This is a genomic window from Marmoricola sp. RAF53 (genome assembly GCF_052114005.1).
GTDB lineage: Bacteria > Actinomycetota > Actinomycetes > Propionibacteriales > Nocardioidaceae > Marmoricola.
This window is the reverse complement of record NZ_JBFRDX010000009.1, coordinates 1-57,170: the sequence shown is the minus strand read 5'-3', so window position 1 is coordinate 57,170 and position 57,170 is coordinate 1. Positions and strand designations below refer to the sequence as shown.

Annotated in this window: 47 protein-coding genes (1 of these 47 running past the window's edge); 27 read left to right on the top strand and 20 right to left on the bottom strand. The window is 71.5% G+C overall.

The features are described from left to right. Window positions 1–388 carry the 5' portion of a carboxymuconolactone decarboxylase family protein gene (locus AB4Y76_RS10295; protein ID WP_441924832.1) on the bottom strand. The gene continues 23 nt to the left of window position 1, outside the view, so 388 of the gene's 411 nt are visible here — the first part of the coding sequence; its start codon is at window positions 386–388; its stop codon lies off the left edge, out of view. A gap of 38 nt (window positions 389–426) precedes the next feature. Beyond that, a complete protein-coding gene (locus tag AB4Y76_RS10290; RefSeq protein ID WP_441924830.1) occupies window positions 427–2,595 on the bottom strand; it encodes an MMPL family transporter in 2,169 nt (722 codons plus the stop codon). Between the two features lie 106 nt (window positions 2,596–2,701). Here AB4Y76_RS10290 and AB4Y76_RS10285 point away from each other — a divergent pair, with 106 nt between their 5' ends. After that, window positions 2,702–3,103 (top strand): DUF302 domain-containing protein, encoded by a 402-nt coding sequence (locus tag AB4Y76_RS10285; RefSeq protein WP_441924828.1) that lies wholly within the window; start codon window positions 2,702–2,704, stop codon window positions 3,101–3,103. A gap of 20 nt (window positions 3,104–3,123) precedes the next feature. After that, window positions 3,124–3,591: an acyl-CoA thioesterase gene (locus AB4Y76_RS10280; RefSeq protein WP_441924826.1), complete on the top strand. Its 468-nt coding sequence runs from the start codon at window positions 3,124–3,126 to the stop codon at window positions 3,589–3,591. 3 nt (window positions 3,592–3,594) lie between these two features. On the opposite strand, the gene AB4Y76_RS10275 is transcribed toward AB4Y76_RS10280, so the two are convergent. Both AB4Y76_RS10275 and AB4Y76_RS10270 read right to left on the bottom strand, forming a co-directional pair. Further along, entirely contained in the window at window positions 3,595–4,212 is a 618-nt protein-coding gene (locus tag AB4Y76_RS10275) for a TetR/AcrR family transcriptional regulator (protein WP_441924824.1), read from the bottom strand. A gap of 184 nt (window positions 4,213–4,396) precedes the next feature. Beyond that, a complete protein-coding gene (locus AB4Y76_RS10270; protein WP_441924822.1) occupies window positions 4,397–5,419 on the bottom strand; it encodes a hypothetical protein in 1,023 nt (340 codons plus the stop codon). Window positions 5,420–5,500: 81 nt separating this feature from the next. Here AB4Y76_RS10270 and glmU point away from each other — a divergent pair, with 81 nt between their 5' ends. From glmU to AB4Y76_RS10195, 15 genes are all read left to right on the top strand, one after another. Next, the gene (gene glmU, locus AB4Y76_RS10265) at window positions 5,501–6,985 is read left to right on the top strand and encodes a bifunctional UDP-N-acetylglucosamine diphosphorylase/glucosamine-1-phosphate N-acetyltransferase GlmU (protein WP_441924820.1); all 1,485 of its coding nucleotides are present in this window, start codon (window positions 5,501–5,503) and stop codon (window positions 6,983–6,985) included. 52 nt (window positions 6,986–7,037) lie between these two features. Beyond that, complete coding sequence (locus tag AB4Y76_RS10260; protein ID WP_441924818.1) at window positions 7,038–8,018, top strand: ribose-phosphate diphosphokinase; 981 nt, start codon at window positions 7,038–7,040, stop codon at window positions 8,016–8,018. Between the two features lie 286 nt (window positions 8,019–8,304). After that, window positions 8,305–8,949, top strand: a complete 645-nt coding sequence (locus AB4Y76_RS10255) for a 50S ribosomal protein L25/general stress protein Ctc (RefSeq protein ID WP_441924816.1) — start codon at window positions 8,305–8,307, stop codon at window positions 8,947–8,949. A gap of 22 nt (window positions 8,950–8,971) precedes the next feature. After that, the gene (pth, locus tag AB4Y76_RS10250; protein WP_441924814.1) at window positions 8,972–9,568 is read left to right on the top strand and encodes an aminoacyl-tRNA hydrolase; all 597 of its coding nucleotides are present in this window, start codon (window positions 8,972–8,974) and stop codon (window positions 9,566–9,568) included. A gap of 44 nt (window positions 9,569–9,612) precedes the next feature. Then, the gene (locus tag AB4Y76_RS10245) at window positions 9,613–10,437 is read left to right on the top strand and encodes a 3'(2'),5'-bisphosphate nucleotidase CysQ (protein WP_441924812.1); all 825 of its coding nucleotides are present in this window, start codon (window positions 9,613–9,615) and stop codon (window positions 10,435–10,437) included. A 109-nt stretch (window positions 10,438–10,546) separates the two neighbouring features. After that, the gene (locus tag AB4Y76_RS10240; RefSeq protein ID WP_441924810.1) at window positions 10,547–11,539 is read left to right on the top strand and encodes an aminoglycoside phosphotransferase; all 993 of its coding nucleotides are present in this window, start codon (window positions 10,547–10,549) and stop codon (window positions 11,537–11,539) included. Then, window positions 11,536–12,309 (top strand): class I SAM-dependent methyltransferase, encoded by a 774-nt coding sequence (locus AB4Y76_RS10235; protein ID WP_441924808.1) that lies wholly within the window; start codon window positions 11,536–11,538, stop codon window positions 12,307–12,309. Before AB4Y76_RS10240 ends, AB4Y76_RS10235 begins: the two co-directional genes overlap by 4 nt. 62 nt (window positions 12,310–12,371) lie before the next feature. Further along, window positions 12,372–13,325: a non-homologous end-joining DNA ligase gene (gene ligD, locus AB4Y76_RS10230; RefSeq protein WP_441924806.1), complete on the top strand. Its 954-nt coding sequence runs from the start codon at window positions 12,372–12,374 to the stop codon at window positions 13,323–13,325. Between the two features lie 76 nt (window positions 13,326–13,401). Next, the gene (locus tag AB4Y76_RS10225; RefSeq protein WP_441924804.1) at window positions 13,402–14,091 is read left to right on the top strand and encodes a hypothetical protein; all 690 of its coding nucleotides are present in this window, start codon (window positions 13,402–13,404) and stop codon (window positions 14,089–14,091) included. A gap of 64 nt (window positions 14,092–14,155) precedes the next feature. Then, complete coding sequence (locus AB4Y76_RS10220) at window positions 14,156–15,757, top strand: succinic semialdehyde dehydrogenase (RefSeq protein WP_441924802.1); 1,602 nt, start codon at window positions 14,156–14,158, stop codon at window positions 15,755–15,757. Beyond that, the gene (locus tag AB4Y76_RS10215) at window positions 15,757–17,508 is read left to right on the top strand and encodes an FAD-dependent oxidoreductase (protein WP_441924801.1); all 1,752 of its coding nucleotides are present in this window, start codon (window positions 15,757–15,759) and stop codon (window positions 17,506–17,508) included. Before AB4Y76_RS10220 ends, AB4Y76_RS10215 begins: the two co-directional genes overlap by 1 nt. A 320-nt stretch (window positions 17,509–17,828) precedes the next feature. Further along, on the top strand, window positions 17,829–19,385 hold the full coding sequence (gene guaA, locus AB4Y76_RS10210) for a glutamine-hydrolyzing GMP synthase (RefSeq protein ID WP_441924799.1): 1,557 nt from the start codon (window positions 17,829–17,831) through the stop codon (window positions 19,383–19,385). After that, a complete protein-coding gene (locus AB4Y76_RS10205; protein WP_441924797.1) occupies window positions 19,382–19,600 on the top strand; it encodes a hypothetical protein in 219 nt (72 codons plus the stop codon). The genes guaA and AB4Y76_RS10205 overlap by 4 nt, the downstream gene beginning before the upstream one ends. Window positions 19,601–19,658: 58 nt before the next feature. Next, window positions 19,659–19,880, top strand: coding sequence for a type II toxin-antitoxin system VapB family antitoxin (locus AB4Y76_RS10200; protein ID WP_441924795.1), 222 nt, complete (start codon window positions 19,659–19,661; stop codon window positions 19,878–19,880). Further along, a complete protein-coding gene (locus AB4Y76_RS10195) occupies window positions 19,877–20,248 on the top strand; it encodes a type II toxin-antitoxin system VapC family toxin (protein WP_441924793.1) in 372 nt (123 codons plus the stop codon). Before AB4Y76_RS10200 ends, AB4Y76_RS10195 begins: the two co-directional genes overlap by 4 nt. A gap of 11 nt (window positions 20,249–20,259) precedes the next feature. Here the strand turns inward: AB4Y76_RS10195 and AB4Y76_RS10190 are convergent, their stop codons facing one another. Next, on the bottom strand, window positions 20,260–22,833 hold the full coding sequence (locus AB4Y76_RS10190) for a DEAD/DEAH box helicase (protein WP_441924791.1): 2,574 nt from the start codon (window positions 22,831–22,833) through the stop codon (window positions 20,260–20,262). A gap of 373 nt (window positions 22,834–23,206) precedes the next feature. Here AB4Y76_RS10190 and AB4Y76_RS10185 point away from each other — a divergent pair, with 373 nt between their 5' ends. Then, window positions 23,207–24,478 (top strand): cytochrome P450, encoded by a 1,272-nt coding sequence (locus tag AB4Y76_RS10185; protein WP_441924789.1) that lies wholly within the window; start codon window positions 23,207–23,209, stop codon window positions 24,476–24,478. On the opposite strand, the gene AB4Y76_RS10180 is transcribed toward AB4Y76_RS10185, so the two are convergent. The 5 genes from AB4Y76_RS10180 to AB4Y76_RS10160 form a co-directional block, all read right to left on the bottom strand. Continuing rightward, complete coding sequence (locus tag AB4Y76_RS10180; RefSeq protein WP_441924787.1) at window positions 24,465–27,074, bottom strand: AMP-binding protein; 2,610 nt, start codon at window positions 27,072–27,074, stop codon at window positions 24,465–24,467. The genes AB4Y76_RS10185 and AB4Y76_RS10180 overlap by 14 nt on opposite strands. Next, window positions 27,071–28,117: an ABC transporter ATP-binding protein gene (locus AB4Y76_RS10175; RefSeq protein WP_441924785.1), complete on the bottom strand. Its 1,047-nt coding sequence runs from the start codon at window positions 28,115–28,117 to the stop codon at window positions 27,071–27,073. The genes AB4Y76_RS10180 and AB4Y76_RS10175 overlap by 4 nt, the downstream gene beginning before the upstream one ends. Next, complete coding sequence (locus tag AB4Y76_RS10170; RefSeq protein WP_441924783.1) at window positions 28,114–29,658, bottom strand: ABC transporter permease; 1,545 nt, start codon at window positions 29,656–29,658, stop codon at window positions 28,114–28,116. The genes AB4Y76_RS10175 and AB4Y76_RS10170 overlap by 4 nt, the downstream gene beginning before the upstream one ends. 2 nt (window positions 29,659–29,660) lie before the next feature. Then, the gene (locus tag AB4Y76_RS10165) at window positions 29,661–30,683 is read right to left on the bottom strand and encodes an iron ABC transporter substrate-binding protein (RefSeq protein WP_441924781.1); all 1,023 of its coding nucleotides are present in this window, start codon (window positions 30,681–30,683) and stop codon (window positions 29,661–29,663) included. A gap of 114 nt (window positions 30,684–30,797) precedes the next feature. Then, the gene (locus AB4Y76_RS10160; RefSeq protein ID WP_441924779.1) at window positions 30,798–31,973 is read right to left on the bottom strand and encodes an ROK family transcriptional regulator; all 1,176 of its coding nucleotides are present in this window, start codon (window positions 31,971–31,973) and stop codon (window positions 30,798–30,800) included. A gap of 179 nt (window positions 31,974–32,152) precedes the next feature. Between AB4Y76_RS10160 and AB4Y76_RS10155 the strand changes: the two genes are divergently transcribed. From AB4Y76_RS10155 to AB4Y76_RS10145, 3 genes are read left to right on the top strand one after another with little or no spacing between them, the layout of a single operon-like run. Beyond that, on the top strand, window positions 32,153–33,223 hold the full coding sequence (locus tag AB4Y76_RS10155) for a substrate-binding domain-containing protein (protein WP_441924777.1): 1,071 nt from the start codon (window positions 32,153–32,155) through the stop codon (window positions 33,221–33,223). Continuing rightward, complete coding sequence (locus AB4Y76_RS10150) at window positions 33,223–34,056, top strand: ATP-binding cassette domain-containing protein (RefSeq protein ID WP_441924775.1); 834 nt, start codon at window positions 33,223–33,225, stop codon at window positions 34,054–34,056. Before AB4Y76_RS10155 ends, AB4Y76_RS10150 begins: the two co-directional genes overlap by 1 nt. Then, window positions 34,049–35,317: a sugar ABC transporter permease gene (locus tag AB4Y76_RS10145; protein WP_441924773.1), complete on the top strand. Its 1,269-nt coding sequence runs from the start codon at window positions 34,049–34,051 to the stop codon at window positions 35,315–35,317. Before AB4Y76_RS10150 ends, AB4Y76_RS10145 begins: the two co-directional genes overlap by 8 nt. A 168-nt stretch (window positions 35,318–35,485) precedes the next feature. Here the strand turns inward: AB4Y76_RS10145 and AB4Y76_RS10140 are convergent, their stop codons facing one another. Both AB4Y76_RS10140 and AB4Y76_RS10135 read right to left on the bottom strand, forming a co-directional pair. Further along, window positions 35,486–38,074 (bottom strand): bifunctional FO biosynthesis protein CofGH, encoded by a 2,589-nt coding sequence (locus AB4Y76_RS10140; protein ID WP_441924771.1) that lies wholly within the window; start codon window positions 38,072–38,074, stop codon window positions 35,486–35,488. A gap of 158 nt (window positions 38,075–38,232) precedes the next feature. Beyond that, complete coding sequence (locus AB4Y76_RS10135) at window positions 38,233–39,279, bottom strand: LLM class F420-dependent oxidoreductase (RefSeq protein WP_441924769.1); 1,047 nt, start codon at window positions 39,277–39,279, stop codon at window positions 38,233–38,235. Window positions 39,280–39,400: 121 nt separating this feature from the next. On the opposite strand from AB4Y76_RS10135, the gene AB4Y76_RS10130 reads away from it, so the two are divergent. Then, window positions 39,401–40,753, top strand: a complete 1,353-nt coding sequence (locus AB4Y76_RS10130) for a phthiocerol/phthiodiolone dimycocerosyl transferase family protein (RefSeq protein WP_441924767.1) — start codon at window positions 39,401–39,403, stop codon at window positions 40,751–40,753. Here AB4Y76_RS10130 and AB4Y76_RS10125 read toward each other — a convergent pair. The 5 genes from AB4Y76_RS10125 to AB4Y76_RS10105 form a co-directional block, all read right to left on the bottom strand. Beyond that, window positions 40,704–42,521 carry an ABC transporter ATP-binding protein gene (locus tag AB4Y76_RS10125; RefSeq protein ID WP_441924765.1) on the bottom strand — a complete coding sequence of 606 codons (1,818 nt, stop codon included), beginning with the start codon at window positions 42,519–42,521 and terminating at the stop codon, window positions 40,704–40,706. The two genes, AB4Y76_RS10130 and AB4Y76_RS10125, sit on opposite strands and share 50 nt — an antisense overlap. Next, complete coding sequence (locus AB4Y76_RS10120) at window positions 42,518–44,227, bottom strand: ABC transporter ATP-binding protein (RefSeq protein ID WP_441924763.1); 1,710 nt, start codon at window positions 44,225–44,227, stop codon at window positions 42,518–42,520. The genes AB4Y76_RS10125 and AB4Y76_RS10120 overlap by 4 nt, the downstream gene beginning before the upstream one ends. A 66-nt stretch (window positions 44,228–44,293) precedes the next feature. Beyond that, window positions 44,294–44,824 (bottom strand): GNAT family N-acetyltransferase, encoded by a 531-nt coding sequence (locus AB4Y76_RS10115; RefSeq protein ID WP_441924761.1) that lies wholly within the window; start codon window positions 44,822–44,824, stop codon window positions 44,294–44,296. Between the two features lie 2 nt (window positions 44,825–44,826). Further along, complete coding sequence (locus AB4Y76_RS10110) at window positions 44,827–47,016, bottom strand: MMPL family transporter (RefSeq protein ID WP_441924759.1); 2,190 nt, start codon at window positions 47,014–47,016, stop codon at window positions 44,827–44,829. A 122-nt stretch (window positions 47,017–47,138) separates the two neighbouring features. Continuing rightward, window positions 47,139–47,681, bottom strand: coding sequence for a YbaK/EbsC family protein (locus tag AB4Y76_RS10105; protein ID WP_441924758.1), 543 nt, complete (start codon window positions 47,679–47,681; stop codon window positions 47,139–47,141). Window positions 47,682–47,752: 71 nt separating this feature from the next. Between AB4Y76_RS10105 and AB4Y76_RS10100 the strand changes: the two genes are divergently transcribed. Together AB4Y76_RS10100 and AB4Y76_RS10095 are read left to right on the top strand one after the other, a co-directional pair. Further along, on the top strand, window positions 47,753–48,715 hold the full coding sequence (locus AB4Y76_RS10100) for a glycerophosphodiester phosphodiesterase family protein (protein WP_441924756.1): 963 nt from the start codon (window positions 47,753–47,755) through the stop codon (window positions 48,713–48,715). 776 nt (window positions 48,716–49,491) lie between these two features. Next, complete coding sequence (locus tag AB4Y76_RS10095; RefSeq protein WP_441924754.1) at window positions 49,492–49,728, top strand: response regulator transcription factor; 237 nt, start codon at window positions 49,492–49,494, stop codon at window positions 49,726–49,728. Between the two features lie 117 nt (window positions 49,729–49,845). Here the strand turns inward: AB4Y76_RS10095 and AB4Y76_RS10090 are convergent, their stop codons facing one another. Continuing rightward, window positions 49,846–51,102, bottom strand: a complete 1,257-nt coding sequence (locus AB4Y76_RS10090; RefSeq protein ID WP_441924752.1) for a DUF222 domain-containing protein — start codon at window positions 51,100–51,102, stop codon at window positions 49,846–49,848. Between the two features lie 257 nt (window positions 51,103–51,359). After that, a complete protein-coding gene (locus AB4Y76_RS10085; protein WP_441924750.1) occupies window positions 51,360–51,641 on the bottom strand; it encodes a hypothetical protein in 282 nt (93 codons plus the stop codon). A gap of 350 nt (window positions 51,642–51,991) precedes the next feature. Here AB4Y76_RS10085 and AB4Y76_RS10080 point away from each other — a divergent pair, with 350 nt between their 5' ends. After that, the gene (locus tag AB4Y76_RS10080; RefSeq protein WP_441924748.1) at window positions 51,992–52,378 is read left to right on the top strand and encodes a hypothetical protein; all 387 of its coding nucleotides are present in this window, start codon (window positions 51,992–51,994) and stop codon (window positions 52,376–52,378) included. Here the strand turns inward: AB4Y76_RS10080 and AB4Y76_RS10075 are convergent. Further along, complete coding sequence (locus AB4Y76_RS10075) at window positions 52,375–52,950, bottom strand: hypothetical protein (protein ID WP_441924746.1); 576 nt, start codon at window positions 52,948–52,950, stop codon at window positions 52,375–52,377. The two genes, AB4Y76_RS10080 and AB4Y76_RS10075, sit on opposite strands and share 4 nt — an antisense overlap. A gap of 236 nt (window positions 52,951–53,186) precedes the next feature. Here AB4Y76_RS10075 and AB4Y76_RS10070 point away from each other — a divergent pair, with 236 nt between their 5' ends. Then, the gene (locus AB4Y76_RS10070; RefSeq protein WP_441924744.1) at window positions 53,187–56,060 is read left to right on the top strand and encodes an MMPL family transporter; all 2,874 of its coding nucleotides are present in this window, start codon (window positions 53,187–53,189) and stop codon (window positions 56,058–56,060) included. Between the two features lie 2 nt (window positions 56,061–56,062). Next, window positions 56,063–57,170, top strand: a 1,108-nt coding sequence (locus AB4Y76_RS10065; protein WP_441924742.1) for a YhgE/Pip family protein, incomplete at its 3' end; no start/stop codon positions are given.

The following is a 57,170-nucleotide window of genomic DNA, read 5'->3' as shown; positions in this document are numbered from 1 at the left end:
CACCGGCGGCGTCGTCGGCAACGGTGTCCTCCAGGAACGAGCAGAAGGCGGCGTACGCACGGGGACCGTGGATCGTGGCCGGGCCGCCCTTCATCAGGAAGGTCACCCCGATGGCTTCGGCGGCCTCCTCCCGGGTGGCGCCGGCGCGGACGGCGGCCTGGGCGTGGGAGGCGATGCAGCCGTCGCAGCCCTCCACGACGCCGATCGCGAGCGCGATCAGCTCCTTGGTCCTGACGCCGAGCGCGCCCGGCGTGAACGCGGCTCGGTGCAGCTCGCCGAAGCCCTGGTAGACGTCGGGGATCGCGCGCCGGAGCTCGCGGTGCAGCGGGGAGAGCTCGTGGAGCACCTCCTGTCCGTGCGAACCGTGTGCAGGGGTGGTCGTGGTCATGGTCGTGGGTCTTCCTCTCGTGGTTCCGGGTCGGACGGTCAGTCGTGGGCGAACTTGATGTCGGGCAGGATCCGGCCGAGCCAGGACGGCACCCACCAGGCGGCGCGTCCGGTGAGACGGAGCAGTACGGGCAGCAGCACCAGCCGGACCAGGAAGGCGTCCAGCAGGACCGCGACGCCGAGGATGATCCCCATCTCCTTGGGCGGCAGCGGGCCGGAGAGGGCGAAGGTGAAGAACACCGCCACCATCACCGCGCCGGCGGCGAAGATCACCCGGCCCGAGTGGGCCACGGCACCGACCATCGCCTCGCGCGGGTCACCGCTGTGCTCGTAGTGCTCCTTGGCCGAGGCCAGCAGGAACACGGTGTAGTCCATCGCGATCGCGAAGATCATCGCGAAGAAGAACACCGGCGCCCAGGCGTCGAGGAAGCCCTGGGACTCGAAGCCGAAGAAGCCCGAGCCCCAGCCCTCCTGGAAGACCAGCCGCGCGACGCCGAAGGCGGCCGCGGTCGAGAGCAGGCTGACCAGGGTGCCGAGCAGGGCGATCAGCGGGGCACGCAGCGCGACCAGCAGCAGCAGGAACCCGAGGCCGAGGATGACGCCGATGACCGGCGGTGTGGAGTCGTCGAGCTGGGCCTTCAGGTCCAGGTTCTCCACCGCTGCGCCGCCGACGAGTGCCTGGAAGGGCAGGTCGGTCCGGAGCCGGTCGACGGTCCCGGCGAGAGCGGGGGCGGAGGGGTCGACCGTCGGCACCGCCTGGATCATCACGTACGGGCTCCCGTCGGGTGCCGGTGCCGCGGGCATCGCGCCGGCGATCCCGGGGTCGCCGGTCACGACGGCGGCAGCCTGCCGGGCCTGGGCCTGGGGAACGATGATCTGCAGGGTCCCGGGGGCGCCGTCGCCGAAGTTCTCCTGGACGAGGTCGTAGCCGATCCGTGCGGAGGCGTCCTCGGGCAGGACCTTGATCGAGGGCATCGCGGTCTTCAGGCCGAAGATCGGGGCGGCCAGGGCGACCAGGACCACCAGGGAGCCGAGGCCCCAGGCCAGCGGCCGCTTCCAGAGACGCTCACCCCAGGCCGCGAACCTGGGGGAGCGGTGCTCCCCGGTGTGCACCCAGGGCAGCGCGAACTTGTTGATCCGGTCGTCGAGCTTGAAGAGCACCAGCGGCAGCAGGGTGAGGGTCGCGCCGAGCACGAAGATGACGGCGAGCATGATGCCGCCGGCCATCGACCGGAACGACGGCGAGGGGACCAGCATCACCGCGGAGAGCGAGATCAGCACGGTGGCGCCGGAGAGCAGCACGGCCTTGCCGGCGGTGTCCATGGTCTCGGCGATCGCCCGGCGCGGGGACTCGTGCGAGCCCATCCGCGCCGCGCGGAATCGGACGACGAGGAAGAGCGCGTAGTCGATGCCCAGGGCGAGAGCGAACATCATCGCGAAGTTCATCGCCCAGATCGAGACCGGGACGACGTGGTTGATCAGCACCAGGGAGCCGGCGGAGGCGACCAGGCCGGCCAGCGTCAGGATCAGCGGGAGTCCGGCGGCGACGAGCGCACCGAAGGCCAGGACGAGGATCGCCAGCGTGACCGGCCAGGAGAACATCTCCGACTTCATCATCGCGCTCAGGTTGGCCTCGTTGAAGTCGGACCAGAGCAGCGAGGCTCCTGTCGGGTTCACGGTGACCCCGGCGCCGGAGAGGTCCTGGAGCGGCCCCTTGAGGTCGTCGGCGACGCGCACCATCTCGTTGGTGTCGGTGCCGGCGCCGGCGAGCAGGACCCCGGTCCGGCCGTCCTGGCTCAGGGTCGCACCGGGTTGCGGCTGGAGAACCTCGGCGATCCGGCTGTCCTGCTCCAGCAGGGCGGTGGCACGGGCGAGGACCTCCGCGCCGCGACCCTCGGTGACCGGTCCGCCGTCGGACCGGACCACGACCTGGATCGCCGAGCTCGCGTTGCCGCCGAAGTGCTCGGTCGCGAGCTCGCGGGCGGCCACGGAGTCCGAGCCGTCGGCCTGCCAGCCGGCGCCGGACAGCTCGCTCTCGACCCGGGGCGCGAAGATGCCGAGCCCGACGATCAGCAGGATCCAGATCGCGGCGGTGGTACGGCGACGTCGGGTCACCAAGACGCCGAGCCGGCCCAGCGGGCCCGGGTGGTAGCCGATCTCGTGGTCGACGGCTTCGGCGGGTGGGGGTGGCGGGGCGGTGACGGTCATGACGTCCTCTCTCGGGGTGACAGAAATACCCTAGGGGGTATTGTTGGTTTCAGCAAAACACCCCCGGGGGTATCTCTGTTCCCGGCCTGCCGAAGGAGCTGACCGCATGTCCACGAGCACCTACACCCTGAGCGCGACCATCGAGGCGCCGTTCGCGCCGACACTGGCCCGCGTCCGCGAGGCGCTCGCCGACGCCGGCTTCGGCGTCATCACCGAGATCGACATGAGTGCCACGCTGAAGGCGAAGCTCGACGTCGACCTGCCGCCCCAGGTCGTCCTCGGAGCCTGCCGGCCCGCGCTGGCGCACCAGGCCCTGCTGGCCGACCCCTCGGTCGCCGCGCTGCTGCCCTGCAACGTCGTCGTCCGCTCGCTCGACGACGCGACGACCCTGGTCGAGACGTTCGACCCCGCCTTCCTGGCGGACCTCGCGGGCGAGGCGGTCCGCGAGGTCGCGGCGGACGCGCGGGAGCGTCTCGGCACTGTCCTCGCGCTGGTCGCCGGACGCTAGCCGCGTGCGAGGATGCGCCGGTGCCCGAGACCTTCACGTGCGAGATCCAGGCCCGGCTGCGTGACATCAACGCCGGGGGTCACGTCGACAACGTCGAGGCGATCCGGGTGGTCGAGGAGGCGCGGATCCGGTTCTTCGGGCTCGGCCGCGACGGGCACGGGGACGGGCTGACCGCCTCGTCGCCGGCGCACGTCACCGACCTGGTCGCGTCGCAGCGCGTCGACTACCGGGCCGAGATGCGGTTCGCCACCTTCCAGCCCTTCGTGGTGCGGATGTGGGTGGGCAGCATCGGCCGGTCGTCGTTCACGGTCCAGTCCGAGGTCCGGCTCGCGGGACCGGAGCACCCGGCCGCGGTCGTGGCCGAGACCGCCGTGGTGATGTGGTCCCACGAGCACCAGCGCTCCTGGGAGCACGGCCCGGAGCTGCGCGCGAGCCTCGAGCGCTTCCTGGCCGAGCCGGTCGACCTGCGCGGCCGGCCGCCGCGCTGAGCGTCAGCCGAGCTGGAACCCGATCGTGCGCGTCCAGACCAGCTCCATGGTCGTGACGACCGTCTCCGGGTCGGCGTACGGCGGCCGCCCGAAGCTCGCGACCAGGTAGCGCTCGCCCATCAGGTTGAGCGCCTGCGCCAGCGCCGCGGTGTCGCACGCCGGGAGGTCGCCGCGCTCGACGAGCAGGTCGAAGCTCCGGACCATCAGCCGTTCGTAGACGGCCAGGAACTCCTGGTAGGCCTTCTCCACCAGCTCGTCGGCGGCGGCCGCGTCGCTGACGGCCAGCACCAGCGGGCCGTTGCGGCGGAAGTAGTCGACGATGTCGGTCATCGCGCGGTGGGTGGCGCCGGGGAAGTCCGTGGCGCCGTCCTCCGCCCAGCGCTCCACGATCGTGTAGAGCTCGGCGCCGACCTCGGCCAGCAGCTGGAGCACCAGGGCCGAGACGTCGTCGTAGTAGCGGTAGAAGGCCGTGCGGGCCAGATCGGTGCGCGCCATCAGGGTCTCGACGGACAGGTCGCGGAAGCGTTCGGTACGCAGCATCTCGACCGCGGCGGCGCTGATCTTCTCCCGAGCCTCCTCGCGCTGCTCCCGGCGGCGGGTGCGTTCGCGGGCCTGGCTCATGCCACAGGAGTGTAAGCGGGCCCGGCAGCCGACATAGACCAGTTGACCGGAACCCGTTGACACGGTGTCCGACCGGCTGTCAACCTCACACACCCGCAGTCGGGCCTTCGCAGGACCCGGACTGGTGGACGGGGTCGGGTCGTGGATGCTCGCACGGAGGTCGAGCACCCACGACCCGCTCGCGTCAGCCGCCGAGGATCTCGGCCACCTCCGGGGAGTCGAAGAACGGCTCCAGCCGCGACCGCAGCAGGCGCTCCAGATCGCCGGACTCCCGCGCCGCGAACAGGATCCCGGGGACCATGGCCTGCGCGTGCTCGACCAGGTCGTCGCGGGTGGTGCCGAGGTCGTCGAGCAGCGCCGTCACCGGGTGCTCGCCGTAGCTGGCGAAGAAGCCGTCGACCAGCGCGTCGACCAGGGTCAGGACCGGCTCGGTGGGCGCCCCGGCGATCACCAGGTCCTGGAGCAGCCCGGCGATCCGGTGCACGTCCTCCCGGGACCCGACCCGGTCCAGCCGTACGACGGGCTGGTCGGCGTACAGGTCGAAGACCTCGAGCACGGCGTCCCGCGTCGTCGGGTCCCGCAGCGTCTCCACCACGATCCTGTTGAGCCGCTTCATCGCGAAGACGGCGCTCTTCCCGGCGGTGTCGCCGAGCACCTGCTGCAGCGACTTGTCGGCCGCCCCGAGGACCTTGCCGGCCGCGCTGGTGCCGAAGGAGACCAGCGAGCCGACCCCGGGGATCTTGTCCGCGACGGCCTGGTTCATCTGCACCACGTCGTTGACGACCCGGCCGACGAACCGCGACGCCAGGGTCGCCACCAGCGGGCTCTCGGTGAGCTGGTCCAGGAAGCGCTCGGCGAGGTCGGTCATGCCGAGCACCTCGTCGGCCAGGCTCTCCACGTGCTCGCGGTCGACCACGTCGGCGAGGGTGAAGTCCTCGGCGGGGCCGTCGAAGGCGACGTCCGCGGCCATCGCGACCAGCGTGCTCGCTGCGGTGCTCGGCGGCACCTTCTCCAGCAGGAGCCGGGCGACCGCCTTCACGTCGTCGGGGGCGAGGAGGTCGTCCAGGCGCAGGCCGCGGCCGGCGGAGAGGAGGTCGTCGACGTCCTCGGCGATCACGTCGGCCAGGCCGGGTCCGGTGAGCCGGCCGAGCAGCCAGGAGACCTGGGCGTCGAGCAGGCGGCGTGCCGTGGTGTCGTCGGAAGGCATGGCGGCAGGATAGGCGTGCAGCATGACCGGCTTCCCTGGACTAGGCTCGTCCGCCGGTAACCGGGCCACGAGGAGGGCGACGTGTCGCAGCAGATCACGGTCATCGTGCTGGCCGCCGGGGGTGGTACCCGGATGAAGTCGAAGACCATGAAGGTGCTCCACCCGATCGCCGGACGGAGCATGGTCGGGCACGTGCTCGCCGCGGCGTCGGCCGTCGAGCCGACCCGCGTGGTCGCGGTCGTGGGCCACCAGCGCGAGCAGGTCGGCCCGCACGTCACCGATCTCCTCCCCGACGCGGTCCTCGCGGTCCAGGAGACCCAGGACGGCACCGGGCACGCCGTACGGATGGCCTGGGAGGCGCTCGGGGACGACGCCCGCTCGGGGACCGTGCTCGTCGTCACCGGCGACACCCCGCTGCTGCAGGGCGACTCGTTGCGCGCCTTCCTGGACGCGCACACCGGCTCCGGCCGGGCGATGAGCATCCTCACCGGCGTCGTCGCCGACCCGTTCGGCTACGGCCGGATCGTGCGCGCCGCCGACGGCAGCGTCGAGGCGATCGTCGAGCAGAAGGAGGCGTCCGAGGAGCAGGCCGCGATCCGCGAGATCAACAGCGGCATCCTCGCCTTCGACGCGACCTTCCTGGACGCCGCGCTCCCGCGGATCGGCAACGACAACGCCAAGGGCGAGTACTACCTCACCGACACCGTGGCGCTGGCCCGGCAGGACGGGCTCGGGGTCGGCGCCTTCCCGATCGACGACGTGATGCAGACCGAGGGCGCCAACGACCGCGCCCAGCTCGCCGCGCTCGCCGCGGAGATGAACCGCCGGATCCTCGATCGCTGGATGCGCGACGGCGTCACCGTCGTCGACCCGACCAGCACCTGGATCGACGTGGACGTCCGCCTCGAGCCCGACGTGACCCTCCTCCCGGGCGTCCAGCTGCTCGGCACCACCGTCGTCGCCGAGGACGCGGTGATCGGGCCGGACACGACCCTGCGCGACGTCGAGGTCGGCGCCGGCGCGAAGGTCGTCCGCACCCACGGCGAGCTGGCGGTCATCGGCGCCGGGGCGAACGTGGGCCCGTTCTCCTACCTGCGGCCGGGGACCGAGCTCGGCGCCGGCGGCAAGATCGGCGCGTTCGTCGAGACCAAGAACGCCCAGATCGGCGAGGGCGCCAAGGTGCCGCACCTCTCCTACGTCGGCGACGCCACCATCGGCGAGGGCGCCAACATCGGCGCCGGCACGATCTTCGCCAACTACGACGGCGTTCAGAAGCACCGGACCTCGATCGGCGCGCACGCGAAGACGGCGAGCAACAACACCTTCGTCGCGCCGGTGAACGTCGGCGACGGCGCCGCGACCGGGGCCGGCAGCGTGATCCGGCGCGACGTCCCGCCGGGTGCCCTGGCCGTGACGAGCGGACCGCAGCGGCACTACGAGGAGTGGGCGCAGAACCGCCGGGCGGGCACCAAGCAGGCCGAGGCGGCCGCCCGTGCCGCGGACGCCGAGCGTCCAGATGCTGGCACCGGCGAGCCTGGTGTTGGGTCCGACCCTGCCGGTGAGTGACAATCTGAGCGACGAAGCGTCGAACGTCCAGGGTCCGCGAGGAGTTGCGAGCGTGAGCGGCATGAAGAAAACCACCGAGAAGAACCTGATGGTCTTCACCGGCCGGGCCCATCCGGAGCTGGCCGAGCAGGTGGCCGCCGAGCTCGACACCGAGCTCGTCCCCACGTCGGCGTACGAGTTCGCGAACTCGGAGATCTACGTCCGTTACGAGGAGTCGGTCCGCGGCTGCGACGCGTTCGTGATCCAGAGCCACACCGCTCCGGTCAACGAGTGGATCATGGAGCACCTGATCATGGTCGACGCGCTGAAGCGCGCCTCGGCCAAGCGGATCACCGTGGTGATGCCGTTCTGGGGCTACAGCCGCCAGGACAAGAAGCACCGCGGCCGCGAGCCGATCTCGGCCCGCCTGATGGCCGACCTGTTCAAGACCGCCGGCGCGGACCGGATCATCACCGTCGACCTGCACGCCGACCAGCTCCAGGGCTTCTTCGACGGCCCGGTCGACCACCTGATGGCGCTGCCGATCCTCACCGACTACATCAAGGCGAAGTACGGCGACCAGCAGCTCGCGGTGGTCTCGCCGGACGCCGGCCGGATCAAGGTCGCCGAGCGCTGGTCCGCCCGGCTCGGCGGCGTGCCGCTGGCCTTCATCCACAAGACCCGCCGGACCGACGTCGCCAACGAGGTCGTCGCGAACCGCGTCGTCGGTGACGTGAAGGGCCGGATGTGCGTCCTGACCGACGACATCATCGACACCGGTGGCACGATCGTGAAGGCCGCCGAGGCCCTGATGAACGACGGTGCCGCCGGCGTGATCATCGCCGCCACCCACGCGATCCTCTCCGACCCCGCCGTGGACCGCCTCAAGAACTCCTCGGCCGTCGAGATCGTCGTCACCAACACGCTCCCGCTGGACCCGGAGAAGCAGTTCGACAAGCTGACCTGCCTCTCGATCGCGCCGCTGATCTCGCGCGCGATCAAGGAGGTCTTCGAGGACGGCAGCGTCACCAGCATGTTCGACGGCCACGCCTGAGCGTGTCGAGATGCGGTGACGTGCCCGCGACCCCAGCCCGATCCCATCGGCAGTAGCCCAATTCGCCATGCGTGCAGGACTTGGCTAAGATTTCCAGGTTGCCTCGGCGAGGGAGCCCAGCAGAACAGGGATGCTCCGTGATCGACGCGGTCGGTTCGTGAACTTCCATGCACCGCGCCCGTCGGCGCGCGGTGCATGTCGTGTCTTCGGCCCCTTCACGAGTCGACAAGCCCCCCGGGGCAACCACCAGCTGAGAGACCCGCTACGCGATCGAGGGAGTTCCACCATGTCCGAAGACCTGATCAAGGCCGAGAGCCGCACCGAGTTCGGCAAGGGCGCCGCGCGCCGCATCCGTCGCGACAACAAGGTCCCCGCGGTCATCTACGGCCACGGCAACGACCCCGTCCACGTCACCCTGAACGCGCACGACACCCAGATGGCGATCCGCCACGGTGGCGCCAACGCGGTGCTCAACATCGAGATCGACGGCAAGATCCAGCTCGCGCTGACCAAGCAGGTCCAGGCCGACCCGATCAAGGGCTTCCTGGAGCACGTCGACTTCGTCGCCGTGAAGAAGGGCGAGAAGGTCACCGTCGAGGTGCCGGTCCACCTGGTCGGCGACGCCGCGCGGGAGACCTTCGTCCAGGTCGAGAACAACGTCGTGACCCTCGAGGCCGAGGCCACCCACATCCCGGAGCAGATCGAGATCTCGATCGACGGCGCCGAGGCCGGCACCCAGATCCTCGCCTCCGACCTGACGCTGCCGAAGGGCTCGAGCCTGGTCAGCGACGCCGACCAGCTCATCGTCAACGTGACCCAGGCGCAGAGCGCCGAGGCCGCGGAGGCCGAGCTCGCCGAGGCCGAGGCCGAGGCCGGCATCGAGCACGAGGCCGCCGAGACCCCGGCCGCGGAGTCCGCCGACTCCGAGTGAGTCCGGCGCTCGTCCGACCTGAATGAGCGACAACACCGACGTCTGGCTGGTCGTCGGGCTGGGTAACCCCGGCCCGACGTACGCCGGCACGCGTCACAACATCGGCTACCTCGTCCTCGACGAGCTGGTACGCCGGATGGGCGGCTCGCTGAAGTCGCACAAGTCGGGTCGCGCCGACGTCCTCGAGGGACGCCTGGCGCCTCCCGGCGCCCCCGCGCCGAAGATCGTGCTCGGCCGGGCCCGTTCCTACATGAACGAGTCCGGCGGAGCCGTCTCGACGCTGGCGAAGTTCTACGGCGTCGAGCCGGACCACATCATCGCGATCCACGACGAGCTCGACATCGACTTCGGCACGCTGCGGATCAAGAAGGGCGGCGGCGACAACGGCCACAACGGCCTGAAGTCGATGCGCTCCTCGCTCGGGACCGGTGACTTCTACCGGGTCCGCGCCGGCATCGGCCGTCCCCCGGGTCGCAAGGACCCGGCCGACTTCGTTCTTGGCAACTACTCGACGGTCGAGCGCAAGGAGCTCCCGTTCCAGATCGACTCCGCCGCCGACGCGGTCGAGTGCCTGATCGAGAAGGGTCTCGAGGAGACCCAGCAGCGGTTCAACCGCTGACACGGCCTCCCAGGCCGGTGCCCGGGGATCGCTAGGGTGCTCGGGTGACTGACTTCGATCCCGGTACGCCGCCCGGCGAGGCGCTCGAGAACGACCACCTCTTCGCCGCCTGGACCGCCACCACCGCGGGTCGGCTGCTGCTGCAGGTGCGCGAGTCCGGCCTGGAGGGCAAGGAGCTCAAGGACGCCGGCGACCTGGCCTCGCACGAGCTGTTGATGAGCCTGTTCGCGACGTACAAGCCGGACGACGCGGTGCTCAGCGAGGAGGAGCACCGCGGCACCGCCGGCGCCCACGACCGGCGCACCGCGAAGCGGGTCTGGATCATCGACCCGGTCGACGGGACCCGGGAGTACTCCGAGCCGCCGCGCGACGACTGGGCCGTCCACGTCGCCCTCTGGGCTCAGTCCGACTCGGGGGAAGGCGCGCTGGTCGCCGGCGCGGTCGCCCAGCCCGCCCTCGGACCGGAGCACAGCGGCCGGACCTTCCACACCGGCCAGCCGCCGGTCGTCCCGGCCCGGACCGCGCCGAAGCCGCGGATCGCCGTCTCCCGCTCCCGACCGCCGGCCTTCGTCCAGGAGCTGGCCGAGGAGATCGGTGCCGAGCTGGTGCCGATGGGCTCGGCCGGCGCCAAGGTGATCTCGGTGGTCCGCGACGTCACCGACGCCTACGTGCACGCCGGCGGCCAGTACGAGTGGGACTCCGCCGCGCCCGTCGCCGTCGCCCGCAGCGCCGGCCTCTTCACCAGCCGGATCGACGGCAGCGAGCTGGTCTACAACCAGGAGGACGTCCTCCTCCCGGACCTGGTCGTCTGCCGCCCCGAGCTCGCCGAGCCGATCCTCGCCTTCATCGAGCGCCACGGCGTGGAGTAGCCCGGACGTTGAATTGGGACTTTCGGTTCGTTGAGTTGAGCGATAGAACGAGGTACGAAGTCCAACTCAACGAGCCGAAACTCCCAATTCAACGAGCTGGGGAGGCGCGATGCCCGAGACGCCGCTGGTCCACGACTCGGTGGAGACGCTGCTGGCCGGCGTCACCGAGTCCGAGCTGATGGAGACGTCCGGCAAGTCCGGTGCCGTGCTCGAACGGGTGGTCATCGACGGCCACGAGTTCGTCGTGAAGTACCTGGACGCGGCGGGTGACTGGACGATGCGGGCCGCGGGCGTGCCCGGCGGGGCGACACTGGCCGTCTGGGAGCGCGGGCTGCTGGACGCGCTGCCGGACTGCTTCCACCAGCCGATCGTCGGGCTCGCCAGCGACGACGGCCTGACCACGCTGCTCATGCACGACGTGACCGCCTGGATCGTGCCGGCCACCGACGACGTCGTCCCGCTGGCGCAGCACGAGGGCTTCCTCGACCACATGGCCGCGCTGCACGCCCGGTTCTGGCAGAGCAGCGGCGACATCGACGTGGTCAGCCCGCACCGGCGCTACCTGGAGCTCTCGCCGTCGATGGCCCGGACCGAGGCCGAGCTCGGCTCCGAGGCGCTGGTGCCGCGGCTGGTCGCGCAGGGCTGGCCGCTGCTGGCCGAGGTCGCGCCCCGGGCCGCCGCGGTGGTCCTGCCGCTGGCGCACGACCCCGGCCCGCTGGTGGCCGCGTTGGCCCCGACGCCGCAGACCTTCGTGCACGGCAACTGGAAGCTCGACAACATCGGTACCGACGACGAGGGCCGCACGGTGCTGCTCGACTGGGAGGTCCCCGGGCGGGCCGCCGCGCTGAGCGACCTGGCCTGGTACCTGGCGATCAATTGCCGGCGGATCCCGACGAGCAAGGAGCAGGCGCTCCTCACCTACCGGGACGCCCTGGAGCGGCACGGCATCTCGACCGAGGGCTGGTGGGAGACCCAGGAGGCCCTCGCGCTGCTCGGCGCGCTGGTGCTGTTCGGCTGGGAGAAGGCGCTCGGCGGGTACGACGACGAGCTCGCCTGGTGGGAGGACCGGGCGCTCCGGGCGGCGCCGCTGCTGGGCGCATGACCGCGCCGCGCGACCCGGTCGGGGCGGCGTACGACGAGGCGGCGGAGCACTGGCGGGTCGGCTCGGTGCCCGTCTACGCGCGGCTCGCCGCCGCGCTGCTGGACCGTACGCCGGTCGCGCTGGCCGGAGCCCGGGTGCTCGACGTCGGTGCCGGGACTGCTGTCGCCGGCCGGGTCGCCCTCGACCGGGGCGCCGGGACGGTGGTCGCGCTCGATCTGGCACCCGGGATGCTCGCCGGCCGTGACGCCCGGATCGGAGCCGTCGTCGGGGACGCGGGCCGGCTGCCGTTCGACGACGGTTCCTTCGACCTGGCGACCGCCGCGTTCTGCCTCTCGCACGTGCCCGACCCGGTGGCCGTCCTCGCCGAGGCCCGCCGGGTCGCGGGCGCGGTGCTCGCGTCCGCGTTCGCGCCGGGGGTCGATCACCCGGCGAAGGAGGCCGCCGACGCCGTGGTGGCGGGGCACGGCTTCACCGCGCCCGGGTGGTACGTCCGGATGAAGGCCGTGGCCCAGGTCGACGACCCGGACCGTCTCGCCGGGATCGCCCGGGCGGCCGGCTTCGGCCACGTCGAGGTCGTCCGGGTGGACGTCGACGCCGGTCTGGAGGACGCGGAGGCGGTCGCGGACTGGCGGCTCTCGATGGCGCACCTGGCGCCCTTCGTCGCCGGGCTCGACCCGGAGGCCCGTGACCGGGCCCGCGCCGAGGTCGTCGCCGCGGTGACCGGGATGCCGCGGGTCGTCGTCGCGATGCTCGCCCTCAGCGCGACCTGAGTCGTGTGCCTGGGGACGCGCCGGAGCGCGTCGTGGGGCACACGACCCGGTTAACTGGGCGGGTGAGTGAAGCCATCGAGCTCGAGGTCGACGACAAGGTCGTCCGGATCTCCAACCCCGACCGGGTGTACTTCCCGGCGCGCGGGGAGACCAAGCTCGACCTGGTCGAGTACTACCTCTCCGTCGGGGACGGCATCGTCAACGCGCTGCGGGAGCGGCCGTGCATGCTGCACCGGTTCCCCAAGGGCGTCACCGGGGACAAGGTGCACCAGAAGCGGCTGCCCGCCGGCGCGCCGCCGTGGATGGAGACCGTGCAGGTCTTCTTCCCGCGCTGGAAGCGGACGGCCGACGAGCTCTGCGTCACCGAGATCGCCCAGGTCGTCTGGGCGGTGCAGATGAGCACCGTCGAGTTCCACCCGTGGAACAGCAGGCGGGCCGACGTCGAGGTCCCCGACGAGTGGCGGATCGACCTCGACCCCGGACCGGCGTGCACCTGGCAGACCGTGCAGCGGGTCGCGCACGTCGCCCACGAGGTCCTCGACGAGCTCGGCGCGGTCGGCTACCCGAAGACCAGCGGCGGCTCCGGGATGCACATCTACGTGCGGATCCGGCCCGACGGTGACCACAAGGTGGTCCGGCGTGCGGCCCTCGCCTTCGCCCGCGAGGTCGAGCGCCGCAGCCCGGAGGTCACCACCACCTGGTGGCGCAAGGACCGCCGGCCCGAGGACCTCTTCGTCGACTACAACCAGAACGCGCGCGACCACACCATCGCGGCGGCGTACTCGGTGCGCGGCAACGTCGAGGGGACGGTCAGCGCGCCGATCCGCTGGGACGAGGTCGACTCCTGCGAGCCGGGCGACTTCACCATCGCCACGATGCCCGCCCGGTACGCCGAGATCGGCGACCTGCACCACGACATCGACGACCACGTCTTCGACATCGCGCCGCTGCTGGAGTGGGCCGACCGCGACGAGGCCGAGGGTGCCGCCGAGCCGCCGGAGGCGGACGCGGACTGACCCACGTGACCTGAACGTCGGATTTGCGTTGTTCACCCCGAGGCCCGACCCGCGGGCCGCTGGCACGGGGGTGCTCATGTCGAAGAAGGTTCGCGTCCTGCTGGTCGCGCTCCTCGCCGTCGTCCCGCTCGGAGCGGTCACCTCCGCGCGGGCCACGGACCCGCCGCCGGCGCCGCCCGAGGTGTCGATCACGACCGACCGTCCGGCCTACGTCGCGGGCACCACGGCGTACATCACGATCGCGGTGACGCAGAGCCCGGGCGACAACGACCCGCTGTACATCCACGCGGTCCGCGCCGACGGCACCGCGTTCGAGCTCACCGGCGCCGACCCGGCGGACGGCACCCGGACCGAGAAGCTGTTCACCGACATCGGCACCCGGATCACCGCGACCGTCGGCAGCGTCTCGAAGTACGTCGACGTCCGGGTCCGCCCGGCGATGGCGACCGGGCCGGGCGGGAAGTACGGCTGGTCCGGCCGGTACGCCGTCTACCCGCGCGGCGCGAAGCCGATGTTCACCTCGCAGAGCTACCCGAAGCGTCCCGGGCAGATCTGCCTGCGCCACCAGGTGCAGCGGCTGCGGGCGGGGGCCTGGCGCACCGTGACGACCTCGGGCTGCCGGCTGGAGAACGCCAAGGGGCTCGTCTCCTGGCGCTGGACCGGCACGCACCCGTCGCGGGTGAAGTTCCGGGTCCGGGCGACCTTCGGCGGCGACGCGAGGAACCTGGCGGGCACGGGGACCTGGCTGTACTTCCGGCTGCGCTGAGCTTCACCGTCCGGTTTACAGAACTTCCGTTGTGTAAAGTTACCCCCGGGTTTAGGCTCCCGTCATGAGCGTGAACCCCTCCACCCAGCTCCCGGCAGACCCCGAGCACGACCCGCGGGCGTCGTACGCGTTCGAGCCGGAGTACGTCGCCGCGCTGACCAACCGGATCATCGCGACCACCGGCACCGGCGTGACGTCGTACGCGCCGGCCACCGGCAAGCCGCTGGCCGTCATCCCGCAGTCGAGCGCGGACGACGTGAAGGAGGCGTTCGCCCGCGCGCGGCGCGCCCAGCAGGCGTGGGCCCGTACGTCGCTCGACCACCGCGCCGAGCTGCTGCTCCGGCTGCACGACCTGGTCCTCGACCGCCAGGACGAGATCATCGACCTGATCTGCTGGGAGTCCGGCAAGGCCCGCAAGCACGCCTTCGACGAGCCGCTGCACATCGCGCTCACGGCCCGGTACTACGCGCGGACCGCCCACGACCACCTCGACACCGAGCGCCGCCTCGGCGTCATCCCGGGCCTCACCCGCGCCGAGGTGAACCGGGTGCCCAAGGGCGTCGTCGGGATCATCTCGCCGTGGAACTACCCGTTCACGATGGCGCTCTGCGACGGCATCCCGGCCCTGCTGGCCGGCAACGCCGTGGTCACCAAGCCCGACGCCCAGACGATGCTGTCCGCGCTGCTCGGCGCTCAGCTGCTGGAGGAGGCGGGCTTCCCGAAGGACCTCTGGAACGTCGTCGCCGGCCCCGGCCGCGAGCTCGGTACGCCGATCATCGAGCGCTCCGACTACATCTGCTTCACCGGCTCGACCGCCACCGGCAAGCTCATCGCGAAGCAGTGCGCCGACCGGCTGATCGGCTGCTCGCTCGAGCTCGGCGGCAAGAACCCGATCCTGATCCTGCGCGACGCCGACCTGGACAAGGCCGCCGAGGGCGCCGTCCGGGCCTGCTTCTCCAACGCCGGCCAGCTCTGCGTCTCCACCGAGCGGATGTTCGTCGCCGACCAGGTCTACGACCGGTTCAAGGAGAAGTTCGTCGCGGCCACGAAGGCGATGAAGCTCTCCGCCGGCCTGGAGTGGGGCAGCGACATGGGGTCGCTGATCAGCCAGGACCAGCTCGACACCGTCACCGCGCACGTCGAGGACGCGGTCGCCAAGGGCGCCACCGTGCTCGCCGGTGGCAAGGCCCGGCCGGACCTGGGCCCGTACTACTTCGAGCCGACGATCCTCGAGGGCGTCACCCCGGAGATGACCTGCTTCGGCAACGAGACCTTCGGCCCGGTGATCAGCCTGTACCGGTTCCACGACGAGGCCGACGCGATCGCCCGCGCGAACGACGGCGAGTACGGCCTGAACGCCTCGATCTACAGCCGCGACGTCAAGCGCGCCCGGATCGTGGCCCGCCAGGTCAAGTGCGGCACCGTCAACATCAACGAGGCGTTCGGCGCCACCTTCGCCAGCATCGACGCCCCGATGGGCGGCATGCGCGAGTCCGGGATGGGCCGCCGGCAGGGCTCCGAGGGCATCCACCGCTACACCGAGACCCAGGCGGTCGCCTCCCAGGCGCTGCTCCGGTTCGCGCCGCAGTTCGGCCTCAACGACCAGCAGTACGCGAGGGTGATGACCACCAGCCTCCGCCTGATGAAGAAGATGGGACGCGCCTGATGCTCACCGACGGATCCAGCACCCCGGCGCGGGGCGACGGCTTCGACTTCGACGTCATCGTGGTCGGCTCCGGCTTCGGTGGCTCGGTGACCGCGCTCCGGCTGGCCGAGAAGGGGTACAAGGTCGCCGTCCTGGAGGCCGGCGCCCGGTTCGCCGACTCCGACTTCGCCGACACCTCGTGGGACGTGAAGCGCTACCTGTTCCGGCCCGAGGTCGGCTGCTACGGCATCCAGCGGATCGACGCGCTCAAGGACTGCATGATCGTCTCCGGCGCCGGTGTCGGCGGCGGTTCGCTGGTCTACGCCAACACGCTCTACGAACCGCTGGACGCCTTCTACCGCGACCCGTCGTGGGCGCACATCACCGACTGGAAGGCCGAGCTCGCGCCGTACTACGACCAGGCCAAGCGGATGCTGGGCGTCGTCGAGAACCCGCTGCGCACGGCCGCCGACGACGTGATGTACCAGGTCGCCGAGGACATGGGCGTCGAGGACACCTACCACCCGACCCCCGTCGGCGTCTTCTTCGGCGGCCCGGGGGAGACCCACCACGACACGGTCAAGGACCCGTTCTTCGGGGGCGTCGGCCCCGACCGGGTCCCGTGCAAGGCGTGCGGCGAGTGCATGACCGGCTGCCGGCACAACTCCAAGAACACCCTGGTCAAGAACTACCTCTACCTGGCCGAGAAGCACGGCGTCCGGGTGATGCCGCTGACCACGGTCACCCGGATCGCGCCGCGCACCGGCGGCGGCTACGAGGTGGCGATCAAGTTCACCAAGGCCAAGCGGGCGACCGCCCGGTCCACCCGGACGCTGACCGCCGAGCAGGTCGTGGTCGCGGCGGCGTCGCTGGGCACCCAGCGGCTGCTGCACCGGATGAAGGACGAGGGCCACCTGCCCGGCCTGTCGGACCGCCTCGGCTACCTGTCGCGGACCAACTCCGAGTCGATCCTCGGTGCGATCGCGCCGAAGGGCTCGAAGACCGACTACTCCCGCGGCGTCGCGATCACCTCGTCGTTCCACCCCGACGAGCACACCCACATCGAGCCGGTCCGGTACGGCAAGGGCAGCAACTTCATGTCGATGATGCAGACCGTGCTCACCGACGGCGAGGGCCCGGAGCCGCGCTGGCGCACGTGGCTGAAGGAGATGTGGAAGGAGCGGAAGAACATCCGCGAGCTCTACGACTTCAAGCACTGGTCCGAGCGCACCGTGATCGCCCTGGTCATGCAGACGGTCGACAACTCGATCACGACCTTCACCAAGAAGGTGCCCGGCACGAACATCCGCTACATGACCTCGCGCCAGGGTCACGGCACCCCGAACCCGACCTGGATCCCGGTCGGCAACGAGGCCGTCACCAAGATGGCCGACATCGTCGGCGGTACCGCCGGCGGGTCGATCGGTGAGCCGTTCAACCGGCCGCTGACCGCGCACTTCATCGGCGGCTGCACGATCGGTGACTCCCCGGAGACGGGCGTGATCGACGGCTACCAGCGTGTCTACGGTCACCCGGGTCTGCACATCGCGGACGGCTCGGCGATCTCGGCGAACCTGGGCGTGAACCCGTCGCTGACGATCACCGCGCAGGCGGAGCGGGCGATGTCGTTCTGGCCCAACAAGGGCGAGGCCGACCCGCGCCCGGCGCTCGGCGCGGCGTACGAGCGGGTGGCGCCGGTGGCGCCGCGCTCGCCGGTCGTCCCGGCCTCCGCACCGGGCGCCCTGCACCTGCCGATCGTCGCCGTGAGCTGATCGGTTTATAACCGGACGACACGGGCGTCGCTGCGCCGGGTTCTGCTCACCTGAAAAAACTTTCGGGCAGCGGCATAACCCGGCTGCAGCGGCCTCGTTGAGCAGTACAGATCGGGTGCATCGCTCCCTCCCAGGCCCGATCTCGACACGGTTCACACCACGTGGACAATTCAGGGCCCGACCTCCCTCCCTCCCCGGTCGGGCCCTGAGTCAATTCCGGGTCAACTCCGGGGCGTTCACGGCCCTGGGCGGCGTACGGAGCACGGGACGGCCCCGGATAGACTCGCCCGACCGCATCCACGCTCAGAAGGGGCCGGCTTTTGACCGACCACGACCTCGTCCTCGTCGTCGATTTCGGCGCGCAGTACGCCCAGCTGATCGCCCGCCGCGTGCGCGAGGCGAAGGTCTACTCCGAGATCGTGCCGCACACCATGCCGGCAGCGGAGATGCTCGCCCGGAAGCCGAAGGCGATCATCCTGTCCGGCGGCCCGTCGTCGGTCTACGAGGACGGCGCACCGCAGCTCGACGCGGGCCTGGTCGACGGCACCGTGCCGGTGTTCGGCATCTGCTACGGCTTCATGGCGATGGCCCAGGCCCTCGGCGGCGAGGTCGCGAAGACCGGTCAGCGCGAGTACGGCCGGACCGAGGTCTCCGTGCTGGAGCCCGGCACCCTGCTCGCCGGTCTCCCGGACACGCTCGTGTCCTGGATGTCGCACGGGGACGAGGTCGTCGCGGCGCCGGAGGGCTTCGTCGTCAACGCGAGGTCGCCGCGCGCGACCGTCGCGGCCTTCGAGAACACCGAGCGCCGTCTCGCCGGCGTGCAGTGGCACCCGGAGGTGCTGCACAGCGAGCACGGGCAGAAGGTCCTCGAGCACTTCCTCGTCCAGATCGCGGGCTGCCGGCAGACCTGGACCAGCGTCAACATCGTCGAGGAGCAGATCGAGCGGATCCGCGCGGAGGTCGGCGACGCCCGGGTGATCTGCGGGCTCTCCGGCGGTGTGGACTCCGCCGTCGCCGCGGCGATCGTCCAGCGCGCGATCGGTGACCAGCTCACCTGCGTCTTCGTCGACCACGGCATGCTCCGCAAGGGCGAGGCCGAGCAGGTCGAGAAGGACTACGTCGAGGCGACCGGGGTCGACCTCAAGGTCGTCGACGCCAGCGAGCAGTTCCTCGGCTACCTCTCCGGAGTCACCGACCCGGAGGAGAAGCGGAAGATCATCGGCCGCGAGTTCATCCGCGTCTTCGAGGCCGCCGAGCGCGAGGTCCTCGCCACCCCCGGCCCGCCGGTGAAGTTCCTGGTCCAGGGCACGCTCTACCCCGACGTCGTCGAGTCCGGCGGCGGCGAGGGGGCGGCCAACATCAAGTCGCACCACAACGTCGGCGGCCTGCCCGAGGACCTCGAGTTCAGCCTGATCGAGCCGCTGCGGACGCTGTTCAAGGACGAGGTCCGGCACGTCGGCGAGCAGCTCGGCCTGCCGCCGGCGATGGTCTGGCGGCACCCGTTCCCCGGCCCCGGCCTGGCGATCCGCATCGTCGGCGCCATCGACGCCGAGCGGCTGGCGATCCTCCGCGAGGCCGACGCGATCGTCCGTGAGGAGACCACCAAGGCCGGCCTCGACCGCGACATCTGGCAGTTCCCGGTCGTCCTCCTGGCCGACGTCCGCTCGGTCGGAGTCCAGGGCGACGGCCGCACCTACGGCCACCCGATCGTGCTCCGCCCGGTCTCCAGCGAGGACGCCATGACGGCCGACTGGAGCCGCCTCCCGTACGACGTCCTGGAGAAGATCTCGACCCGGATCACCAACGAGGTGGCCGAGGTCAACCGGGTCGTGCTCGACATCACCAGCAAGCCGCCGGGCACCATCGAGTGGGAGTGAGCCTCGACCCCCTTGGGCCGAGCACGACCGAGGTCCTGGTCTCCCTGGCGTTCCTCGTGCTGTACGTCGGCGTCCTCGTCCTGTGGCCCGCGCTTGACGCGGGCCGGCGCGGGCGCTGGGGATGGGTCGCCGGGGTGGTGCTCCTGAGCCCGCTCGGCGGGATCCTCTGGCTCGTGTGGGCGCGTCGGTCGCCGGCGTACCAGGTGGCTCGCTGATCCACAGGCGCAGAGCCCTTCTCCGCACGCGGTATCGCATCTATGATTGCATCAACTGATGCAGACATTGATGCGGAGCGTGGCCATGCGGACCACAGTGACATTGGACGACGCGACGGTGGCTCGCGCGGTAGAGCTGACGGGAGTCGCCGAGACTTCGGCGCTGGTTCGCCAGGGGCTTGAGACGTTGATCCGGGTGGAGACCGCGCGGAGGCTGGCGGCGCTCGGTGGGTCCGACCCGAAGGCGAGTGCGGCTCCGCGACGTCGGACCGACAGTTGATCCTCGTCGACAGCTCGGTGTGGATCGACCACCTGCGGTCATCGGATTCCAGGCTGGTCCGATGTCTGGAGGAGGACGAGGTCGGCACCCATCCCTTGGTGATCGAGGAGCTGGCGCTGGGTTCGTTCAAGAAGCGGGCGGTCGTCCTCGACTACCTGGACGGACTGCGCGCATTTCCTCGGGCGTCCCACGCCGAGGTTCGGGGTCTCATCGAGGCCCATCGCCTCTGGGCCAAGGGACTCGGGGCGGTCGACGTACACCTTCTCGCCGCCGTACTCCTGCAGCCAGGAGCGCACTTCTGGACCCGGGACAAGCGGCTCCGGTCCGCCGCTGCGGCGGCTGGAGCCGCGCTGGTCGCGTGGAGCTGACCTGCTGAGCCCTAGCCCCCCAACCTCCGGAACGCCTGTGTCACCAGCACCAGCTCGCCGAGGTCGTCGGAGGCATCCGCGTCGACCACGGCCTCGATCACCCAGTCGTGGTGGCCGGCCGGGTCGTGGATCGTCTGGGTGACCGGCCAGGACCGTCCCGTCTTCTGCACCCGCAGCAGGGCGGGGCCGCGGGCGTCGGCGTCCAGCAGCACGGTGTCGTGCTCGGTGTAGTAGTCCTCGATCGCCTCGTCCCACGCCGACCGGGTCATCACCACCTCCCCGGGAGGATCGAACCGGTCCGCGGCGGCACGCTCCAGGACCATCAGGCCGTCGAGGTCGTCGCGGGCGACGAGCTCGACCCGGCGGAACATCGCGTTGCGGATCATCACCGCGAACGCCCGCTCCTGCAGCGAGATCGGGCGCGGGTTCGGCGGCGGGAGGTGCTCGGCGAGCTCGACGGCGTGCCGGTGGACGGCGTCCGGGTCGTTCAGCGACTCCCACTCGTCGAGCAGCGAGGAGTCGGTCTGCCGGACGGTCTCGCCGAGCCAGTCGCACAGCTCCTCGAGCTCCGGCGTGCGGTGCTGGTCGGGGACGGTCTGCTGCAGCGTGCGGTAGGCGTCGGAGAGGTAGCGCAGCACCAGGCCTTCGGACCGGGCCAGCTGGTAGCGGGCGACAAAGTCGTTGAAGCTCATGCCCTGCTCGTACATCTCCCGGACGACCGACTTGGGGGAGAGGGCGTCCTCGCGGAGCCACGGGTGCCGCTCGCGGTAGATCGCGTACGTCGCCTCCAGCAGCTCGCGCAGCGGCATCGGCCAGGTGATCTCGTCGAGGAGCGCCATCCGCTCCTCGTACTCGATGCCGTCGGCCTTCATCTCCGCGACCGCGATCCCGCGGGCGATGTACTGCTGCTGGGCGAGGATCTGCCGCGGCGCCTCGAGGACCGACTCGACGACCGAGACCAGGTCGCGGGTGTACTCCTCGGACTCGGGGTCGAGCACGTCGAACGCGGCGAGCGCGAAGTGGGCCAGCGGCTGGTTGAGCGCGAAGTCCGCCGGCAGGTCGACGGTGAGCACGTACCGGCGGCCGAACTCGTCGGGCTCGTCGAGCCGGGTGAGGACGCCGGAGTGCACCAGGCTGCGCGCCAGCCGGAGCGCCCGTCGGGCGAGCCGGGTCCGGTTCCGCTCGGTCTCGTGGTTGTCGGTGAGCAGCCGCCGCAGCACGGCGAACGCGTCCTCCTCGCGGGCCACGACGTTGACCAGCATCGCGTTGTCGACCTTCATCCGCGAGACCAGCTGCTCCGGTGCCCGCGCGACCAGCTTCTCGAAGGTCTCCTCGGACCAGACGACGGCGCCCTCGGGCGGCTTCTTGCGGCGGACGCTCTTCTGCTTCTTCGGGTCGTCGGCGAACTTCGCGAGCGCCTTCGCGTTGTCGATCACGTGCTCCGGCGCCTGCACGACGACGTAGCCGGCGGTGTCGAAGCCGGCCCGCCCGGCCCGTCCGGCGATCTGCAGGAACTCGCGCGAGCGCAGGATCCGCTGCCGGGTCCCGTCGTACTTCGCCAGGCCGGTGAACAGCACCGTCCGGATCGGCACGTTGATGCCGACGCCGAGGGTGTCGGTGCCGCAGATGACGACCAGCAGGCCGGCCTGCGCGAGCTGCTCGACCAGCCGGCGGTAGCGCGGCAGCATCCCGGCGTGGTGGATCCCGATGCCGCGGCGGACGAGCTTCTGGAGGGTCTTGCCGAAGCCCGCGCCGAAGCGGAACCCGACCAGGCGCTCGTTGATGGCGTCCCGGGTCTCCCGGCTCGCCTCGATGCCGCTCCGGGAGGCGAGCAGCGCGGTGGCGTGCTCGACGGCCGAGGCCTGGGTGAAGTGGACGACGTACACCGGCGCCTGGTGGGTCGCGACCAGCTCGGCGAGCGTCTCGTCGAGGTGCGTCATCGCCCAGGAGAAGGTGAGCGGCACCGGGCGCTCGGCGTCGTCGACGATCGCGGTCTCGCGGCCGTTGCGCCGGGTCAGGTCCGCGGCGAGCTCGGTGACGTCCCCGAGCGTGGCCGACATCAGCACGAACTGGGTCCGGGTCAGCTCGAGCAGCGGCACCTGCCAGGCCCAGCCGCGGTCCGGCTCGGCGTAGAAGTGGAACTCGTCCATCACCACGAGGCCGACGTCGGCGCCGGGTCCTTCGCGCAGGGCGATGTTCGCCAGCACCTCCGCGGTGCAGCAGATGATCGGGGCGTCGGCGTTCACCGAGGCGTCGCCGGTGAGCATGCCGACGTTCTCGGCGCCGAAGACCTCGCAGAGCGCGAAGAACTTCTCGCTGACCAGGGCCTTGATCGGCGCGGTGTAGAAGCTGACCCGGTCACCGGCGAGGGCGGCCGCGTGCGCGGCCATCGCCACCAGCGACTTGCCGGACCCGGTCGGCGTGGCCAGGACGACGTTGCTGCCCCCGAGGACCTCGATGATCGCCTCGTCCTGGTGCGGGTACAGACTCAGCCCGCGCTGCTCCGCCCACGTCGTCACGGCCTCGTAGACGGCGTCCGGGTCGTCGGTCCGGGGAACCCAGTCGGCAGCATCGGTGCTGACCACCTGTGACCTCCCGGGTTCGCGAACGGAACTCGGAGTCTCGCAGGTGCCGGGCTGCTCCCAAGGTTCCGGGGTGGGGGCGAGGTTCCACCCCGGACTCTCAGAGTGCCGCGCGTCTCGGCGGCCGGTGCCGACCCCCGGTCCGGCCCCACGCCGGACGCATCGTCACCCGTATCCATTGCGCGCCGCGAAGGCATCGCGCGGCAATGACCAGTGCGAGTCGTCCGAACGGCGACCCAATAGCACGAATTGACTAATCCAGATACGAAATGTCGGAAATGGTGCGAGTCGCTGCTGTGGAGCGCCGACCGATCCGGAAGCCGCGCCAGTTAGGATTCTGGTTGCAGCTCCTCCCCTGAAGGGCCCGTCGAACCCCATGCGTCTCCTTACCTCCCTCAAGTCCGCCGTGCTCAAGCGCGTGATGCCGGCCGGCGGTCTCGACCTGACCAAGCTCGACAAGGTCCCGAACCGGCTGGCCTGGCCGCTGCTGCGCGACGGGGTCGACCCGACGCCGCGGGTGACGGCGTACCGGGCGAAGGACCCGGTGCAGCGGCTGACCTCGCTGATGGGCCTGGAGATCTGGCTGATCACCGGCTACGAGGAGGGCCGCGAGGTCCTCGGCAACGTGAACCACTCGACCGACATCCGGCCCTACATGGGTGCCAGCGGTGACGTCGAGAAGGGCGACATCGGTGGCCTCGGCTTCACCGATCCGCCCGAGCACACCCGGCAGCGCAAGCTGCTGACGCCGGAGTTCACGATGCGCCGCCTCGAGCGCCTCAAGCCCGGGATCGCCGACATCATCGCCCAGCAGCTCGACGAGACCGAGGCGACGGCGGCCGCGCACCCGGACGGGGTCGTCGACCTCGCCCAGACCTTCGCCTTCCCGATCCCGTTCCAGGTGATCTGCGACCTGCTGGGCCTCCCCGCCGAGCAGCGCGAGAAGTTCCGCACCCTGGCCTCGGCCCGGTTCGACGTCACGGAGGGCGGGGTCGGCTCGATCGGAGCGATCGGCGGCTCACGGGAGTTCCTGCTCGCCGAGACCGCCCGGCAGCGGCACGACCCCGGCCCGGGCCTGATCGGTCAGATCGTCCGCGAGCACGGCGACGAGATCAACGACTTCGACCTCGGCGGGCTCGCCGACGGCGCGTTCACCGGCGGCCTGGAGACCAGCGCCTCGATGCTCGCGCTCGGCACCGTCGTGCTGCTGCAGAACCGCGAGCTCTGGAAGTCTCTGGCCGAGGACCCGGACAGCGTCGACGACATCGTCGAGGAGCTGCTCCGCCAGCTCGCCGTCGTCCAGGTCGCCTTCCCCCGCTTCGCCAAGGAGGACGTCGTCGTCGGCGGCAAGCGGATCAAGAAGGGCTCGGTCATGCTCGTGCACCTCCCCGCAGCGAGCCGCGACCCGCGCTCGACCCCCGGCGAGGCGCTGTGCCCGATGCGCGAGTCCTCGAACCACCTGGCCTTCGGGCACGGCCTGCACCGCTGCGTCGGCGCCGAGCTCGCCCGGATGGAGCTGCGGACGGCCTACCCGGCGCTGGCGAGGCGCTTCCCGGACATGCAGCTCGCGGTGGACCCGTCCGAGCTGGAGTACCACGCCAAGTCGATCGTCTTCGGCATCGAGGCGCTTCCGGTCAAGCTGCGGTAGTCACCGCCCCCTGATCATCGAGCCTGTCGCGACGGGCTGAGGTGCCCGGTTGGTGACCACGGCCTCGTGCCCCGCGCAGCCCTGCGCAGCCCCGCGCAGCACCGCGCAGCACCGCGCGGCGCCCGGCCGTCCAGGCGGCGTACGTCGTCAGGCCGAGCGTCATCGACGCCGCGAACGCCAGCCAGGGGTGCTCGTACTTGAGCGGCACGTACACCTGCCAGTGGGTCAGGTAGATGTAGAGCGACGCCGAGGCGACCAGCGCGACGGCGCCCTGCAGGAACCGGGGCACCGGGATCCGCGGCACCCAGAGCAGCAGCCAGGCGCCGGCGACCACGATCGCCGCGCGGGTCGGCTGGTGGTGGAAGTAGCCGACCAGCGTCAGCGGGACCAGCAGGCTGACCAGGACGCGGGGCCGGGTGGTGCGCGCGGTCGCGACCACCCAGCCCAGGGCCACCAGCCACGCCGTCCCGGGGACCGAGTACACGGCGAGGACGTCGTCGCGGTGCGCCGCGAACCGCAGCGCCAGACCGGCGCCGAGCACGGCCAGCGCCACCGGGAACGGGTCGCGCCGCAGCAGCCGGTCGACCGGGGGCAGCGCGCTCACCAGGGCGAGCGCGAGCAGCGACCAGATCGCGGACTCCAGGAACCAGAGCCGCCAGTTCACCGTCCAGTGGTCGGGGTGCAGCAGGCCGTTGAGGTAGACCGCCGTCGGCCAGGTGTACCAGCCGGAGACCAGCACCACGCCGGTCACCCAGAGCGTGCACGGGATCGCGATGTCGCGGGCGGCGGCCAGGGTCGCGGTGGCGCGGGCCTTCGCGGTCGGCCGGTCCAGCGCGAACCGGGTGATGTTGTAGCCGAGCACGATCAGCAGCACGTGCGCGCCGCCGAGGATGTTGACGATGTCGGTGTGCCCGGCGACGATCAGGCAGATCGCGACGGCGCGCAGCACGATCGGCGTCTCCAGCAGGGCGTACCAGCGCCGCTTCCGCGGTGACCGGGCGGAGAGCTCCGCGACGGTCAGCGTCGGCCAGTCCGCGGGCACCTCGCCGAGGACGCGCTCCAGCCGGACGTAGAGCTCGACGTAGCAGAGCGAGTCCCCGCGCAGCGAGGTGAACGAGTCCCCCGGCGCGACGTCCCCGAAGACTCCGGCGAACGCCGACGTCACGTCCGCGGGTTCCGCCCCGGGTTCGACCCCGGGTTCCACCCCGAGGTCGCCGGCGGCGAGCTCGACGAGAGCGGCCCGGTCCGGCTTGCCGTGGGCGGTCACCGGGAAGGTGTCGACCCGGTGCACGCGGACGGCGTGCGGCGGCAGGCAGTGCTCGGCGCGGACCAGCTGGCCGACCCGGTCGGGTTCGGTGTCCTGGCGCACGAAGACGTGCAGTGCGTCGGCGTCCGCGACGACCCGGGCGTCGGTGCTGTCCTCGGCGAGCAGGAGCTCGGCGTGGTCGAGGTCGAGCCGGGTGCCGAAGAGCTTCGCGATCCGGTTCGCCCGGCCGACGATCTCGTAGAGGCCGTCGTCGTGCTGGACCGCGAGATCCCCGGTCCGCAGCTCCGTCAGCGTCGCGCCGAGGGCCAGGTCGGCGGGCTCGTGGGCGTAGCCGAGCATCACGTTCGGCCCGGTGTAGACGAGCTCGCCGTCCTCGATCCGGAACTCGCCGCCGTCGATCGGGACGCCGACGCACGACGGGCGCGTCGCCGCCAGGTGCGGGGGCAGGTAGGCCATCCGCGCGGTCGCCTCGGTCTGGCCGTACATCACGAAGAAGTCGACGCCGCGGTCCTCGGCGTGCAGGCCCAGCTCCCGGACCCGGTCCGGGGCGAGCCGGCCGCCGGCCTGGGTGACGTGGCGCAGGCCCGGGGTCGCCGCCCAGTCGGCGCCGCTCGCCGCGAGCAGGTCGAAGGTGTACGGGACGCCCGCGAACGACGTCGCGCCGGCGCGGGCGAAGTCGTCCCAGAAGCCCGGGTCGACGACCGAGGCCCCGGTCAGCCAGAGGCTGCCTCCGACGAGCAGGTGGCTGTTCACCACCGAGAGCCCGTAGCAGTACTGCAGCGGCAGCGTGGTGGCCGCGCGGGAGTCACCGTCCAGGCCCAGGTACGCCGCGATCGCGGCGGCGTTCGCGTGCAGGTTCCGGTGCGAGAGCCGGACCAGCTTCGGCGTCCCGGTCGAACCGGAGGTGCCGAGCAGGAGCGCGAGGTCGGGGTGCAGGTCGTGCGCGGTCCCCGGTCGGACCTCGTCGAGGTCCCAGGAGCCGCCCGGAGCCCGTCGCAGCACCACGTCCGGCCGGTACGACGCGAGCATCCGGTCCCAGCTGCGGTCCGCTGCCCCGGGCGCCGCTCCCTGGCTCCGGGCCGGGACCAGCAGGGCAGGGTGCCCGCCGCGGAGCGCCGCCAGGTAGGTGACCAGCGGTTCGAGCTCGGGGGCGCACTCGACCAGGACCAGGCGGCGTACCGGCCCGAGGAGACGGGCCCGGTCCTCGACGAGCGCGTCCAGGTCGCGGTGGCTGAGCACCCGGTCCGGAAGCACGACCGCGGGTGCGTCGCCGTGCCGGCCGACGTCGCTGATCCCGCCGAGGGCGGGGATCTCGTGGGCGATCGTCACGCGCTCTCCCCAGGGCCGGGGCTGGGTTCGCCGAAGGCGACGACCGCGCCCTCGACGACCAGGCCGACGGCGTCGCCGACGGCCGGGGTGCTCGACGACGGCCCGCGGGCCGTGACGCGGGTGCCGTCGGTGAGGGCGAGCCCGACCACGACCTGGGCGCCGAAGAAGCTGATGTCCTCGACGACCGCGGCGACGCCGTGACCGGCGGTCTGCAGCAGCACCTGCTCGGGTCGGACCATCACGTTCGCCGGACCGTCCGGTGCGGCCACGGCGATCTCGCCGAGCGTGGTGCTGGCGACGCCGTCGCGCACGGTCGCGGGCAGGATCGAGGCGCCGCCGACGAACGTCGCCGTCTCCGCGTCGACGGGGTGCTCGTAGAGCCGTGCCGGTGCGTCGACCTGGACGAAGTCCCCGGCCCGCATGACGGCCACCTGGTCGGCCAGGGAGAGCGCCTCGCCCTGGTCGTGGGTGACCAGCAGGCCGGTCGCGCCGGCGTGCCGCAGCACCCGGCTGACCGCGCGTCCCGCGGAGACCCGGAGGGCGGCGTCGAGGGAGGAGAACGGCTCGTCCAGCAGGATCACCCGCGGCGACGGGGCCAGCGCCCGGGCGAGCGCGACCCGCTGCTGCTGACCACCGGAGAGCTCGTGCGGGGAGCGCTTGGCGAGCTCGGCGGGGAGCTCGGCGAGCTCGAGCAGCTCGCCGAGTCGGGCGGCGCTGCGCTGGGCCCGGGGGAGGCCGTAGAGGATGTTGGCGGCGACGTCGAGGTGCGGGAACAGCGCGCCTTCCTGCGGCACGTAGCCGACCCCGCGGCGCTCGGGAGCCACCGCGGTGCGGCCGTCCTCGACGACCCGGTCGCCCAGGGTGACCGTGCCGCGGTCGGCACGGACGAAGCCGGCGACGATCCGCAGCAACGTCGTCTTGCCGCAGCCGGACGGACCGAGCACCGCCGTCAGCGACCCGTCGGGGACGTCCAGGTCGACGCCCTTGAGGACCTGCTGGCGGCCGAACGACTTGGTCACGCCCGTGATCGACACCCTGCTCATGCGTCCACCTTCGGGGGTCGGGCCTGCAGCGAGAGCATCACCGTGGCCGGGACGGCCGCGAGGACGAGGAGCAGGGCGTAGGGAGCGGCGGCGCCGTACCGGACCGAGGAGGAGTTCGACCAGAACTCGGTGGCCAGCGTGTTCGTGCCGATCGGGGAGAGGAGCAGGGTCGCGGTCAGCTCGGTGCTGATCGCGAGGAAGACCAGCGCGGCACCGGCGCCGACGCCGGGCGCGACCAGCGGCAGCGTCACCCGTCGCAGCGTCGCCCAGGTGGAGTGGCCGAGGCTGCGGGATACGTCCTCGAGCACCGGCGGTGCGTGCTCCAGCGAGCTGCGGATGCTGACCAGGGCGCGCGGCAGGAAGAGGATCCCGTAGGCGAGCAGCAGCAGCGGCAGGGTCTGGTACAGCGCCGGGACGACGTTGATGGAGACGGTGATCAGGGCCAGCGCCACGACGATCCCCGGCAGCGCGTTCGCGACGTACGCCGCCCGCTCCAGGAAGGTGCTCGCCGGCCCGCGGCGCCGGACCACCAGCCAGGCCAGCGGCATCGCCATCACGACCGTCAGCGCCGCGCCACCGGCGGCGAGGCCGAGGGTGGTCAGCAGCGCCGAGACCAGGTCGCCCACCGGGAAGGCGGTCGAGGAGCCGACCAGCAGCCAGTGCACCAGCGAGTAGAGCGGGACCGCGAGCGCGAGGATCGCCAGGCCGAGCAGCCCGAGCAGGACGACCGGGCGCCAGCGGCCGAGCGTGACCGGCTCCGGCTTCCGGCCGGTGCTGCGGCCGACCCGGTCGAGCCGCCGTCGCCCGCGCAGCAGCAGCTCCAGCAGGAGCAGCAGGATGCAGAGCGCGACCAGGACACCGGAGAGCACGGTGCCGGAGTTGCTCGCGAACGCGGAGCGGTACTGCCCGTAGATCGCCGTCGTGAAGGTCGGGAAGGCGAGCAGCTGGAGGGCGCCGAACTCGGCCAGCACGTGCAGGCCGACCAGGAGCGCGCCGCCGAGCACGGCCGGCATCAGCCGCGGCAGGCCGGCCGTCAGGAACGCCCGCGTGCGGGAGCGGCCCAGCGACCGGGCCACCTCCTCGGGCGCGGCCTCCAGCGTGGTCAGGGCGCCGACCACGGGCAGGTAGACGAGCGGGTAGTACGAGAGCGTCAGCACCAGGACGGCGCCCCAGTAGGACTGCACCGCGCTGGTCAGCGAGACCCAGCCGTAGGAGTTCACGAAGGCCGGGACGGCGAGCGGGGCGGCGAGCACCGCGTGCCACCAGCCGCGCGCCCCGAGGTCGGTGCGCACGACGACGACGGCGCCGACGACGCCGATCACGGTGGTCGCCGCGACGGTGGCGACCAGCAGGGACAGCGTGTTGGTGAGCAGCTCGGCGATCCGCGGTCGCCACACCAGCCGGGCGAGCTCACCGGGATCCATCGCCGCGGTGGCGACCAGGACGTAGCCGAGCGGGATCAGGGTGAGGGCGACCACGACCGCGCCGGCCACCAGGGCGGGCGAGAAGCGCCGCCGGTGGACCGGGGCAGCCGCGATCACCGTCACAGGAAGCCGGCGTCCGTGAGGAGCTCGATCACCTTCTGGCTGTCGAGGTCGGAGACGCCGACGACCGGGGCCCCGAGGCTGGCCAGCGGCGGGATGCCCCGGCCGAGCGGGACCTCCGGGTTGAGGGTGTACTCGAGCGCGTAGCTGTCCGCGATCACCTGCTGGCCCTCGGCGCTGGTCAGGTAGTCGACGAACTTCTGGGCGTCGGCGCCGTGGTCGGAGCCGGCGAGCACGCCGGCGCCGGAGGTCGAGAGGAACGCGCCCGGGTCCTGGTTCCCGAAGTAGTGCAGCGCGCTGCCGTCGCTGTTGTCGCCCGACTCCTCCTGGTCCCGGTACCAGTAGTAGTGGTAGATGATCCCGGTCTCCTTGTCGCCGGCGTTGACCGACTTGAGGACCACGTTGTTGCCGTCGTACACGGTGCCGTTCGTCTTCAGACCGTCGAGCCACTTCTTGGTGGCGTCCTCGCCCTTGAGGTAGAGGACGGCGGCGACGATCGCCTGGAAGTCGGCGCCCGTGGGGGAGAAGGAGACCTTCCCCTTCCACTCCGGGCCGGAGAGGTCCATCAGCGAGGTCGGCAGGTCGGCTTCGTCGACCTTGTCCTTGTTGTAGACGAGCACGGTCTCGCGGGCCGCGAACCCGGTCCACTTGCCGCTGGTCGGGCGGAACTGCGCCGGGATCCTGTCCAGGGTGGCCTGGTCGAGGTCGGCGAACAGGCCCTTGCTCTCGACCAGCGCCATCGCCGGGGAGTTCTCGGTGAGGAAGACGTCGGCCGGCGACCGGTCGCCCTCGGCGACGAGCTGGTTGGCGAGCTCGAGGTCCGAGCCGTTGCGCAGCTCGACCTTGATCCCGGTCTTCGCGGTGAACTTCTTCGCGACCGCCGAGATGAGCTCCTCGTGCTGGGCGTTGTAGACCACGATCTTCTCGGAGCCGTCACCGCCGCACGCGGCGAGAGCGGGGACGGCGAGGGCGGCCGCGGTCAGCGCGACGAGGGCGCGGGCGAGACGGGAACGTGCGGACACGGGGCGACCTTCCGGGGAAGAGTGAGCAAAGGCTGCCCTAACTCTAGGTCAGCCCTGGGTGCCCTTCCTAGCGGTGCCCCGTGTGAGCCATCTCGCTCCGAGGATCCCGGGCCGCTACGCCGCCAGCAGGTCCGTCGCGTCGATCGCGAGCACCAGCGCGCCGATCATCGACGCCCGGTCGCCGAGCGCCGCGACGAGCACGGGCGTCGTGGTGGTGCCGGCGAGGACGTGCCGGCGCAGGCCCAGCCGGGCCGACTCGAGGAGCAGCTCGCCGGCGTGGGACATGTCGCCGCCGACGAGGATGACGCCGGGGTTGAGCAGGTTGGTGACGGTGGCCAGGCCCCAGCCGAGGTGGAGGCCGGCGTCCTCGAAGACGCGGAGCGCGGAGACGTTGCCCTGCTTGGCGGCCTCGATGATGGCGTCGACGTCGGCGTCGGGCATCTGGTCGGACATCATCTCGAGCGCGGTCCCGGTGGCGGCGTACGCCTCGAGGCAGCCGCGGCTGCCGCACCGGCAGAGCGGGCCCTGGTCGTCGAGGGTGAGGTGGCCGATCTCGCCGGAGGTGCCGGAGGTGCCGCGGAAGAGCTTGCCGTCCAGGATCAGCCCGGCGCCGACCCCGGAGGAGACCTTCACGAAGACGACGTTCGCGTGGCCGCGCCCGTGTCCGTGCCGGTGCTCGGCGAGGGCGCCGAGGTTGGCGTCGTTCTCGATGAGCACCTCCGCGCCGAGGGCTTCCCGGGCGGCGACCTGGGCGTTGACACCGACCCACCCGGGCAGGATCGCCGAGCTCATCACGACGCCGTCGGAGATCGGCGCCGGCAGGCCCATGCCGATGTTGCGCAGGTCGGAGCCCTGGGCGCCGAGCTCGGTGAGCAGGCTGTCCAGCATCTCGTGCGCGCGGCCCAGGCCCTCGACGTGGCCGTGCCCGGGGGGCAGCGAGCGGCGCTGCTCGCCGAGCACCTCGCCGGAGACCTCGGCGATCGCGACCGAGACGTGGCTGTGCCCGAAGTCGACGCCGGCGACGAGGCCGGCGCCGCGGGCCAGGCGGACCGAGGTGCCGCGCCGGCCGGAGCCGGCGACGGTGGTGACGACGGCGGCGGCGGCGAGCTCGCGGACGATCGTCGACACGGTCCCCGCGGCCAGGCCGGTCTCCCGCGCGATGTCGGCCTGGGTGGCCGGTTCGGCCCCCCGGTCGAGCAGCAGCGAGAGCACCCGGCGCTTGTTCGCGACCTTGAGGGAGGCCGCGGACCCGGGTGCCGTCCGCGTTTGCTCGGGGGAGGCGGGGGGCATGGGTGAACCATGCGACAAGGGGACTCTTGTCGTCAAGAGATGTACGCAAACCGCTCCGCTGGTGTCGATTTCATAAACTTGTATTCAAGTCTTGACCGCAAAGGTGTGACCCAGCACACTCGGAGAAGCCGACGGGCTCCTAGGCGCACGCCAAGCCCTCATCCATCAGGAGGAACCCCGTGTCATCTCTCATCCGTCGCGTCGCCGTCATCGGCGCCGCGGTCGCACTCGGCTCCGTCGGGCTCGTCGCCTGCGGCAGCCCGAACGACTCCGCCAGCTCCAGCGACAACAAGAAGGTCATCGCGCTCCTCCTGCCGGAGTCGAAGACCACCCGCTACGAGGCGTTCGACCGCCCGATCTTCGAGAAGAAGGTCAAGGAGCTGTGCTCCGACTGCACGGTGAAGTACTACAACGCCGACCAGGACGAGAACAAGCAGTCGCAGCAGATGGACAGCGCGATCAGCGCCGGTGCGAAGGTCATCGTGCTCGACCCGGTCAACGGCGCGGGTGCGGGCGGCATGGTCAAGGCCGGCCAGGACGCGGGCGCCAAGGTCATCGCCTACGACCGGTTCATCAAGGGCGTGGACTTCTACATGTCCTTCGACAACTTCACCGTCGGCAAGCTGCAGGCGGAGTCGCTGGTCAACGCGATGGGCAACAAGGGCGGCTTCCTGCAGCTCAACGGCGCCCCGAGCGACCCCAACGCCGCACAGTTCAAGGCGGGTGCGAACAGCGTCTTCAAGAAGTCGAACGTCAAGCTCCTCGCGCCGGCCTACGACAACCCGGACTGGTCGCCCGAGAACGCGCAGAAGTACGTCACCGACCAGCTCAGCAAGTTCCCGCCGTCCGAGATCAAGGGCGTGTACGCCGCGAACGACGGCCAGGCGGGCGGCGTCGTCGCCGCGCTGACCGGCGGTGGCGTCGCGGCCAACGCACTCCCGCCGATCACCGGTCAGGACGCCGAGCTCGCCGCCGTCCAGCGGATCATCGCTGGTGAGCAGTACATGACGATCTTCAAGTCCTACTTCATCGAGGCCAACACGGCCGCCGAGGTCGCGGTCAAGCTGGTCAACAAGAACGACCCGGGTCAGACCACCGACTTCGAGGGCGTCCCCTCCTTCATCTTCGACCCCGTGGTCGTGCTGAAGGAGAACGTCAAGGAGACCATCGTCGACACCGGTCTCTACACGGTCGACCAGATCTGCACCCCGGACTACGCCGACGCCTGCAAGGCCGCCGGACTTTCCTGATGGTTGCTGCCCCGTCCACGGAGATGCCGGTCAGGGACGCTGTCCTGTCCCTGACCGGCGTCAACAAGCGGTTCGGCGCGGTCCAGGCCCTCACCGACGTCCACCTCCAGGTGGGCGCCGGTGAGGTCGTGGCCCTGGTCGGCGACAACGGCGCCGGCAAGTCGACACTCGTCAAGGTGATCTCCGGGGTCTACACCCCCGACTCCGGGGAGATCACCTTCGACGGCAAGCAGGTCTCGCCCCGCGGACCTTCCCAGGCCCAGGCACTCGGCATCGCGACCGTGTTCCAGGACCTCGCCCTCTGCGACAACCTCGACGTGGTCGCGAACCTCTTCCTCGGCCAGGAGCACCTGCTCGGCCCGATCATCGACGAGGTCTCGATGGAGAAGGAGTCGTGGCGGCTGCTGCGCTCGCTCTCCGCGAAGATCCCCTCGGTCCGGATCCCGATCGCGGCGCTCTCCGGTGGTCAGCGGCAGACGGTCGCGATCGCGCGCAGCCTCGTCGGCTCGCCGAAGGTGGTCATGCTCGACGAGCCGACCGCGGCCCTCGGTGTGGCTCAGACCGCCGAGGTGCTCAACCTGATCGAGCGCCTGCGCGACCAGGGCCTCGGCGTCATCCTGATCAGCCACAACATGGCCGACGTACAGGCCGTCGCCGACCGGATCGTCGTACTCCGGCTGGGACGCAACGCCGCCGAGTTCGCCGTCGAGGAAGCCTCGACCGAACAGCTGGTCGCCGCCATCACCGGCGCCAGTGACAACGTGGTCGCGGAGCGGGCGCAGCGTCGCCAGTTCCCCGGCCCCGGCAACCAGTCGGGAGAAAGCGATGACTGACCTGCGTGCACCTGACGAACCGGGCCCCGCGGTCCCGCTCCCGACCGACCGCACCGACGAGCGCCTCGTCGGGGCCGGCGGCTTCTCCGGGATGCTCGCCGACCTCGGGCAACGGGTCCGCGGCGGTGACCTCGGCAGCCTGCCGGTCGTCGTCGGCCTGATCGTCATCTCGATCGTCTTCTACGTCCAGGAGCCGGCCTTCCTGTCGTCGCGCTCGCTGGTCTCGATCACCCAGTTCGCGGCGCCCGTCGGCGTGATCTCGCTCGGCATCGTGCTGGTCCTGCTGCTCGGCGAGATCGACCTGTCGGTCGGCTCGATGAGCGGCCTGGCCGCCGCGGTGATGGCCGTGCAGACCGTCAACCACGGGCACGCGCTCTGGTACGGGATCGCGGCCGGCGTGCTGAGCGGCGTCGTCGTCGGGCTCTTCTACGCCTTCCTCTACGTCAAGGTCGGCGTCCCGAGCTTCGTGATCACCCTGGCCGGTCTGCTGGCCCTGCAGGGGATGCTGCTCTACGTCCTCGGCGACACCGGCACCATCAACCTGCCGAACGACTCCGGGCTGGTGCAGTTCGCGCGGTACAAGTTCGTCTCCGGGGCCGCGGCGTACGTGCTCATGACGGCGGTCGTGCTGGTCTACCTCGCGGTCAACCTGTACGGCGGGATGCGGCGGCGCAAGGCCGGTCTGAGCGCGCCGTCGACCACGGTCCTGCTGATCAAGGCGGGCCTGATGCTGGCCGCCCTGCTCTGGCTGACGTCGTACCTGGACGTCGACCGCGGCTGGGGCTACCTGTGGCTGTCGTTCGTCGCGCTCGTCGTGCTGATGGACATCTGCCTGCGGAAGACCACCTGGGGCCGGCACCTGTTCGCCGTCGGCGGCAACGAGGAGGCGGCGCGCCGGTCGGGCATCAAGGTCGGCCGGATCTACCTGTCGGTCTTCGTGCTCTGCTCGGTGCTCGCCTCGGTCGGCGGCCTGCTCGCCGCGGGTCAGCAGACCTCGGTCTCGCAGGCCAGCGGCACCACCGACACCAACCTGACCGCGATCGCGGCCGCGGTCATCGGCGGTACCTCGCTGTTCGGCGGTCGCGGGTCGGCGTACTCGGCGATGCTCGGCATCGTCGTGCTGCAGGCCATCCAGACCGGCCTCAACCTGGTCGGCGTGGACTCCTCGGTGCGCTTCATGGTCACCGGCGGCGTCCTGCTGCTCGCGGTCGCCATCGACTCGGTCGCCCGGCGCGCCCGGTCGTCCTCGGGCCGCGGCTGATCGTCCTGGACCTCTGACCCGCCGAGCTGCCGTACGACGCTGCTCGGCGGGCCAGAGCCGCGCGCGCGGTCGGTTTCCCAAGGGAAGAGGGGATTCCGCCCGAACAGCCCGATGCATCAGGCTGGAAGCGCACGTATTGGGCTGGAGGGGCGGGAGGGGCCGTGCGGATCAGCGTGCTGCCGGGAGCCCGTACACGGTGGTGCGCTCGACGACCGGGCGGTTGATGCCGGCGCCGATCTCGACGAGCTCCTCGACGGTCTTGGCGGACCCGTGCTCGGAGCCGGCCATCCGGGAGATGGTCTCCTCCATGAGGGTGCCGCCGAGGTCGTTGGCGCCGGCGTTGAGCATGGCGCGGGTGCCGTCGGTGCCGAGCTTGACCCAGGACGTCTGGATGTTGTCGATCCGGCCGTGCAGCAGGATCCGGGCCATCGCGTGCACGGCGAGGTTGTCGCGCAGGGTCGGGCCGGGCCGGGCCACGCCGGCGAGGTAGATCGGCGCGGAGTGGTGCACGAACGGCAGCGGCACGAACTCCGAGAACCCGGCGTAGCCGCCCTCGTCCGCCGTGTCCTGGATGCCCTTGAGGACGTTGAGGTGGCCGACCCAGTGCCGCGGGTTGTCGACGTGGCCGTACATCATCGTCGAGGTGGTCGGGATGCCGACGCGGTGCGCGGTGGAGATGATCTCGACCCAGGTCTTCGTCGGCAGCTTGCCCTTGGTCAGCACCCAGCGGACCTCGTCGTCGAGGATCTCCGCGGCGGTGCCGGGGATGGTGTCGAGGCCGGACTCGCGAGCCTTGATGAGGAAGTCCTCGAAGCTCAGCCCGGTGCGGCTGGAGCCGTTGACGATCTCCATCGGGGAGAACGCGTGCACGTGCATCCCGGGGACGCGGGCCTTCACCGCGGCGGCGATGTCGAAGTACGCCGTGCCCGGGAGCTCGGGGTCGATGCCGCCCTGCATGCAGACCTCGGTCGCGCCCAGGTTCCAGGCCTCCTCGGCACGGTCTGCCACCTGGTCCAGGGAGAGCGAGTACGCGTCGGCATCGGTACGCCGCTGCGCGAAGGCGCAGAACCGGCAGCCGACGTAGCAGACGTTGGTGAAGTTGATGTTCCGGTTGACGACGTAGGTGACCTCGTCGCCGACCACCTCGCGGCGCAGCGCGTCGGCCAGTCTGATCACCTCGGCGAGCAGGTCGCCCTCGGCGGTCATCAGGGTCAGGGCGTGTTCGTCGGAGAGGTTGCCGGGGTCCTTCTCGGCGGCCTTGAGCGCGGCCAGCCCCGCTCCGGTGGTTGAGGAAGGCGCACCAGCGCCGGTCTCGAAACCCCCGGTCGAGGAGGCGGTGCTCCGGGCCAGCTCGGCGACGGCCTCCCAGTCGCCGTACACGTTCGCGAAGTCCGACCGCCGGTCCTCCGACCGGCCCTCGGCGTCGACGGCGGTGTGCAGGTCGGTCCGGCCGACCCCCTGGCCGACGGCTGCGAACCCGCCGTCGGGCTCCTGCCACGGCAGCCCGACCGGGCGCCGGGTGCCGTCGGTGATCTCGGCGGATACCAGGCCGTCCTCGCCGGCCAGCGCGGCGACGTGCCCGGAGACCCGCGGGTCGATCCAGGGCTCGCCGGCGAGCACGTACTCGGGGTGCGCGGTCAGCCGCGCCTTCAGCGTGAAGCCGGCGGCGGCGGTGATGTCGCGCAGCCGCTCCAGGGACGGCCACGGCCGCTCCGGGTTCACGTGGTCCGGGGTCAGCGGCGAGACGCCGCCCCAGTCGTCGACGCCGGCGGCCAGGAGGGCGGCGCACTCCGCCGAGCCTTCCGAGCTGTCGACCAGGTTCGGCGGGGCCTGGACCCGGACCTTGGGGCCGAGGAGGATCCGGGTGACCGCGATCGCGGCCCGGTACTCCTCCAGCCCGAGGTCGTCGGTGTGCCGCATCGCCGTGTCCGGCTTGGCGCGGAAGTTCTGGATGATGACTTCCTGCACGTTGCCGTAGGTCCGGGCGACCTTGCGGAGCGCGAAGATCGACTCGGCGCGCTCGGTGAGGTCCTCGCCGATCCCGATCAGCAGCCCGGTGGTGAACGGGACGCCGAGCCGGCCGGCGTCCTCGAGCACCCGGAGCCGGACCTCGGGGTCCTTGTCGGGGGATCCGTGGTGCGCCTCGCCCTTGGTCTCGAAGAGGCGCCGCGAGGTGGTCTCGAGCATCATCCCCATCGACGGCGAGACGGGCTTGAGCCGGTTCATCTCCTCCCACGACATGACACCGGGGTTGAGGTGGGGGAGCAGGCCGGTCTCCTCCAGCACCCGGACCGCCATCGCCCGGACGTAGGCCAGCGTGGAGTCGTAGCCCTGCTCGTCGAGCCACGCCTGGGCCTCGGGCCACCGGTCCTCGGGGCGGTCGCCGAGGGTGAACAGCGCCTCGGTGCAACCGAGCGCGGCGCCCTCGCTGGCGATCGCGAGGATCTCGTCGGGAGACAGGTACGCCGCCCGGCCGTCGCGCGCGGCCTGGGCCGGCGTCTCCACGAAGGTGCAGTAGTGGCACCGGTCCCGGCACAGCTTGGTCACCGGGATGAAGACCTTGGGCGAGTACGTGATCACGCCCGGTCGCCCAGCCCCCTCCAGTCCGGCGTCGCGGACGCGGGCGGCTACGGCGGTGAGCCGGTCGAGGTCCTCGCCCCGGGCGGTGAGCAGCGTGGTGGCCTCGTCGAGGTCGAGCGCGGCTCCCCGCTCGGCGCGCGCGAGCGCACGGCGTACCTGCTGGGGGGTGACGTTCATCGGGCTCAGGCTATCCGGCGGGGTAGAGGGGGCGTGAAGCACGCGGAAAGAAGAATCATAGACCGCTCAATGAGAATGCAGAAGGCGGTTTCGAGACAGGCGCCGCGCGCCTTCCTCAGCCACCGTCGGTGAGGACTCGAAACCGCCTTCGCGCGACGTCAGCCGATCAGGCCCTTGAGCTCGGCGAGCACGGCCGGCGCGTTGCCGTCCAGGGCGACCGGGGTGACGTTGAGGCTGGTCACGCCGGACTCCTCGAACGCGGCCACCCGCTCCTTCACGTACGACGCGGGCCCGACGAAGTTCGCGGCCTCGAGCCACTCCAGCGGGACCAGCGCCTCGGCCTCCTTCTTCTTGCCGGAGAGGTAGAGCTCCTGGATCTCGGCGGCTTCCTTCTCGTAGCCGTAGGCGCAGGCGAGGTCGTTGTAGAAGTTCTTGCCCTTGGCGCCCATGCCGCCGACGTAGAGCGCGAAGATCGGCCGCGCGAAGTCGAGCAGCGCCTTGGTCTCCGGGCCCTCGCCGATCGCCAGCATGCCGCCGGCGACGATGTTCAGCGTGCCGAGCGAGGCGTCCCGCTTGGCCGTGCCGGCCTTGATCGGGTCGCCCATGACCTGACCGATCTTCTCCGGGTAGTACAGGTGCGGGAGCAGGCCGTCGGCGATCTCCGCGGCGAGCTCGACGTTCTTCGGGCCGAGCGCGGCGATGTAGATCGGGATGCTGTCGCGCTCGGGCTTGGTGAGCAGCTTCAGCGGCTTGCCGAGGCCGGTGACGGCGCCCTGCTCCTTGGTCAGCGGCAGGTGGAACTGGCCGTCCGCGGTCAGCGGCTCGCGCCTCATGCCGGCCCGGATGATCTCGACGATCTCGCGGGTGCGGGCCAGCGGCTTCTCGTACGGCACGCCGTGGAAGCCCTCGATCACCTGCGGGCCGGACGCGCCGAGGCCGAGGACCGCGCGGCCGCCGGACACGTTGTCCAGGCCGGCCGCGGTCTGCAGCAGCGCACCCGGGGTGCGCGAGTAGATGTTCAGGATCGCCGAGCCGATCTCGACCGTCTCGGTCTTCGCGGCCAGGTAGCCCATCAGGGTGGGGGAGTCGAACCCGTAGGCCTCGGCCACCCAGACGGTGTCGAGACCCGCCTTCTCGAGCTCGACGACCTGGTCGGCCGCGGTGCGCGGGTTGCCGTCGTACATCAACATCGTGCTGAGCTTCATGGGGACCTTCTCCGTCGGGATCGCGAACCTTCGTGACAGTAATGCTGTCAGGGTCGCGAGCGCTATCACCTGTCGGTGTGATCCGCGCCGCGCGGGCGAATCCGGTGCCTATGATCGCGTCGTGTCCGAGATCCTCGAATCCCGTCCGCTCTCGCCGTGCGAGCGCTACTTCGCCCTGATGCACCGGATCGTCCCGGTGCACACGACGCTGATGGCACGGACGACGCGGGTGTTCCCGGTCGAGGACGTCCGACGTGCCTGGTCGGCGGTGTCCGCCACGCACCCTGCCCTGCGTTCGCGGATCGTCGACGGCGAGCTCCAGCTGCTGGCGGGCAGCGAGGCCGAGGTTCGGGTGTACGACACCCTGCACGCCGCACTCGCCGACAACGAGGCCGACCCGGTCGACCCGGAGCGGGCGCCGCTGCTCCGGCTGCTCTACATCCCGGGTGAGGCGTCCGCGGTCTGGATCGTCACCGGTCACCACGCGGTCGAGGACGGCAGCGGGGCGCTCAGCCTGCTCAAGCAGATCTTCCGCGAGCTCGACGTGCCCGGCAGCGTGCGGGTCGTCGACACCGCGCTGCCGCCGGCCGCCGACGCCGGCCTCCCGCCCGAGCTCCGCTGGCGCGAGCGCGGCCCGGAGTTCCGGGCCCGGCTGCGCGAGCTCGCCGAGAAGCGCCGGGCCGCGCCGCCCGTCGGCGCCGTCCCGGACCACCAGCGCCGTACCGGGGAACGCTCGGTGGACGGCGGGATCTGGTGGCTCGACGAGGACCAGTCCGCCGAGGTGCTGGCGATCACCAAGGCGGCCGGGGCCACGATGACCGGGCTCGCCGGGGCCCTCTGGGCCGAGGCGATCGCCGACCACGTGGTGCCCTCCGAGGGCAGCGACCCCGCGGACACCAGGATCCCGACGCTGGGGATCTCGATCCCGATCGACACCCGCAACCGGGTCGAGCCGAAGGTCGCGTACCAGAGGGTCGGCACCTACATCTCGATGCTCAACGCCACCGTCCCGGTGACCGGCGGGACGCTGGCCGATCGGGCCCGCGACGTCACCGACCAGATGCGCGCCGGGATCAGGAACGGCGAGCCGGAGCTGTTCTACGCGGTCCTCGGCACCGACGCGCTGCCGTTCTCGGAGAAGGGCGACGCCCGGATGCAGGCCCTCCAGGACGGGGCCCCGCAGGCGTTCGCGGTCAGCAACCTCGGCGTCATCGACGACACCGGCGACCCGGAGTGGGTCGACCGGATGTTCGGCACCTTCATCCCGATGCAGAACCAGGTCGCCTACATCGTGCCGTCGACCTACCGCGGGAAGACGACCCTGATGGTGAACGCCGACACCTACCGGCTGACCCCCGAGCTCGCCAAGAAGCTGCTCACCTGGCCGCTCCCGCTGGCCTCCGGCGAGCCCGAGTACGAGCCGGTCACCGGTTCCACGACTCCCACAGCTGGGCGTACGAACCGCCCGAGCTGACCAGCTCGTCGTGTGAGCCGAACTCGCTGATCCTGCCGTCCTCGACGACCGCGACCCGGTCCGCGTCGTGCGCGGAGAACAACCGGTGCGCGATCGCGATCACGGTCCGTCCCTCCAGGACGGCGGCCAGCGACCGCTCCAGGTGCCGGGCCGCGCGCGGGTCGATCAGCGAGGTCGCCTCGTCCAGGACCAGGGTGTGCGGATCCGCGAGCACCAACCGCGCGAGCGCGACCTGCTGGGCGTGCGCGGGGGAGAGCTCGACGCCGCCCGACCCGACCACGGTGTCCAGGCCGGCCGGCATCGCCCGGACCCAGTCGCCGGCGTCGACCGCGTCGAGCGCGGCGTACAGGCGCTCGTCGTCGGGGCCCCCCTCAGGGCCGAGCTCGTCGGGGTCGGCGTCCAGGGCGAGGGCGAGGTTGTCGCGCAGGGTGCCGACGAACACGTGGTGCTCCTGGGTGACCAGGGCGACGTGGCCGCGCAGCTCGTCCAGCGGCAGCTCGGTCAGCCCCACGCCGCCGACGGTGACCGAACCGGTCCGCGGCGGGTGGATGCCCGCGAGCAGGCGGCCCAGCGTCGACTTGCCGGCCCCGGACGGGCCGACCATCGCGATCCGCTCGCCGACCCCGATGTCCAGGTCCACGCCGTGCAGGACGTCGCGGCCCCCGGTGTAGCTGAACCGTACGTCGGCTGCGTCGATCTTCTCGCCGCGCGGGACCCGACCGGTGCTGACCCGGTCCTCGGGCACCTGGGCGACCCCGAGCAGCCGGGCCAGCGAGGCGGCGCCGACCTGGAGCTCGTCGAGGATGGAGACGACCCGGTCGACCGGGTCGATGAGCGCCTGCACGTAGAGCGTCGCCGCCGTGACGTCGCCCAGGCCGGCGTGCCCGTGCATGTACATCCACCCGCCGAGCAGCAGCGTGGCGACCGTCGGTATCAGGTAGGCGGTCTCGACGCTGGGGAAGAAGAGCGTCCGCAGCGACAGCGTGTACCGCTCGGCCCGGTAGGACTCCGCGATGTCGCCGTCGATCCGGTCGATCCGGGACTGCTGGAGCCCGAGCGCCTCGACGGTGCGGGCGCCCTCCACGGTCTCGGTCAGCGAGGCGTTGATGACCGAGTAGGTGCTGCCCTCCCAGAGGTAGCCGTCCTTGGCGCGCTTGAGGTACCAGCGCAGCGCGACCGCCAGCGGCGGCACCCCGAGCAGGCAGGGCAGCAGCACCCACCAGCCGACCAGCACCGCGGCGACGAGGGTGGCCGCCGCGGTGATCACGGCGACCGTCCACTCCGGGATCGCCCAGCGCACCGACCAGCCGAGCTGCTCGACGTCGCGGGAGGTCCGGGTGAGCAGGTCGCCGCTGCCGGCGCTCTCGACGACACCGATCGGCAGGTCGAGGGAGTTGTCGACGAAGTCCTCGCGCAGCTCGGCGAGGACCTGCTCCCCGAAGACCTGCGAGCGCTGCCGGGCGAACCGGGTCAGCACCGTCTGGAGCAGCACGAAGCCGGCCAGCACGGCGGCGATCGTGTCGACGTGCCGCACCGTGGTGCCGTCGTGGACGGCCTCGACCAGGTCGCCGAGCAGCCACGGTCCGGCCAGGCCGGCGGAGGCGGCCAGGACGTGCAGCAGCACCATCACGAGCACCGCGCCGCGGTGGCGGGCGTAGAGGCCGCGCAGGTACCGGCGCACCTCGGCACCGCCGGCCACGGGCAGCGCGTCCTGCGGCAGCGACTGCGCGGGCGGGACGGTCCGCAGCGTTGAATTCGGGGCGGTCACCGGGCCACCTCCTCGGCGATCTCGCGGGTCACCACGGCCCGGTAGCCCGGATGGGTGGCCAGCAGGTCGGCGTGCGTTCCGCGGGCGACGACGACGCCCTCGTCCAGGAACGCCACGACGTCGGCGCGGGCCAGCATCAGCGGGCTCGACGTGGTCACCACCGTCGTCCGGCCGGCGCGCGCCCGCGTCAGGCGGTCGGCGATCCGGGCCTCGGTGTGCGCGTCGACGGCCGACGTCGGCTCGACGAGGACCAGGATCTCCGGGTCGCGCGCCAGCGCGCGGGCGAGCACCAGCCGTTGCCGCTGACCGCCGGAGAAGGAGCGGCCCTTCTCGGTCACCACCGCGTCCAGCCGGTCGGGCAGGCCGTCGAGCACGTCGCCGGCGTCGGCCGTGTGCAGGGCGTCCTCGACCCCGTCCGGGTCGGTTCCGGTCAGCTGGTCGCCCAGCCGGCCGGCGAACAGCGTGGTGCCGGTGTCGGAGACGACGATCCGGTCGCGTACGACGGCCCGCGGCAGATCGGCCAGGCGGACACCGCCCCAGCGCACCTCGCCGTCGGTGAAGCGGCCGATCCGGTCCGCGACCAGGGCGGCCGCGGCCGGCGGGTCCGAGACGACGGCGGTGAGCAGGCCCGGCTCGACCCGCAGGCCGCTGGCCACGTCGACCAGGAGGCTGTCCAGGTCGGGCGCCTCGGCCGGCGAGGACGGGTCGCTGATCTCGGGGGTCAGCGAGAGCACCCGGACGATCCGCTTGGCCGAGACGTAGGCGCGGATCCACTTGTTGGCGGCCTCGGTCGCGGTGCGCAGCGGCAGCACCAGGAAGGCGGCGTACCCGTAGAAGGCGACGAGCTCGCCCGGGCTCAGGTCGCCCTGGACCGCGAACCGCGCGCCGAGCCAGACCACCACGACCACGAAGAAGCCCGGCAGGAAGACCTGGAGCGCGTCGAGCACCGACTGCAGGCCGGCGACCCGGACGCCGGCCCGGCGGACCTGCTGGGACTCGTTCCGGTAGCGCCGGCTGAACACGGCCTCGCCGCCGATCCCGCGGAGCACCCGCAGGCCGCTCACGATGTCGGTGGCGACGTTGGCGAGCTTGCCCATCATCTCGCGCTGCTCGAGCGTCCGGTGCTGGAGCGGTCGCAGCAGCGGGGCGAGCAGGACCAGCATCAGCGGCACGCCGATCAGCACGACGAGGCCGAGCGTCACCGAGGTCTGCAGCAGGATCACCGCGACGACGACGAAGGAGACCAGGGCACCCATCGCGCGGGCCAGGACGTCCATGGCGTTGCCGATGTGGGAGAGGTCGTTGGTGCCGATCGCGACGACCTCGCCGGTCGCGACCCGCTTCGACAGGGTGGCGCCCAGGTGCGTCGCCTGGCGGGAGACGAGCTGGACGACCCGGTAGGCGGCGGTCAGCCAGTTGGTGACGGCGTACCGGTGCCGCATGATCCCCGAGCCGGCCTGCGCGACCCCGATCAGGAACAGCACGCCCGCCCAGGTCCAGAGGGCCTGCGGGTCTTCCGCGGTGACGCCGGCGTCGATCGCCTTGCCGATCACGGCGGGGATCACCGCGCTGCAGGTCATCCAGACGACGCCGAAGACCATGGCCACCAGGATGGTGTGCCACTGCCCCCGGACGATCCAGCCGAGGAAGTGCCAGGGCCCCCTGGTGTCAGGGGTTCCGGGGTGGTCGAGGGGAAGGTGGCGCACCGCCCCACGTTACGAAACCGGTGAGGTCCGGAGCGAACGGTTTTCCGGCGCTCCGGAACCGGGGCGTCAGTCGTCGCCGACGGCGGGGTTGAGCCGGTGGAAGAGCAGGTGGTCCTGCCACCGTCCCTCGATCTTGAGGAACTTCGGCACCACCCCGTACGGCGTGAAGCCGTTGCGGCGCAGCACCGCCTGCGAGCTGACGTTGTGCAGCAGCGTGCCGGCCTCGACCCGGTGCAGCTCCAGCTCGTCGAACGCGATCCCGACGGCCTCCGCGACGGCCGCCGAGGCGAGCCCCTGTCCGGTGAACTTCTCGCCGAGCCAGTAGCCCAGCGTGGTCGACCGGAGCGCGCCGTAGGTGATCGCGTTCATGAAGAGCCGGCCCGCGATGGTGCCGTCCTCGGCCACGATCGCGAGCGGCCGGGCGGTGCCGCGCTCGTGACCCTCGAGCGCGACCTCGATCAGCCGCCGCTGCTCGGCCTCGGTGAAGAACACCGGCTCGCGGGCCGGGTCCCACGGACGCAGGAACTCCTCGTTGGTCCGGTACAGCTCGGCGATCTCCGCGGCGTCGTCGACCGTGACGAGGCGGGTGACACCCATCCTCAGCGCTGGTCCGCGCCGACGAGCTCGGGCTCCGGCTCCTCGTCGGCGGCCTCGATCACCGGGTCGCGGTCGAGCTTGCTCGGCCACCAGATCTTGCCGCCCAGGTCGAGGTTGATCGCGGTGACCAGGACGGAGCGGACGATCAGGGTGTCGATCAGGACGCCGAGCGCGACCGCGACCCCGAGCTCCGCGAGGAACACCAGGGGCAGGGTGCCGAGCACCAGGAAGGTCGCGGCCAGCACCAGACCGGCCGAGGTGATCACGCCACCGGTGGAGGAGAGCGCGATCAAGGAGCCCCGACGGGTGCCGAAGTTCTGCGTCTCCTCGCGCACCCGGGTCATCAGGAAGATGTTGTAGTCGATGCCCAGGGCGACCAGGAAGACGAAGGTGAACAAGGGGAATCCCGGATCGGCGTGCGCGAATCCCGCCCTGCTCTCGAACAGCGGGATCCGGGTGAACACCTCGGTGAACAGGATCGCCGAGATGCCGAGCGCCGACCCGAAGGACAGCACCACGGTGGCCATCAGGATCAGCGGCGCGACGAGGGCCCGCAGCAGGATCATGAGGATCAGGAAGACCACGAGCAGCACGATCGGCATGATCACGCGGTTGTCGCGCTCGGAGGCGAGCTTCGTGTCCAGGTAGAACGCCGACCCGCCGCCCACGCGGGCATCGGCGCCGTCGACCCCGTGCGCGGCAGCGCGCGCGTCCTTCACGATGCCGTAGGCCTGGGTGGAGGAGATGTCCGCCTCGACGGTTGCCTCGAAGTACGAGCGTCCGTCCCCGATGTCCTGCGGCTGCGTCGGCGTACCGAGCCCGTCGACGTCGGCTACGGCCGACTGCACGTCGTCGACCTGGTCGGAGTTGGCGACGATCTGGACCGTGTTGGAGGTGTCGGAGAGGCCGTGGTTGATGAGCAGGGCCTGACCCTGGATCGAGTCGAACCGCTTGGTGTAGGTCTCCTCGGTCGACAGGCCGGACGGGTCGAGCTTGAACAGTCCGAGGCAGCAGAGCAGCAGGATGCCGGTGGTGACGATCCACACGCGCCGCGGCTTCGGGCTGATCCAGCCGCCCACGCGGGCCCAGAAGCCGTGGCTGGTCGGCTCGTCGGAGCCGAAGGCCGGACGCTTCGGCCAGAACATCCAGCGGCCGAAGATCACCAGCAGGGCCGGCAGCAGGGTCACCATGATCACGAAGGTGACGCTGACGCCCACGGCGAGGACCGGCCCGAGCCCGGCCGTCGAGTTGAGGTCCGCGAAGGAGAGGCAGAGCAGTCCGATGACGACGGTCGCAGCACTCGCCAGGATGGCCGGGGCCGCGCGGTGGAGGGCGAACGCCATCGCCTCGTGCCGGTCCTCGTGACGGCGGAGCTCTTCCCGGTAGCGAGCGACCAGGAGGAGGGCGTAGTCCGTCCCGGCGCCGATCACCAGGATGCCCAGGATCGACTGACTCTGACCGTTGACGGTCAGGTCGGCGTACTTGGCGAGCAGGTACACCACGCCGCCGGAGATCATGTAGGCGAACCCGGCCGAGACGATCGGCAGGATCCACAGGATGGGGCTGCGGTAGGTGAACAGCAGGATGATGATGACGACGCCGAGCGTCGCGAAGATGAGGTTCGTGTCGATGCCCTTGAACGCCTCGGAGGCGTCAGCCGCCTGCCCGCCGTAGCCGGCGAGGTGCACCGTCACGCCGTCGCGCGCGGTGATGTCACGGACCTGGTCGGCCGCATCGGGGATGTCGATCCAGCCGTTCTTCCCGAAGTTGAAGGTGAACGCGATGTACGCGACCTCGCCGTCCTTCGAGACCAGCGGCGGCAGGTCCTGGCCCTGGGCGGTGAGGGCGGCGACCGCGTTCGGGGTGAGCACGCCCTTGTCGGTGACACCGTCGATCTCGGCGATCTTCTTGGCGTCCTCGTCCATCGCGGCGAGGTCCTCGGGAGTCAGTCCACCCGGCCGGTGGAAGACCACCAGCGTGGGGATGTCGTTGGGGTCGACGGTGCCGGTCAGCTCCTCGACCACCTTCGTCGACTCCGCGGACCCGGGGAGCCAGGAGGAGGCCTCGTTGTTCTGGACGTCGACCAGCTTGGCGTTGAGGGGTGCCATCAACGCGACGAGCACGATCGCGCCCACGAGGACGAACCACTTGGTGACGGGACTGGTCAGCTTGCCGGCGATCTGACGATGCATAGGGCCATTGTTAACAGAACACGCCGACATTGCGCCTCAGGGTTTTCCCCCATTTGCCGAAGCGGGGCTACCTCAGATCCGGTTGGCCCCGCGTGACCGTGACCGGGCCGTGACCTCGAGCCTCAGGTGGCCAGGTCCTCGACCACCTCGGCGCCCGGCAGCTCGGCCAGCAACCGACCCGGCAGGATGATCTTCGAGCCGCGGATCCCGCTGCCGATCAGCACCGGGTCGACCAGCGGGACGCGCGCGTCGATGAGCAGGCGCCACTGCGGCGGAAGGCCGATCGGGTTGATCCCGCCGTACTCCTGGCCGGTCTCGGCGACCGCGCGGTCGTGGTCCAGGAACGAGCACTTGCGCACGTCGAGCAGCCTCTTGACCCGGTTGTTCACATCGGCCCTGGTGTCCCCGCGGACCAGGCACGCCGCGATCCGTTCGGCACCGTCGCGCTTCCCCATCACCACCACGCAGTTCGCGCCCGACTCCCGCGGGACGCCGTACACGTCGACCGTCGCCGAGGTCTCGGCGAGCGCGGGGTCGATCTCCACGACGCCGACCTCGGCGCCGTGCTCCCAGGTCCGCAGCAGGTCCGCGACGGGAGCGCCGACGAGGTGCAGGTTGTCGAGCGCGGGGACCGTGGTGAGCTTCCCGAGCGTGTAGGTGGACATGCCATGCACCGTAAAGGGTGGGTTGGCGCCCGGGACACCTGCCGTCCACCTCGGCTGCGCAGCCTGGGGCCATGGCAGTGAGCTTCGCCCCGTACGCCGTCCGTCCCGCGGTGATCGCACACCGGGGTGCCAGCGGACACCGGCCCGAGCACACCCTGGCGGCGTACGAGCTGGCCTTCCGGCTCGGCGCCGACGCGATCGAGCTCGACCTGCAGTCCACCCGGGACGGTGTCGTGGTCTGCATGCACGACGTCGAGCTGTCCCGCACCACCGACGTGGCCTCGCGGCCCGAGCTCGCGCACCTGCGCCGCACCGTCCAGGTGGACGGTCAGCAGGTGACGGGCTGGTTCCTGCACGACCTCTCCTACCCGGAGCTCCGTGAGCTCCGCACCCGTGAGCGCTGGCAGCAGAAGCGGCCGGCGAGCGCGACCTTCGACGGACGCTGGCAGGTGCCGACGTTCGACGAGGTACTGGCCCTGGTCGACCGCGAGTCGGCCCGGTCCGGGGTGCGGCGACGGGTCTTCGCCGAGCTCAAGGAGGTCCGGCACCAGGTGGCGCACGGCCTCTGGCTCCCCGAGCTCGTCGCGGACCGGGCGCGCACCCGGCCCGACGTCACCTGGATCGGGTTCGAGGAGGAGGCCCTGCGAGCGTTGCCGGACCCTGCGCACCGCGTGCGGCTCTTCGACAAGGTGCCCGCCGTGAAGGACCTCGGCCAGGTGGCCGGGTACGCCTCCGGCATCGCCGTACGTCGCAAGGCCGTCGTCGCGCGCGAACCCGACGGTAGCACCGGGAAGCCGACCAAGCTGGTCGCCAGGGCGCACCGCCGCGGCCTCGACGTGCTCGTCTGGTCCCATCGCGCCGAGAACCAGCACCTGCCCACCGACTACCGCATCGGCAGCAATCCGCACGGGCACGGCGACGCGGTCGGCGAGGCGTCGCTGCTCTTCGACCAGGGCATCGACGGCCTGATCACCGACTTCCCCGAGCTCGCGGTCGCGGCCCGAAAGCTAAGCCGGCTGAGCACCGCCGGTTGAAGGAAGGCGCGCAGCGCCTGTCTCGAAACCCGCCCCCCGCCACCCCACCGCCGGTTGAGGAAGGCGCGCAGCGCCTGTCTCGAAACCTCCGCCCGTTGATTGAGGTCGCCCGCTCGCCGGTCCTGGACGATGGGGTGTGGCGGATCCGTATGCCAGTCGACTCGCGGCATGACCGGACGGCCGCAGCGCACGCTATGCGGCATGAGAGTGCGGTTCGACTCTGACTCAACGGGCGCATCCGTCCGCCGCCTCGGAGGTCTGGTGGTGGTCCCATCCGGTGCGGGCGTAGCCTCAAGACTGATACGGCGTCACCAGTTGGCTGCCCGAATCACCTCGGAAACGGCGGGCCGCCGCTGCACCGCATCTCGCGTGCTCCATTGGGAGCAACGCATTGGCTTGGCGGCGGTCGGTCGACTTGACCATTCATCGTCCGGAGCTCAGACAGCCCCGAGCGGTCGCTTGTCGCGCTAGGGATGAACGCCGATGGAGAACCCGAACCCCGCTGCCGACGAGCGCGACCGTGCTGCGGACCGCCGCGAGCAGGCTGCGGACCGCCGCGAGACGAGGCAGACCGAGCGGGAACGCTCGGCCGACCGCGCTGCTGACGAACGGGACCGTGCCGCCGATGACCGAGACCGCGCTGCCGACGAACGGGACCGTGCCGCCGATGACCGAGACCGTGCTGCCGACGAACGGGACCAGGTGATCGACAACCCCCACTACCTGCCCCCCCGGGTGATCCCGCCGCCAGCGTCGCCGCAGCGAACCGATACCCCATGGTCAGGGTAGGTTCGGCCGAAAAGGTGGGCACGGACCATGGGTGGGCGTCACTCACCGACGGCGAGCTGCGCGTCGTGGCCGCTGTGGCCCAGGGGATGAGCAATCGCAGTATCGCAAAGCAGCTCTACCTCTCCCGCCATACCGTGGATGCCCATCTCAAGCACGTCTACCTCAAGCTCGACATCCACACGCGGGTCCAGCTGACCTTGCTGGCCCTGCAGCACGGCGCTTAGCTGTTCAAGGCGCACCGCGTCGACAGGGTGTGACCGCTCGCTCATCGGCATGAGCGGGCACTTCACGCTGGGTTTCGAGAAGGTTGGTGCGCCGCTTCGACCACCGGCTGGGTGAACTCACGTCCGTCTGCTGAAGGTGACTTTGCCGTTCTTGCCGGTCTTCATCTGGTAGCGGGCGTCGTGGGCGAGGGTGTGGTGGCGGGGGCAGAGCAGCCTGCCGTGTTCGATGTCGGTGGGTCCGCCGCGACTCCACGGGATGCCGTGGTGGGCGTGGCACATCCCTGGGGGCCAGTCACATCCTTCGGCGGTGCAGCCACCGTCCCGTCTGCCCAGGACGATGCGCTGGGCTTCGGTGTGGAAGCGGGTCTTGCGGCCGAGGTCGAGGACCTGGGACTTGCCGCCCAGGACGGCCGGGATGATCCCGGCCTCGCAGGCCAGCCGTCGGGCCTCGCCGGCGGTGATGCGGTCCCCGGTGTCCAGGGTCGCGACCGTGTCGGCGCCCAGGAGGGCGTCCATCGTCATCGTGACCACGACCGTGGCGGCGATGCCGCCGGCTTTCGGGGCGTCGCGGCGGGTCTCGACGTACTCGATGAACGCCTGGCCCAAGCGCAATGGCCGTCCGACCTTCTCCCCGGCGGTGCCCTCGACCGCGGCCCGGTGCTTGGGGGCGGCCAGGGCTTCGAGGTGGCGGGCCAGCATCTGCCCGACCAGGACCGGGATCTTGAACCTGCCCACCATCGAGCCGTGCCCGTCGGGGTTCATCGTGAGGGAGGCCGTCTCGCGTGCCCGCTGCTCCTCGCCCTCCAGGAACTTGCGTTCGTGCTCTTCGGCGACCTCGGGGGCGACGACCTCCAGGATCCGACGGCCCAGGAACCGCAGCTCTTTGGGGTCGTGGTGCTCGGCCAGCGCGACCAGGTGTGCCTCGGCCTCGGCTTTGACCGCGGGCTCGACGATCTCGCTCGGGAGCGCGTCGACGGCATCGAGAATCACTGCCGCCTGCTCGGTCGAGACGGCACCGGCGTTCATCGCGTCGGTGGTCGCGGCATGTCCTGCGTCGTCGAGGCGACCGGCCAACCGGACCTGGCGGTGCGCGGCCGGCTTCGTCGTACGGGTCGCGTTGGCCCACCAGCCGGCGGTGTTCGCCGCCCCCAGCGGGTCGCCGACCTGGTGGCGGTCTGCTTCGGCCAGCAGCCGCAGTTCCAGGGCGTCCAGACGGCGCTTGGCCGTTGCGAGCGCGGGGAGGAGATCGGTGAGGTCGGCGGGGGTCAGGGACCAGGTCGGAGCAGCGCCGTGCTCATCGAGCAACCCACCCAGAGCAGAGACCAGCTGCGCCACCGGATGCGGTGGCGCGGTGGTCAGGGAGCCCGAGGTCATGGATACAGATTAGGAACCGGCGCCGACAGTTTCGTGCCGGTTCTCGCGTTGTCCACAGCGGGTTTCGAGACAGGCGCTGCGCGCCTTCCTCAACCGGCGGGGGGTGGGTTTCGAGACAGGCGCTGCGCGCCTTCCTCAACCGGCGGGGGTGGGTTTCGAGACAGGCGCTGCGCGCCTTCCTCAACCAACGGGGGGTGGCGGCGGCGGGGGTGGGTTTCGGTCGGTTCCTCGTCCTGAACCCGTAGACGACCTCCCGCTCAGCGCGGCAGGGGGTTCGGGCCGGTCGCGGTCACGAGCCGCTGGGGCACCCAGTCGTCGACGTGGTGGAACCCGTCCTCGAACGGGCCGGCATCGAGCTCGACGGATGCCCGCAGCGAGAGCCGGTAGAACTTCACGTGGGTGAAGTCCTCCATGAGGATGTAGGCGGGGTCGGGGGTGCTGTTCGGGCCCTGGAACTGCTGTCCCGTCAGGACCGCCTTGTGGGCTTCGACGAACGCGTCGAAGGTGTCGTCGCCGACCACGACGCCGAGGTGCTCCAACTGAGATGGGACGGCCGTTCCAGACGTTCTCGCGGTTGGCGACCGCGTGGCGTTCGAGAAGGGTCCGCACCTGGACGTACTGGTCCCACTCCGGCACCCGGAAGGCGACGTGGCTGAGCGGGTACGGGCTGATGTCGATGCCCCGGTCGAGGAGGCGGTCGCGCTGCTGCGCGGCGAACGCCCCGTAATCCCCGATGATGTCGCGCACGGGATCGGCCATCGCCGCCTCCTTCCGGCCGCCATCGTACGTCGACGCGGTGCCGCCGACCGCGGTGTCTGCGCCCGGGTACTCAGCCGACCCGGGGACCGTGACGGATCCGCCGGCCGCCCGCCGCCGGAAGGCTGGAGTCATGCGCACTTTCTGGCAACGCATCCGCTGGGTCGAGGTCGTGCTCGGCGCCGCTGTCTGGGCAGGGGTCTACCTCGAGGTCTGGGTCCTGCTCCGCTACTTCCCGGCCGACCTTCCCGACTGCGCGTCCACGGCGATGTTCGGCTGCACGGACTGGACCGCCTTCGGCGTCACCCTGCTGAGCCTGCCGCTCTGGTACGCCGCGTGGTCGCTCGTGCTGCGCCGGCGCGGTCAGGGCTGGGGATGGGCGCTGGCGACACCGCTGGTGGTCTCGGTGTGCTCGTGGCGGCTCGCCGGGCTCGCGCCGGACGTGGTTCCGGGGGTGCTGCCGGTGCTCAGCTGTGTCGTCGTCGCGGCGACCTGGAGCGCGATCCCGACCCGTGACTAGAAGAGTGCGACGTCCTCGGGCTGCGGCTTCCGGGATGCGCCGCCCTTGCCGGTAAGGGTGTCGACCGCGGCGCCGCCGATGCCCTTGACGAGCTTGGCGCCGGGGATGACGTCGAGCTGGCCGACGGTGGCGCCGACCAGGGCCTGGACCTGCTGGACGGCGTCGCGCGCGACCCGGATGTCCTCCTGGGTGGCGGGCAGGGTCTCGATCACGGGCAGCATCTTCTTCATGCCCTGGGCGGTCTTGTCGACGGTCGGCAGGATCTTCGCGATCTGCGCGGCGGCGCTGTCCAGGTGGCCGCTGACGACGGCGAGCTGGGTGAGCGTGGACTCGGTGATCCGCATGACCCGGCGTACGTCGTCGATGAGGCCGGCGTCGACGGCGTTGCCGAGCGCGACCACGAGCGGGCGCGCGTCGCGCAGGAAGCCGATCGACTCGTCCAGGAAGGTCTCGGCCTTGCCGGTCATCCGGATCGTGTACTCGATGCCGTCGGTGCTGAGCGTGACCAGCGCGCCCGCGAAGGTGACCACGGCTCGGGTCACCGGGGGCTGGTCCTGCCAGTCGTCGGTCATGCCGGGAATCTATCCCGGGGCGGGGCCGGCCCCGCGTGCCGGGGCGGACCGCGGACACGGACCGGGACGGTCCCGAAACCGGCCAAATCCGTCTAGACCGACCCGGCGGGGCCCTCTGCCGGGCTGCCATGATCGAGCGGAAGCCTCTCGGGCAGAGGGCTGCGTGGGGGAGTCCAGCGGCACATCCGCAGCGCCTCCTCCGTGGCTCGACGCACGACCGCCTGGGAGGAGCGAGCGTGTCGATCTTTCTGTACCGCCTCGGGGGCACCATCGCGCGCCACCGCTGGACTTTCGTGGCCGGCTGGCTCCTGCTGCTGTTCCTCGCCGTGGGCGGTTCCCGGCTGCTCGGCGACGAGTACGACGACTCGGTCGCGATCCCGGGCACGGAGTCCCAGCAGGGCCAGGACGTGCTCAGCGACCGGTTCGGGCTCACCGGGGCCAACGGGCAGGTCCTGTTCACCGCGTCCACCGGCAGGATCACCGACCAGCAGAGCTCCTCCGACGTCGCCGCGCTGGTGAAGCGGATCGGCGACGTGAAGGGCGTCGCGATCAGCAACCCGCTCACCGCCTCGCCGCTGGTGGTCTCCGCCGACGGCTCCGCCACGATCGGCCAGCTCCGGTTCGCCGACAAGGTGCCGTCCGAGGAGGTCCTCGACGCGGTCGTGACCGCTGCGGAGCCGCCGCCCGGCTCGGTGGTGGAGACCTCGGTCGGCGGCGACGCCTACAAGCCGAACAGCGACCCGAGCAAGATCCCGGAGCTCCTCGGCCTGCTGGTCTCCTTCATGATCCTGGCGATCACCTTCGGCGCCTTCCTGCCCGCCGGGATGCCGATCCTGAACTCGCTGGTCGGGGTCTTCGTGACGCTGGGCTCGGTGGTGCTGGTCTCGCGGGTGGCGACGGTGTCGAGCAACGCCCCGACGCTGGCCGAGATGCTCGGCCTGGCGGTCGGGATCGACTACGCCCTGTTCCTGCTCTCCCGCCACCGCCGCCACCTGGGCGAAGGCCTGTCGCCGACCGAGTCGATGTCGCGCGCCCTGGCCACCGCGGGCAGCGCGGTCGTCTTCGCCGGCGCCACCGTCGTGATCGCGCTCGCCGGCTTGTCGGTCGCGAAGATCCCGGTGCTCACGGTGATGGGTCTCGCCGCGGCGGCCGCGGTGACCATCGCGGTGGTCGTCGCGCTGACCCTGCTCCCGGCGATCGCCCTCCTGCTCGGGGAGCGGCTGCGCCCGAAGGTGCGGACGAAGCCGGAGAAGGACACCGCGGAGAAGGACACCGCGGAGAAGGGCACCGCCAGGAAGGCTCGCAAGCCGGCCTCCGAGCGGGTCCCGTTCAGCACCCGCTGGGTCCGGGGCGCGACGAAGGTGCCGGTGCTCACCATCGTCGCGGTGCTGGTCGTCCTCGGCATCGCCGCCGTCCCGGCGGCGAGCATGCGGCTGGCGCTGCCCGACAACAGCACCGCGCCGGAGGACACCACCGCGCGGCAGACGTACGACGAGATCACCGCCGAGTTCGGGGAGGGCTACAACTCGCCGCTCTCCGTGGCCGTCGACGTGATCGCGAACACCGACCCGAAGCAGGCCGTCGCGAACCTGTCCGCGGCGATCCAGAAGGTCCCCGACGTCGTCGCGATCACCCAGGAGACCCCGAACGCGGGCGGCGACACCGGCCTGGTCCAGGTGGTGCCGCGAGCCGGGCAGACGGCCGCGTCGACCAAGGCGCTGGTGCAGGAGCTGCGCGCCCGCGCCCCCGGCTGGGAGAAGCAGTACGACGTCAGCCACATCCTCGTGACCGGCCAGACGGCCATCAACATCGACGTCTCCAGCAAGCTGGCCGGTGCGCTGCTGCCGTTCGCGGCGATCGTGATCGGGCTGTCGCTGATCCTGCTGATGATCGTCTTCCGCTCGATCGCCGTCCCGATCAAGGCGACGCTCGGGTACCTGCTGTCCGTCGGCGTCGCGCTGGGCGCGGTGGTCGCGGCGTTCCAGTGGGGCTGGCTCGACCCGCTGCTGTCCAGCAGCGCCGGCCCGATCGTGAGCTTCCTGCCGATCTTCGTGATGGGCGTGCTGTTCGGCCTGGCGATGGACTACGAGATGTTCCTGGTCTCGGCGATGCGGGAGGAGTACGTCCGCACCGACGACCCGGAGCAGGCCGTCTACGGCGGCTTCCGCGCCTCCTCCAAGGTCGTCACCGCGGCCGCGCTGATCATGACGAGCGTCTTCGTCGCGTTCATCCCGGGCGGCAGCAGCACGATCCAGCCGATCGCGCTCGGTCTCGCGGTCGGCGTGCTGGTGGACGCGTTCATCGTCCGGATGACGTTGGTGCCGGCCGTGCTGATCCTGCTCGGCCGGCACGCCTGGTGGCTGGCGGGCTGGCTCGACCGGCTGCTGCCCGAGGTCGACGTCGAAGGTGCCGCGCTGCACCGCAAGGTGGAGTTCGACACCTGGAAGGAGACTCACGGCGACGTGGCCCTGCTGGCCCGCGACCTGGTCGTCGGCGACGGCGACATGCCCCTGCAGGTCGAGGGCCGGCCGGGCGCCGTGACGCAGGTGCTGGTCCCGGACGGCGTCGACGCGCGCTCGCTGGCGCACGTCCTCGCCGGCCGGGCCCGGCAGCGGTCCGGCGAGCTGGTGGTCGCCGGCTGCCTGCTCCCGGAGCAGCGCGAGGCGGTCAACCAGCTCGCCACCCTGATCGACGTCGGTGGCCCGCCGCCCGCCGGCCCCGTCGAGGACGCGGTCGAGGCGCGCGCCCGGCTGGTCAGCTTCTCGCCGGGGCAGCGCCGCGACTACACCCGCCGCGCCACCGACCTGCTCGACGAGCTGAGGGTGCGGCTCGACGGTCCGGGACAAGGAGCCGGCGGCGGGTTCGAGCAGGCCGTCGTCGACGCGGCGCTGGCGCTCGCCGCCGACGTCCGGGTGGTCGTCCTGCTCGGTGCCGACGACCCGTCGGCCGGGCAGCGCAGCGGCCTGAACGCGCTGGCCCGCGAGCTCGCCGGACGCGGCGTCTCGGTCGCCGTCGTCGAGCCCCGGCGGGTGGTGCCGCCGCCGCGCCGCAGTTCCGAGCCCGCCGGCAGCCACGCGGGCGTTCCCGTCGACCACGGATCGAGGTCCTGACCATGAGCGAGACCGCCGCCGCGCCGGGACCCCGGCACCGCTGGACCCGGCAGCGTGGGATCAGGGTGGTGGTCGTCGGGCTGCTGCTGCCGCTGCTGGCCGCCCTGGTGCTCGTCTGGGCGACCTGGGACCGGCGTACCGAGTTCGACAAGATCCCGGTCGCCGTGGTGAACAACGACCAGGTCGTCACCTCGCCGACGACGGTGGCCGCGGGCCGCGAGCTCGCGGGCTCGCTGACCGACCCGTCGTCCTCGGACCCGACGGGCTCCGACGTCCAGCTCTCCTGGAAGCTCACGGACAGCGACGACGCGACGGCGGGCCTGCGCAGCGGCGAGTACTACGCGGTCCTCACCATCCCGAAGGACTTCTCCAAGCAGATCGTCTCCACCAGCGGTGACGACCCGGAGCGAGGGCAGATCCGGCTGGAGAGCAACGCCGCCGCCAGCGAGTCGGTGCCGTTCCTGAGCCTGCAGGTGGCGGCGGCCGCGGCGACCGCGCTCGGCAACCAGTCCACCCAGGGCTACCTGAAGAACGTGTACGGCGGCTTCAACCAGATCGCCCAGTCCAACCAGAAGGCCGCGACCAGCGCCGGCCAGCTCGCCACCGGGACCGGTCAGCTCTCCGAGGGTGCCGCGCAGCTCGACGACGGCGCGAACACGCTGGCCGGCAGCATGGCCCGGCTCGCCTCGGGCGCCGACGACCTGCAGTCCGGGACCGCGGAGGTCAGTAGCGGCAGCAGCGAGGTCGCCCGCGGCGCGAACGCCGTGTCGCAGGGCGCCCGCAAGGTCGACCAGGCGGCCGGCAAGCTGGCCGGCGGGGCGGACAAGGTCGCGGACCGCGGCGCCACCTTCGCCACCCGGGCCGGTCAGGCGGCACGGCTCGCGACCGGGGTCTCCGAGGGTGCCGCCCGGGTCTCGTCGGGTGCCGCCGGGCTCGCCACCGCCCTCGACCAGCTCGCCCAGCAGTGCGCCGGGTCGGGCGCGTCGGCGGCCTTCTGCGCCCAGCTCGACGGCATCAGCTCCCAGGCGGGCACGCACGCGACCGGCGCCGGCGAGCTCGCCCGCGGCGCGCAGGCCTCCGCCCGCGCCGACGACGCGCTCGCCTCCGGGG

What these genes read in the sequence shown, in the direction of transcription:
- AB4Y76_RS10290 (WP_441924830.1), bottom strand. Translation starts at nt 2,595, where the DNA reads ATGACCGTCACCGCCCCGCCACCCCCACCCGCCGAAGCCGTCGACCAC.
- AB4Y76_RS10285 (WP_441924828.1), top strand. Translation starts at nt 2,702, where the DNA reads ATGTCCACGAGCACCTACACCCTGAGCGCGACCATCGAGGCGCCGTTC.
- AB4Y76_RS10275 (WP_441924824.1), bottom strand. Translation starts at nt 4,212, where the DNA reads ATGAGCCAGGCCCGCGAACGCACCCGCCGCCGGGAGCAGCGCGAGGAG.
- AB4Y76_RS10270 (WP_441924822.1), bottom strand. Translation starts at nt 5,419, where the DNA reads ATGCCTTCCGACGACACCACGGCACGCCGCCTGCTCGACGCCCAGGTC.
- AB4Y76_RS10255 (WP_441924816.1), top strand. Translation starts at nt 8,305, where the DNA reads ATGTCCGAAGACCTGATCAAGGCCGAGAGCCGCACCGAGTTCGGCAAG.
- pth (WP_441924814.1), top strand. Translation starts at nt 8,972, where the DNA reads ATGAGCGACAACACCGACGTCTGGCTGGTCGTCGGGCTGGGTAACCCC.
- AB4Y76_RS10240 (WP_441924810.1), top strand. Translation starts at nt 10,547, where the DNA reads ATGCCCGAGACGCCGCTGGTCCACGACTCGGTGGAGACGCTGCTGGCC.
- AB4Y76_RS10235 (WP_441924808.1), top strand. Translation starts at nt 11,536, where the DNA reads ATGACCGCGCCGCGCGACCCGGTCGGGGCGGCGTACGACGAGGCGGCG.
- AB4Y76_RS10225 (WP_441924804.1), top strand. Translation starts at nt 13,402, where the DNA reads ATGTCGAAGAAGGTTCGCGTCCTGCTGGTCGCGCTCCTCGCCGTCGTC.
- AB4Y76_RS10220 (WP_441924802.1), top strand. Translation starts at nt 14,156, where the DNA reads ATGAGCGTGAACCCCTCCACCCAGCTCCCGGCAGACCCCGAGCACGAC.
- AB4Y76_RS10215 (WP_441924801.1), top strand. Translation starts at nt 15,757, where the DNA reads ATGCTCACCGACGGATCCAGCACCCCGGCGCGGGGCGACGGCTTCGAC.
- AB4Y76_RS10200 (WP_441924795.1), top strand. Translation starts at nt 19,659, where the DNA reads ATGCAGACATTGATGCGGAGCGTGGCCATGCGGACCACAGTGACATTG.
- AB4Y76_RS10185 (WP_441924789.1), top strand. Translation starts at nt 23,207, where the DNA reads ATGCGTCTCCTTACCTCCCTCAAGTCCGCCGTGCTCAAGCGCGTGATG.
- AB4Y76_RS10175 (WP_441924785.1), bottom strand. Translation starts at nt 28,117, where the DNA reads ATGAGCAGGGTGTCGATCACGGGCGTGACCAAGTCGTTCGGCCGCCAG.
- AB4Y76_RS10160 (WP_441924779.1), bottom strand. Translation starts at nt 31,973, where the DNA reads ATGCCCCCCGCCTCCCCCGAGCAAACGCGGACGGCACCCGGGTCCGCG.
- AB4Y76_RS10150 (WP_441924775.1), top strand. Translation starts at nt 33,223, where the DNA reads ATGGTTGCTGCCCCGTCCACGGAGATGCCGGTCAGGGACGCTGTCCTG.
- AB4Y76_RS10145 (WP_441924773.1), top strand. Translation starts at nt 34,049, where the DNA reads ATGACTGACCTGCGTGCACCTGACGAACCGGGCCCCGCGGTCCCGCTC.
- AB4Y76_RS10140 (WP_441924771.1), bottom strand. Translation starts at nt 38,074, where the DNA reads ATGAACGTCACCCCCCAGCAGGTACGCCGTGCGCTCGCGCGCGCCGAG.
- AB4Y76_RS10135 (WP_441924769.1), bottom strand. Translation starts at nt 39,279, where the DNA reads ATGAAGCTCAGCACGATGTTGATGTACGACGGCAACCCGCGCACCGCG.
- AB4Y76_RS10115 (WP_441924761.1), bottom strand. Translation starts at nt 44,824, where the DNA reads ATGGGTGTCACCCGCCTCGTCACGGTCGACGACGCCGCGGAGATCGCC.
- AB4Y76_RS10110 (WP_441924759.1), bottom strand. Translation starts at nt 47,016, where the DNA reads ATGCATCGTCAGATCGCCGGCAAGCTGACCAGTCCCGTCACCAAGTGG.
- AB4Y76_RS10105 (WP_441924758.1), bottom strand. Translation starts at nt 47,681, where the DNA reads ATGTCCACCTACACGCTCGGGAAGCTCACCACGGTCCCCGCGCTCGAC.
- AB4Y76_RS10100 (WP_441924756.1), top strand. Translation starts at nt 47,753, where the DNA reads ATGGCAGTGAGCTTCGCCCCGTACGCCGTCCGTCCCGCGGTGATCGCA.
- AB4Y76_RS10095 (WP_441924754.1), top strand. Translation starts at nt 49,492, where the DNA reads ATGGTCAGGGTAGGTTCGGCCGAAAAGGTGGGCACGGACCATGGGTGG.
- AB4Y76_RS10090 (WP_441924752.1), bottom strand. Translation starts at nt 51,102, where the DNA reads ATGACCTCGGGCTCCCTGACCACCGCGCCACCGCATCCGGTGGCGCAG.
- AB4Y76_RS10080 (WP_441924748.1), top strand. Translation starts at nt 51,992, where the DNA reads ATGCGCACTTTCTGGCAACGCATCCGCTGGGTCGAGGTCGTGCTCGGC.
- AB4Y76_RS10075 (WP_441924746.1), bottom strand. Translation starts at nt 52,950, where the DNA reads ATGACCGACGACTGGCAGGACCAGCCCCCGGTGACCCGAGCCGTGGTC.